Here is a 56,863-nt window from a genome sequence, read left to right as displayed (position 1 = left end):
CCCTCTCAGGGCGTGACGATGGTGCGGCCACTGTCGGTCCAGCCCCGCCGTTCCGGGCGGTACATGTCGGCCACGGTCGCCGCCGGATGGGCGAAGTCCCCCGCCGTCACCGCGCGCAGCCGATAAGCCAGGCGGACCGGCTGGTCGTCGTGGGTGGTCAGCGCGGCCGCAAAGCGGTCCTGCCGGAACTCGGTCATGTCGGCCCATTCGGTCACCTGCAGCCAGTCGAGGCCATCAAGGTCGCCCTGCGTGAGAAGGTTCGGGTTGTCGATCTCGAAGCCCGCGGGCAGCGGATCGGTGATGATCAGCCTCCCCCCGCTGGCCTCGAAGGGCCGGACCTCGACCACCGCCACAAGCCGCGTGCCGCGCGCGACCTGCGCGGGGTCCACAGGCTCGCCCTCGGGCGTGTAGTAGCTGCGGCTGATCGAGAAGGCCGTCCCGCCCGCAGGCTCGGCCTCGACCGGGACGGCGGTGGCGCTGACCGTGACCGCCAGCGGTGCGCTGCCGGTGTTGGCTAGCGTCATTGCCGGCACCGCGCCCGCGTCGCCCAGGTCGGCCGAAGGCGAGGCGAGCGGCGCGCCGTTCAGCGTCAGCTCCTCGGCCGCGCCGCTCAGCGCCTGCGCAGCCAGCACGATCCACGCGGCCTCCTGCGTGGAAAGCCGCCCCTCGGATGCCTCGATTCCAGCCGAGATGGCGGCGACGGCGCCCTCGCGGTCCACGGCCTGGCTGCCCGCCTCGGCGGCCAGAGCCAGCATCCCCGCGCGGTCGCGCAGCAGCGTGCCATAGTCCGGACGGAAGCCCTGCGTCGGCTCGCGCCCTTCCTCCGACAGCGCCTGCGCGCGGCGGAACATGGCGTCGGCGCGAGTCTGGTCGCCCAGCGCCGCAAGTGCCGCGCCAAGTTGGGCCGCGGCGAGGGGCGTGGCGAAATGCTCGGCCCCCGTGTCGGCGTAGTAGCGCAGGTCGCTGACCACCGCCGCCCGCTCGCGTGCCAGCACATAGGCCGCATAGGCGGTGGCCGCGTTCTCGGTCGCATCCGCGAATTGCGGGTCGCTGGCCGCGTTCAGCCCGTTCTGCAGCGCCGACAGCGCATTGCGGAAGGCGGTGTCCGGCACGGCATGGCCCGCCGCGCGCGCGCGCGCCAGGAAGTCGGTGACATAGGCATCCAGCCAGCGGTCGCCCGACTCTGCCGTCCACAGCCCGAAGCCGCCCTCGGGCGTCTGCCGGGTCAGGATCTGGGCGATGGCTTCTTCCACGGCCCTGGCGTCGTCGGACCGGGGCGGCGCCCCTTCCGGCGCAAGGCTTGCCGCGTGAAGCAGCGGCATCGCCGCCGAGGCGAGCTGTTCGCTGCAGCCATAGGGCCAGGCGGCCAGTTGGGCGATGGCGGCGGGCACGTCCAGCGCCGCGAAGGCGCCGGAGGACAGCACCACCCGCCCGGTGCCGGGGCGGAAGGTGCCCAAGGGGGTCAGGTCCAGCGGCAGCGTCTCGCCCGGCGCGAGGGTCAGGCGCATGGCGCGGGTCACGGACGGGTCCAGCCGCTCGACCGGGATCGACAGGTCCTTGGTCAAGGTCTGGCCGTCCGGCAGGCTGGCCGACAGCCGCAGCTCCGAAAGCCCCTGCGTATCGGGCGCGGCCAGCACCAGCGGCAAATCGGCACTCTGCCCCTCGGCCAAGGCAGTCTCGGGCGCAAGCTCGGTGGTCAGGGCGACCTCTGCGGCGTTCGTGACGGACAGCCCGACCGGCCCCGCAGGCCCGGCGGCATGGGTCAGCCGGACCTGCGCCTCGGCCCGGTCGCCGGGGGCGAGAAAGGCCGGCACCGTCGCGGTCACCACAACCGGGTCGCGCACCAGCATCGTGGTGTCGGTCTGGCCGACCGCGCCCTCGGTCCAGGCGACGGCCATCACCCGCACCTCGCCGTTGAAGTCGGGCAGCGGCACCTCGACGGTGGCCCGGCCCTCGGCATCCAGCTCCAGCGGCCCCGAGAACCAGGCCATCAGCTTCTCGGTCGGAGGCGGCGCCTGCGTCTGCATGGACCCCGCGTCGCCTCCGCTGCGCAGCGCCCCGTCGGCAGCGCCCGAGGGCAGGATCAGCCGCCCGTAAAGGTCACGCAGGCCCACGCCCAGACGGCGCTGGCCGAAGTAATGCGCGGTGGCCGAGGGCGGCTTGTAGCCGGTCAGGTTCAGGATGCCCTGATCGACCGCCCAGATCGTCGCATGGACGGCCTGCCCCGGCTGCGCGCCCGTGACCGCCAGCATCACCTGCGCCGCCCCGCGCGGGTCGGCTTCGGTTGGGGCGGTGAGGGTCGCGGCCAGCACCCGGTTACCCGGATCGACGGCGGCAGGGGCGATGCCCAGCGCGCGGATCGGTGCATGGCCCGCGTCCTGCGACAGGGGCCGGATGGCACTGGCGGCGACATAGACGCCCGCGTCCCAGTCATCGGTGACGGGCAGTTCCACCTCGTTCCGGCCCGCCGTGACCGGGACCGGTTGCAGTGAGATCAGTCCGTTCGACAAGACCGAGACCAGCGCCACCCCATCAGCCGCGGCCTCGATGGACAGGCGCGCGGTTTCGCCGGGGCGATAGGCGGGCTTGTCCAGCGTCACCCGCAGCCGGTCGGGCGTGTCGCTGCCCGCGCCCGCCGCGCCCCAGCCCGCGTCGAAGGGGATCGAGCTTTCCGCGCCGTCCTGCGTCCGCAGCACGAGTTCATAGCTGCCCCAGTCCACCGGCACCGACAGCGCGGCAGGCCCTTCAGCGGTGGTGGACAGCGTGCCCGAGGCCACGCGGCTGCGGCGGGTCACCGGCTCCCAACTCCAGTCGCCGCCGATGGCGAACCACTGGTAGTCGGTCTGGATGCGGTTCAGCGTCCATTCCAGATCCGCGGCGACCGGCGCGAGGTCGGACCCGAGCGCCACGACGCGGAAGCCCGCCGCGCTGCCCTCGGCCACGCTGCCGCCCTCGAAATCGGGGCGGATGCCCAGCGCCGTGCGGCCGGGGGCAAGGACGCGCGTCACGCGCCGTTCCACCGGGCGGCCCGCGCCTTCGCGCACCGACAGAGAGAGCGTGGCGTCCCAGGGACGCGCGGCGGCCTCGATACCGGGCGGCAAGTCGATGCGGGCGGCGAAATGGCCCGCGGCGTCGGTGCGTCCGGCAGGCATCGTCACCACATCGGGCTCGCTGGTGTCGTCATGACGGCCGAAGACATAACCCTCCCAGCCCGGCAGGCTGCGGGCGGGTGACAGGCGCAACTCGCCCTCGACGGGCAGGTCGGCGGCGGGGGCGCCGAAGAGCCAGCGGGCGTCGAAACCAGCCTGAACCGGCTGGCCGGCGGGCAGGGCGCCTTCGGGCAGGGTCAGGTCGAAGTCGATGCGTTCGGGGCGGAAATCCTCGACCAGCAGCCGGGCCGAGGCCAGGGCGGGGCCGTCCTCCTCGACCCGCAGGTCGATGCGCCACGCGCCGCGCGGGGCGTTGGCGGGGATGGGGAAGTCCAGCACATGTCCGCCCGCGCCCGCAGCCTGTGGCGTCAGCCGGGCGTGTTCGACGCCATCGGGGCGGATCACGCGGGCCTGCACCGGCAACCCGTCCAGCGCCTGCGCGCGGCCGTCGCGGGCGAGGATCGTCGCATGCGCCGTCTCGCCTGCACGATAGGCGCCGCGGTCCAGCGCCACGAAGAGGTCGATCGGCGGAGCAGGCGGGGCGCCCTCGACGCCCCGGTCGGACAGATCGAACTCGGGGTCGATCAGCGAGAGGAAGGCGAGGTCGGCGATCCGCTCGCCGTCCCGCCGGGTGGCGGTCACGATACCGGGGGCGGCCGCGCCGGTGCCGCGCACGAGCCCCGCGTCGAAGCGGGCGATGCCGTCTGCATCCGTGACCGCAGTTCCCAGCACGGCATTGCCGCGCGAGACGAGTTGGACCTCGACGCCCGCCTGCGCCGCCGCATCGCCCAAGCCCCGGACGGCCACGGTCAGCCCGTCGCTGCCCTGCCATGTCGTCAGGCCGAGATCCGAGATCATGAACCACTGCGAGGCGCGGGGGCTGCGGTCTGTGGATTGCCCCGGCACACCGGCGTTCAGCACATAGACGCCGGGATCGAGCACCAGCCCCGCCTGCCGCAGGTCGATGCGGGATGCGGCCTCTTCGTTCACAGGCCGGGCGCCGCCGCCCGCAGGCGCGGCCACGTCCATCCGGCCCCGCCAGATCTCGCTGCCCAGACCATCCTCGAAGCGGCCCGCCTTCCAGTCGTCCAAGGGCGTCGCGAACAGGTTCTCGCGCAGGGCCTGCACGATGTTGCGGTCGGACATGCGATAGAGCGTCAGGTCCACGCTGTCCGTGTTGACCGTCGTCAGCGTCAGCCCCTGATCGCCGGTCGCGGGCAGCACATAGGCCCGCCCGGCGAAGCGCGCGAGCGGCGCGCGGTCGCGGACATATTGCGATTGCTCGACGGTGCGGCGCAGGGTCTCGCCTTCCTCGGACGGCAGGCCTGCGCGCAGGGCAAAGCGAAGCACCTCGCCGCGCGGGGCGCCGGTGATGCAAAGGTCATAGCCCTCGGCCTCGACCGCCAGCGCGGGGTCGGGAAGCTGGACAAAGGGGCGCAGGTCGATCTCGCGCGCCAATGGCTCCGAGAAGCTGGCGCAGACGCGGGGTTCGGGACCATCCGTGTCGGCGCGGCTGCCGGTCACGCGGAAGCCGTGACGCTCCTCATAGCCCTCGCGCTCGGCGGCAAGCTCGGGGTTGCCCGGCTCGGCCTCGGCGGCGGTGCGGATCGCGCGCAGGGCCTCGCGGCCGCGCCCCTCTTCCTCGGCCAGTCGCGCCCAGAGCCGCAGCATCCCCGTGCCCGCGCCCGGATCGCGCAACCAGGCGTTCAGCGCGGCAAGCGCGGCGGACCGGCGCAACTGGTCGTCGCGCTGGCCGCCCTGGGGACCGGCGACTTCGTCCATGGCGGCGGCAAGCGCCGCCCAGTCCTCGGGCGCGTCCGTCAGCGCGGCGGCCGCACCCAGCCAGCGGATGCGGGTCTGGGCATCAGGGGCCGAGGCCGCCTGCGCGCGCAGTCCCGCCGTGTCGCTGCCATCGCCGGGATAAAGTGTCGAAAGCCGCGCTGCCTGGTCGGCCAGCTGCCGCCGGTCCTCGGGCCCGATCCAGTCGGCCCGGGCCAGCCGGTTCGCCGCGCGGTCCAGCACGGCCGGATCGCCGGGCACTACGATGCCCGACTGCGCGCCCGCGAAGGGCTGCGGCTCGCCCGGCCGGGACTTGAGGAAACAGGCGCGCGAGCGGGCATTCCAGGTCAGCGCGGCGCAGCCGTCATTGGCAAGGCAGGCCTGCACGCAGGCGTCCTGCCCGATCTGGCGGATCATGGACAGGTCGTTGCCCGGCAGGTCGGTGTCGGATCGCAGCACGACGCGGGCGGGGGGCAGGACATCCTGCGGCGCGACCTGCGCCCCGGCGGGCCAGGCTAGCATCGCCAGCCCCAGCGCCGCCACGACCCCGCGCCAGCCTTGTTCGGTCACACGCGCCATGATCGTCTTCTCTCCACCCCAGCTGTCGGGCATCACGCTGCCACAGTTCGGAGCGGGCGGACAATCACGCTGTCGCGCGAGGCACCTCGGGGCGTCCCGCTCCGGTCACCCGCGCCGGAAGACCGAGCCGAGCAGCCCGTCGATCCGGCTGTGCCGGGCCTCGAACAGCGTGATCCGGCCCAGAGGTGGCCAGGACAGGCGCAGAACGGCGGCTCGGCGCACCCGCCGCGCCTCGCGTTCCACCAGCGACTGGATGTCGTCGATCTGCTCGCCGCGCCGCAGGTAGAACCATTCCGTGCCGCGCGGCGAGGGGCGGCGGCGGAACAGCCGCCAGCCGCCCCGCATCCGGGCCAGAAGCCGCTGTTCCAGCGCATAGGCATGGGGCATGGTGACCGAGCAGACGATCCTCAGCCTGCCGTCGCCCGGGCGCTGCAACTCGCGCCGGCGTTCCAGCGTGGGACGGCTGGTGAAGCCCAGCTTGAACAGCCTCGGATCGTTGTCCGGCTGCATCAGATAGACGGTGCCCGTGGGTGCCCGGAAATCGAACCAGCCGATCCTTGTCGAACGGCTGGTCCCGTTCTTGATTTGTTTCTTCATTGTTAATGCTGGCTACGCCTGCGGCGAGGCGGACGCAAGGGCCGAGCGGCCTTTCGCGGTCGCATGACGCTTGCCAGAGGGGCCGCGATGGCTTATGGGCGCACTCTTGGCCCGAAGAACCTTGGGCGGCGGGTCATGGCAGCCCGGCCGCGAGGGACATGGCGCCACTCACCGGGTGCGCCGCATCCCTTTCTGGTAAGTATCAATGACAGATCTCGATCTCGCCGCGCCGCTGGCCGCGGCCCTGGCCTCCAAGGGCTATGACAGCCTCACCTCCGTCCAGCAGGCCGTGCTGGCCCCCGAGGCCGCGGGGCGCGACATCCTGGTGTCGGCGCAGACCGGCTCGGGCAAGACCGTGGCCTTCGGGCTGGCCATGGCCGGCGACATCCTGGACGGCGACCGCCTGCCCGAAATCCCGCTGCCGCAGGCCCTGGCCATCGCGCCCACGCGCGAGCTGGCGCTGCAGGTCGCGCGCGAACTGGACTGGCTTTACGCCGACGCGGGCGCGCAGATCGCCACCTGCGTGGGCGGCATGGACTATCGCACCGAACGCCGGGCGCTGGCGCGGGGCGCGCAGATCGTCGTGGGCACGCCGGGTCGCCTGCGCGACCACCTGGAACGCGGCAGCCTGGACCTGTCGGCCCTGCGCGCCTGCGTGCTGGACGAGGCCGACGAGATGCTGGACCTGGGCTTCCGCGAGGACCTCGAGTTCATCCTGCAATCCGCGCCCGCCGAGCGCCGCACGCTGATGTTCTCGGCCACCGTGCCGCCGGCCATCGTGAAGCTTGCCACCGAGTTCCAGAAGGACGCGCTGCGGATCGTGGCCCAGGGCGAGGCACGCCAGCATGGCGACATCGCCTATCGCGCGATCAGCGTGACGGGACGGGACCGCGAGAACGCGATCTTCAACCTGCTGCGCTTCTACGAGGCGCAGACGGCCATCGTCTTCTGCAAGACGCGGGCCAACGTGAACCACCTGCTGGCCCGCATGGGCAACCGCGGCTTCAAGGCCGTGGCGCTGTCGGGCGAACTCAGCCAGCAGGAACGCACCCACGCGCTGCAGGCGCTGCGGGACGGGCGCGCGCGGGTCTGCATCGCGACGGATGTCGCCGCGCGGGGCATCGACCTGCCCGGGCTGGAACTGGTGATTCACGCCGACCTGCCGACGAACTCGGAAACGCTGCTGCACCGCTCGGGCCGGACGGGTCGGGCGGGGGCCAAGGGGGTGTCGGCGCTGATCGTCACCTCGGCCGACTACAAGAAGGCGCAGCGGCTGCTGCAGGGCGCCAAGGTCGAGGCCGAATGGGGCCGCGCGCCTTCCGCCGACGACGTGCGCGCAAAGGACGACATGCGGGTGCTGGAGCATCCGGTGCTGACCGCCGAGACCGGCGACGAAGTCGCCACCGCCGCGCTGCTGCTGGAACGCTTCGGGGCCGAAGGGGTCGCCGCGGCCTTTGTGCGGCTGTGGCGCGAAGGGCGGCCCGTCCCCGAGGAACTGGCGGACCTGCCCGCCGCGCCCGACGCCCGGCCCGCGCCGCGCGAGCGGGGGGATTTCGGCGATGCCGTGTGGTTCGCGCTGTCCGTGGGCCATACCGGCCGCGCCGAGGCGCGCTGGCTTCTGCCCAAGATCTGCGAAACGGGCGGGATCACCCGCGACGCCATCGGCGCGATCCGGGTGCGGCAGGACGAGACCTTTGTCCAGATCGCGACGGCCTCGGCAGGCCGCTTCGGCCAGGAGGCCGAGCTTGAGCCCGGCCTTTCCATGCGCCGCCTGTCGGGCGAGCCGAACTTCGAGCGTCCCGAGCACGGGTCCGAGCGCGGTCGGACCTTCCGTGGCGGGCCCAAGACTGCGGACCGCTTCGCCGGAAAGCCGGCACGGCCCCGTCGCAGCGCCGGAAGCGACGAGCAGGGCGGCTTTTCCGATCACGCCAAGCCGGGCCCGCGCCCGGCCGAGGGTACCAGGAAACCCAAGGCCGCCGGGAAGACCGGATCGGCCCCGTGGGACAGCGCGCCGCGCGAGGCCCGGTCCCCCCGGACCGGGAGTGCCCCGGCAGGCCCCGCCGCGCCCCGCGCCAAGTTCAAGCCCAAGGGCGCGGCCGGCAAGCCGTCGAAGCCGGGCAAGCGCTGACGGGACCGGCCGTCTGGGCCTTCAGACTTCCAGGAACGGCATTCAGGGCGGCGGGGCACAGGCTTCGCCGCCTTTTCCGTCCGGATGCCCCCTATTGCCGATAGGCGCGGCATGACCTCGCGGCTATCGTCCGGGCATCGGCACCATCAACAGCACAGGGGAGGAAACGCCATGAGCAAGCGCGCCGTCGTGGTCATCGACATCCAGAACGACTATTTCCCGGACGGCCGCTACGAGCTTGTCGGCATCGAGAAGGCTGCCGCCAACGCCGCCCGCGTGATCGAGGCCGCGCGCGAGCAGGGCGACCGCGTCATCCACGTCCAGCACGTCTTCCCCAGCGAAGAGGCACCCTTCTTCACCCCCGGCTCGCCGGGCAGCGAGATCAACCCGGTCGTGGCCCCGAAGGCCGATGAAACCGTCGTGGTGAAGAACGCGCCCAACCCGTTTCTGAAGACCGACCTCAAGAAGATCCTCGACGAGGGCGGGATCGAGGAGGTCGTGGTCGTCGGCGCCATGAGCCACATGTGCATCGATGCGACCGCCCGCGCCGCCAGCGACTATGGCTACAAGACCACGGTGGTGCAGGACGCCTGCGCGACGCGCGATCTTGAATACGGCGGCATGACCGTGCCCGCGGCCTCGGTCCATGCGGCGATGATGTCCGCGCTCGGCTTCGCCTATGCGACGGTCACGGACACTGACAGCTACGTCCGGCAGGGTGCGACCCAGGCCACCGTCTGAGCGGGGCTGCCGTTCGGGGTCCGCGCGGTTGCCTTGCGGCCGCGCGGCCTATTCCCCGTATTGCCGGGTCATCACCGCGCCCAGGTGGCGCAGCGCCTCGGGCAGCGCCTGCCGCCAGAAGATCCAGTCGTGCTTGCCTTCGGTCACGGTGAAGCGGTGGCGGATGCCCGCGTCGTTCAGCGCCAGGTGGACGGCGGCGTTGCCCGCGAAGAAGGGATCGTCGGCGGCCAGCGTCAGGTAAAGCCTTGGCCAGCGCGCGAAGGGGCGCGGCTCGACCTGACCGAGCAGGGACAGGACATCCGCGCGCTTCCACGCCTCGGTCAGCCGTTCCTTTGCAACGAGGCCCGGCCCGAAGGCGCCGCCGAAGCGCAGGTCATAGTCCTCCTGCTTCATCGCGATGAACTGCTCGGGCGTGCGGAAGGCCGCGCTCAGCGCCGAGGCGCCGCCGAACAGGTCGGGATGGCGAAGCTGGTGCAGAACGGCGGCAAAGCCCCCCATCGAGATGCCCATGAGGCCCCGCGTCCTCGGGTCGCCCGTGGTGCGATAGCGGCCCTCGACTTGGGGAATGAACTCCTGAAGGAACATCTCGGCCCAAGGGTGGCGGCCGTCGGCGTCGTCCAGGAAATAGGTCGCCCGCGGGTCGCCCGAGGCGCGGCGGCCATCGGGGGCGACCGCAATGACCGGGGGGATCTCGCCCGCAAGGATCAGCCGGTCCAGCACGAGTTCGATCCCCGCCATGCGGAACCAGTCGGCGGGCTGGCCGTCGCCCGCTCCATGCAGCAGGTAGATGACGGGGTAACGGCGGCTGTCGGCGTCATATCCCGGCGGAAGGTAAAGGGCATATTCCACCGGATGCCCCAGCAGCTTGCTGGCCAGCACGTTGCTTTCGCGCAGGGTGCCCGCGCGATCGGCCGCCCGGACGCGCAGGGGCGCGGCAAGGGCCGCGGCGGCGGTCAGTCCGAACAGGTGGCGTCGTGTCAGGTGCGTCATCGGTGTTTCCTGCCCGCCCCTGTCAGAAGCGGAAGCTGTAGGTGAGGCCCAGCGAGCCGCCGCGCAGGAACTTTTCGGACTGGTCCGAGCGGTTCCAGAACCAGCGGTTGTTGGCATAGTTCGACCAGGTCAGCGTCACCTGCGGCGCCACGGTCCAGCTGAGCGAGTAGCTGTAGTCGGGATCGCTGTCGCGCTGGTCGCCCGGCAGGTACAGGTACCCGGTCATCCGCAATGACAGCTTGTCGCCCAGCGGCAGGCCGCAACTGAGCCCCGCGTTCTCGGAGCCGCGGGGCGCCGCGCTGGCGAAGGCCGAGCAGCCGAGCTTCCGCGTCGTGCCGGGCAGGCTGATCGGCGGCAGCGGCCGCGACAACTGCAGCCGTCCCTCGCCCAGGCCCGCGAGGCCGCGCCCGCCGGTGAAGGCGGCGGTGTAGTTGGCATAGGTCAGCGTCAGGTCCTTGGTCATCCGCCAGGTCAGCGCATAGGTGTATTCGGCATCGCCGTGGCTTTTCTGCCCCTCCAGCGGATAGCCGATCATCGAGGCGCTGAAGGCCAGCCGGTTGCGATAGTTCAGCGTGCATCCCAGCGTGGACGACAGCTTGCCCGTTTCGAGCGCAACCGATGCGCCCAGCGTGCAGCTTGTCCTGAGATTGGCGGGCACGGACGAGGCGCGTTCCACAGGCGCAGGTTGAGGCTGCCGGGGCACGGCAGGGGCAATGGGGCGCGGCTGGGCTGTCCGGGCAATGCGCGGCTCTGCTGCGGGCAGAGCGGACGGCGGATCGCGGCGGGGGCGCGCGGCTTGGGCAACCGGCGGGTCAGGCAGGGGCCGGGCGCGAGAAGACCGCTCCGCCGGAAGGCTTGCGGGGGATGTGCGTTCCGTCGTGGGCTCAGGGGCCTGTGGGCGGGCAGGCTTCGGCCGCGGGCGCTGGACGGTCCTGTCGGGTTCGGCTGCGGCAGCATCGCTTGCGGCCGGGTCCGCGGCGCCCTCGCGTTCGAGAAGCTGCATCGGCTCGACTGTCACGGTTCCCTTGTTTTCGGGCGGCGCGTCGGATGGCGGGGACGTCTCCTCGGCAGAGGGCTGTCGGTCCCGAGCGGGTACGAGAGATGCCTGCGGTGCCGCGTGGTCCCGCTCTGCCTCAGGTGCCGATTGTTGAGGCGGGGCAGGCGCGGTGTCAGGGCCGGCCGGTGCCCTTGCTTCTTGTGTCTGCGCAGGCGGGGCGGGCTGCTGCTCGCGCCGCGACACTTGCCCGGAAGCGTCCTGACGTGCCGTCGCGGTGGCGGCTGCTGGCGCTCGTTCAGGCTGTGCCGTCGCCTGTTCCTGCGGCGCATGGCGCGTGGCTTGCCCGGGGGCGGGCTGCCGTGAGGGAGCAGGCGGATTGGCCGCTTGCGGCTGCCCGGGCTGGGCAGTTGCCTGCTCCTGCTCCTGCTCCTGCTCCTGCTCCTGCTCCTGCTCCTGCTTCGCCTGTCGTGGCTGCTGATCGCGGCGCTGGGCTTGCTCGGAAGCCTCTTCCTGCCGCGGGGCAGAGGGAGAGTTGCCCGCCTGTGTCCTCTCGCGCGGCCCTGCCGCTTGTGGCTGGGGTTCAGGGTCAGGTGCGGGCTCGTTCCGCTCGGCGGTGTCGGGTGCACGAACTGCGGGTGGCTCAGTGGCCGCCTCGGATCGAGAGGGCTCGTCTGCCTCGGGCGGCGCCTCTGGTGCGGCTGGCTGGCGCGGCTCTGCCTTGGGCGAGGAGGCGGGCGCGGGCTGCGCCTCGGACGTCTGGTCATCTTGGGACGTCCCGGCGGATGGCTGAGGCGTCGTAGGGGCGGCCGGAGCAGGCGCATCGGCAGCCGCCGCGACCGGAGCAGGCGGCGGAGCAGGGGGAGGACCCAGCAGGCAGGCCTCGATGCGGGTCGCGGTCTCTGCCACGCCGGGCGGCGCTTCCCCCGTGGACACGCGGTCGCAGCGGCGCGCCGCCGTATCGCAGGTCAGGTCCACCCGCCAGCGCGCCATGGCGGGCGCGTCGCCGATGATGGCGCTGCCGTTCGCGTGGATCCGGTAGGCGAACCCGTCCACCATCCCCTGCTGCCAGGTGCCGCCGAAGAGAGCCGAAGGCACGTCGGCGTGCCGGACCTCGACGCCGGACGCGCCGGGCAGCGGGGTTTCCCCGTCCGCGCCCACGCAGGACGTGGCGGCCGCGGGGCCGCCGAGGGTGCCGCAGATCGCAAGGACCGCAGCACCGGCCCGTTTCACCGCGGCGCCTGCATCAGTGGACCGAAGCGCCGGAACGCCTCGGCCGACAGCACGGTCGAATTGGTGTTGGCGGTGATCGAGCCGTTCACCGCGCCGTCCTGTTCATAGATGCCCTCGGGCCAGCCGCGCGCGGGATCGGCAATGGGGCGGATCGCCTTCATGAGCTCGCCCGTGTATTCGGTCGCGAACAGCGCGTCCCAGCCGAAGGCGGCCTTGGTGGACAGCGTCCGGCGGCTGTCGATGCGGTCGCCCCCGAAGGTCAGGACCGCCCAGGGCTGGCCGCCGCCCCAGACCGAGGCATAGGCGAAATAGGGCTCGGTGTTCAGGTGACCCTCGGTCACGCCGGTCAGGGCGCCGGTGCGGCGATAGCGCATCTCCTGCGCGCGATAGACGACGGTCGCGAACAGGTGCGTCAGGCTGTCGAAGCCGTATTCCAGCCCGTCGAAGACATAGGGCTCGCTGGTGGTGAGCGCCGGCGTCTGGTTGCGGTTGAGGCGGGTGTCTACGGGGATCGGCACGCCCTCGACCTCGACCACCTGCAGGTTGGGGCGCACGTCCATCGCGGCGGTCGCGTCGAAGCCCCAGAGCATCATGCCCTTGGCGCCATAGCGCTCATAGCCGATGCGGCCTTCCTGGTTCTGCCGCACGGCGCCGTCCACCACGTTCGCGCCGTTCAGCCAGCCGTCGCGCACGACGCGGTCGAGGTCCCAGCCCGAGACCATCCGCTCGATCGGCTCGGCCTGTTCGGGATGATGGCGCTGCACGATCTTCAGCGCCGACATCAGCCGCGCGATGTCCAGCGCCGACCAGCCCAGGCCCACGGTGGTCGGGCGGTTGGCATAATCCACCATCTGCAGCGTGCGGGTGTCATAGGCCTTGTGGGGCAGGCTGTCCTCGAACAGCACCAGCCGCGACAGGGACTCGACGACCCTGGCCGTCCGTTCCGCCGCCTCGGCGCGGTCGATGATCGCCAGCCGCTCGGCCGAGATGATGGCGACAAGATAGGAGGCCGTTTCCCACATCGTGGTGGAAGGATAGCCGTCCACCGAGCCAGCAAGCCCCGTCGTCGGATCGGTGTTGTTGCGGAAATAGGTCCAGGCGATGCGCGCGGCCTCGTCGTCCGCGCCATCGGGGCGGACGCCGGCCGCGACGGGCAGGGGCACGACCCCCTCGAACGGTTTCAGGGGATCGCGCCGCTCGCTGGCCATCGAACCCACTCCTTCCAGATACAGGATCAGCGCCGCGCCGCAGACCAGCGCCAGGACAAAGACGATATGGCTGCGGGCGCGGACAAGATTGCTGCGGAAACTCATGCCGTGCTGGCTCCTTCATCGAGATTGTCTTGGGGCTGCCAGAGCGCGGCCCCGATCATCCCCGCCATGGCGAGGCAGTTGTTCAGCCCCCAGAGGGCATTCGTGATCACGCCGGGCAGCGTGTGCCCGGTCCCGCCTAGCCCCAGCGCGGCCAGCGCCCAGAGGGCCGCGCCCACGGTCAGCACGACCACGGCGATCTGCGGCAGGACCAGCCGCAGGTGGCGGCCCGCCTGCCGGTTCTTGGGCGTGACGGGAAACGAGATCTTGCGCCCCCGCAGCACCGTCGCCAGCGCCCGCAGCCCGACCGGGAAGAAGGCGAGGTAGTTCGTCTTGCCGGCATAGCCCGGGATGCCCCAGGTCCCGACCATCATCGCCAGTTCCAGCAGGATCAGGAACGGGATCGAATGGGCGAAGAAGGGCAGTGTATAGGCCGAGACCGGCGCGATGCCGGTGGCCAGATAGACGATGGGCGCCGACAGGAAGATGACGTTCCACAAGGGCGCGAGATAGGACCAGAAGGTCGCGCCATACATCAGCCGCTGCGGCAGGGTCAGCCCGCGCCGGAACAGCGGGTTGTCGTTGAACAGGATGTCGAGGCTGCCGCCCGCATACTTGAACCGCTGGATGGTCCAGGACAGCAGGTCCTGCGGCGACAGCATCCGGGATTCGATGGTGGGATGTAGGACGGATTTCCAGCCGCGCTCGCGGTCGGAATGCAGGACGATCGAGGTGTAGATGTCCTCGGACACGTGGAAGCGGTAGGGGGTCAGCACCTCCTGCACGACGGCCTCGGTGCGGATCGCGGACATCAGGTCGGGGTCCACCTGGCGTTCGCGCGTGGTGAGCGTGATGCGTTCCTCGGCGGCGATCACGCGGCGCTCCACGCTGTCGCCGAACGACCGCAGCGCGGCCTCCATCACCGCCTCGCGCCGGTGGATGGACGCGGCCCCGCAGCAGAAGGCCGCGTTGGCGCGGTTTCGGCGGCGCAGGATCACGTCGTAGAACATCTGCGGGTCGTTGACGAACGGGTCCTGGCCAAGCCGGATCTCTCCCACCAGCCGTTCAAGCCCGCGGCCCACCCGCCGCGCGACAGACCCGAGGCGGCGGCCCAGCCGGTCCTGCAGCCGCTCGCCTTCCGGCAGGTCATAGAACCATTGCGGGGTCTGGACCCAGGCCATGCGCGGATCGCGGAAATGCCCCAGCGTGTGTTCCAGGATCGTCGGGAAGGGGCGGGTGTCGGCGTCCAGGATCACGAGGAAGTCGCCCGAGGTCTGTTCCATCGCGTGGCGCAGGTTGCCGGCCTTGAAGCCCTCGTTCGTGGGACGGGTCAGGTAGTTGACGCCCTCCTGCGCGCAGACCTCGCGCATGGCGTGGCGGCGGCCGTCGTCGCAGACATGGATGCGGATGTCGATCGGATGGGGATAGCGGATGGCCTTGGCGTCGATGATGCCGAGGCGGACCAGTTCCGGGTCCTCGTTGTAGGTCGCGAAGAACAGGTCCACCGCGATGGGACGGCCGGGGTCCTCGACCACGGCGCCCTGGCCCGCGGTTTCCCCGACGGTCGCGGGCGGGTCGGGGATGCGGACGGGCTGGTCCTGCCACAGGTTGTAGATGAACAGCAGCAGCCCGAAGAAGGCCAGCGTTTCCGCCAGCACCATCGGCACCGCGAACCACATGGCGTCCGGGTTCAGCGAATGGGTCCAGCGCCACCACAGGTACCAGCCGCCGACCACCACCGTCAGCGTGGCCAGGAACTGCCACAGGCTTTCGCGCCATGGTGAGTAAGGCAGGGGAGGGGGCGGCGTCCGGTCCTCAAACCGGCGGAAGTAGTCGTCCATCACGACCCCTGCGCCACGCGCCGCGGCTTGCCCCATTCCCAGGGCGCGGGGCCGAGGCCGATGGTCCAGGCCAGCGGCCGGAACCGCGACAAGCCGTAGGCCGTCAGGAAGGCCAGTGGCAGGACAACCACGAAGCGCGACACCACGATCATCCAGGGCTGCATGAGTTGCCCCAGCCCCACCGACAGGATTGTCACGTCATAGATGTCGATCACCATCGGGTGAATCAGGTAGACGCCGAAGGTGAACTGGGCGAGCCAGCTCCACTTGGGCGACCAGTCCAGATGCTGCCTGCCCAGGAACAGCGCGAACATCAGCAGCGGCATCAGGAAGTGGCCGTAGAAGGCCCAGCCCTGGCGCACGCCCCAACTGCCGGTCATCAGCGCCTGCCCGAAGAAGGGGATCGTCGCCATGTAGGCCACGGCCGCGAAGTAAAGCCCGCCGCGCCGGATCAGGCGCGACTCGCCGCGCGGGATGCCGTCCCTCCACAGCCCGTAAAGCGCGAAGGCCGCCAGCCCATAGCCCACGTAGCCCAGCACCTTGGTCGCGCGGATCAGGTAGTCGCGGAAGGACGGGTCGAGCCCCAGGCCCCAGATGTAGCCCTGGATGTGCTGCATCGCACCCAGCGTGGCGAAAAGCGCGATCCCCAGCACCGGATAGCGCATCGCCAGCTTCATGACCGGGTAGAACATGAAGATCAGGAACAGCGTCGGCAGGAAGTGCATGTGATACTGCGACTTGCCCAGCACGAAATAGCCGAGCCACACGCCGGGATCGCGCAGTTGCTCCCAGATCTGGGGCGCATAGTTCAGCGCGTCGGCCTTCATCAGACGGAAGAAGGCGTAGAACAGCGTCCAGACCGCGAAGGGCACCAGAAGCCGCCGCGCCTGTTCGGCGATGGCCGCGCCATAGGAGGGATCGCGCCGGTCCACCCGCATCGCCATCAGGAACAGCGAGAAGAAGAAGAACATCTCGGACCCTGAGAATTCGGCCACCGAGCGCAGCAGCACGGGCACGATGCGTTCCTCGGGCGTGGCGTTCGGGAAGACGCCGCCCGAGAAATCGGTGGTCGAATGGATCAGGACGACGCCCAGCGCCGCGCAGACGCGGTTGGCGTCGAACCAGACGAGGCGATTTTTCTTGGGGGTCATGGCTGCACTCGCTGGGGCAGGGGGCACATCTGGGCGGAGGTGGCGGCGGCGACGGTCACGGGCGCCGGTGCGGGCAGGCCGTGCGGTTCCAGCCCGCAGGCGGTCGCGGCGATGCTGCCGTCGGCCTGCACGACCGGGTGGCAATACAGGAAGTCAACCGCCGACACCCCGGCCTCGGCGGCGGGGGTGGCCTGGCAGTTGCAGCAGTCCTGCACGGGTTTGGGCTGCGGCAGGCAGCGGTTGGCGCGGGTGTCCTGATGCGTGAAGGCCGTGTCCCAGACCTGTGTGTTGCCGTTCAGCTTCTTCAGGATCGGCCCCTGCTCCTTGTAGAGCAGCGAGGCCAGGATGATGCCGTTGTTGTTGGCGGTCTGCAGCGGGATGTAGCCGTTGCCGTTCTCGTAAAGACCCTCGTAGAAGCCGCTGTCCTCGGTGGACAGGTCGCCCACCGCCTCCATCAGCAGGTCGGTGTAGGGGGTTTCCCACAGCGCCCACATGCCGATCGCGGCCTTGGCTGCGATGGCGGCGCGTTCGGGGCGATAGACATCGCTGGGGTCCAGCGTGCTCCAGGCGAAGCCGTTGGCCCAGATGGAATCGTAGACGAAGAACGGGGCGCCATCGACCTGGTGCTCGGACCGGGCGGTCATGATCCCGGTTTCCTCGAATCGGCGCTGCTGGACCAGGTAGATGCGGTTGGCGAACTCGGCCCGCCATCCCTGTGTCGCAAGGCCGGGCGTGTCGTTCGACATGTCGCCCGGCAGCTTCCAGCCGAGTTCCAGCCCGTCCAGCAGGTAGCTTTCGGTCAGGACCTAGTTCATGTTGCCGAAGATGCGCGGGTCGCGCCCGTCGATGGGCACCCGGACGCCGAAGATCTCGGTGAACTCCACCGGGTCGGGCGACAGCGCGGCGGGGGCCTCGAAGCCCCACAGCTCGAAGCCCTTGGCGGCGTATTGCTCGTATCCCAGACGGCCTTCCTGGACATAGCGCGTCTCGCCCTTGCTGAGGACCGAGCCGAACAGGCTGCCGTCGGGCTTGACCGTGTTGCAGAAGTTCCATCGCAGCACCGCCGCGTCGATGCCGGGCGCGAGATAGGGGTAGCGTTCCTTCATGATCTTCAGCCAGACGAGCATCCGGCCGATGTCCAGGACCGAATGGCCGACCTCGCCGGGCTTGTTGGCATAGTCCACCTTCTGCCCGGTCTTGGTGTTGTAGACCTTGTTCGGCATCTCGCCCCGGAAGAGGTCGAGGTTGCGCAGGGTCTTGATCAGCAGGTTCGCCCGCAGGTCGAATTCGCGTTTGTCGATGATCCCCAGTTCGCGCGCGGCGACCAGAGCACTGACATAGGAGCCCGTGTCCCACAGCGTGGTCGAGGGATAGCTGCCCACCGCGTTCACCAGCCCGGTGTCCGGCTGGTAGCTTTTCACAAAATACTGCCAGGCCGTTTCGGCCATGGCGCGTTCCCGTTCGGTCAGGGGGCCGTGCCGCCCGAAGGGCCGGGCGATGCTGGCGCCGAGGTTGCCGGGGACGGCCGCAGCCTGCGCCTCGGCCGGTGCGGGTGCAGTCGCAGGCGCCGGAGGAGTGGCTAGGGTCGTTGCGCCTGTCGCAGGGGCCGGTGCAGCGGCAGGCGCGGGAGGCGCAGCGGGCACCGCAGGCGCATCGCCTGCCGGTTGGGTCGCCGGGGCAGCCGCTTGCGGCGGCGCGGGCTGCGAGATGGCCGGGACGGTCCCGGTCATCGTCAGGACCACCGCAAGCGAGGCCGAGCCGGCAAGCGCCAGCATGGCCGCGGACGAAAGACGGCGCGTCATGAACCCTCCTGGACTAGGGACGTGGTGGTGGAGGAGATGGCAGAGCGCTGGCGCAGCGCCTGCTCGAACAGGCGGATGCCGTCGCGCAGGTCCTGGAAGGCGGCCGAGCCGGGGTCGGCCTGCGCTTCCCGTTCCTGCCCGCGGGCAAGCGCGGTCAGTTCGGCCGCGCCGAAGGTCGCGGCGATGCCGGCCAGCGAATGAAAGGTGCGCCGCGCCACGTCCGGCCCGACCGCCTCGCCGCGCGACAGGGCGTCCAGCACGCCCCGGTGGCGCGCGAGGTCGTCAAGGCTCGCCGCGATCAGGTCGGGCAGCGCCTCCTCTCCGATCTGGCTGGCAAGCTCGGCCAGGCGCATGTCGATTTCTCCGTCTGCCTCCTTCGCCAAGGGGGCATCACCGCCGCGCGGAGCGGGGGTGGGCAGGGCGGGAGGCAGGTGCCCGGACCAGCGGTGCAGCGCGGCCCGCAGCGCGGCGGGGTCCAGGGGCTTGGTCAGCACCTCGTTGCAGCCGGCGGCAAGGCAGGCGTCCTGCTCGGCCCGGCCCGCATGGGCGGTCAGGGCGAGGATCGGCAGGCGGGCGGACCCGCCCTTCAGCGCCCGGATCTGTCGCGTCGCCTCCATCCCGTCCATGACCGGCATCGAGATGTCCATCAGGATCAGGTCGAAGCTTTCGGCCTGCGCCGCGCGCACCGCCTCGGCCCCGTTCGCGGCGAAGGCGAGGCGCTGGCCGAGCTGTTCCAGAAGGACGCGGGCCACGACCCGGTTTGTCGCGTTGTCCTCGGCCACAAGGATGCGCATCGAGGGCAGCGGCGCCTCGGCCCCGACCCGGTCGGTGCCGGCAAGCGGCTCGGCCACGGGCAGCACGACGTCCAGCCAGAAGGAGGACCCGGCGCCGGGCTTGCTGCTGAAATCCATGCGCCCGCCCATCAGCTCGGCCAGGCTGCGCGAGATGGCAAGCCCCAGGCCCGTGCCCCCGAAGCGGCGGCTGTAGCTGGCGTCGAGCTGGTTGAAGCGGCCGAAAAGCTGATCCTGCTTGTCCAGCGGGATGCCGATGCCGTCATCGGTCACGCGAAAGCGCAGGGCGACCATGCTGCCAGGCGCGGCCTCGCCCTTGTCCTCGTCCTGGCGGGTGACGGAAAGCTCGACCCGGCCGTCCTGCGTGAACTTGACCGCGTTGCTGACGATGTTGGCCAGGATCTGCCGGATGCGCGGCCCGTCGCCGTGAAGCCAGCGGGGCAGCGCCTCGTCCATGTGGGCAGACAGCGCGATGCCCTTGCTGCGGGCGGTTTCGGCGTAAAGGTCGATGGTGCCCCTGACCAGCGCGCCCAGGTCGAAGGGCGCGGGCTCAAGTTCCAGCCGCCCTGCCTCGATCTTCGACATGTCCAGCACGTCGTTCAGGATGACCAGCAGCGCCTTGGCGCTGGACTGGGCGATGCGGATCTGTTCGCGCCGGGTGCCGTCCTCAAGCTGCGCCTCGATCGCCGCCAGCATCCCCAGGATGCCGTTCATGGGCGTGCGCAACTCGTGGCTCATGATCGCCAGGAACTCGGACTTGGCGCTGTTGGCGCGCTCGGCCCGGTCCAGCGCGTCGCGCAGGGCGCGCTGCTGTGCGATCTCCTTTGTGACGTCCTGCAGCGAGCCTGTCAGCACCTCGGGCTGGCCCTGGTCGTCATAGGACATCTCGGCCGTGCCCCGGACCCAGCGCTGGGTGCCGTCCTTGCGCAGCACGCGGCATTCATAGTTCAGCTGGCGCTGCCCGCCCTTGACGCCGTTGTCCAGCAGGTCCGCGAACAGCTCCTCGACGCGCGCGTGGTCCTCGGGGTGGACGATGCGCCTGAGCGGCACCGGGCCGTTCGCGGGATCGCGCCCCAGCAGGAAATAAAGCTCATGCGACCAGACGATCCGCTCGGTCTTGTAGTTGCGCCGGAAGCTTCCCAGCCGGGCGATCCGCTGCGCCGCCGCGAGGTTGCGCTGGCTGTCGCGCAGCGCCCGGCGGGCGCGCGCCTCCTCGGTGATGTCCCTCAGCGTGGCCACGGCCGAGACGGGCTTTCCCTCGGCATCGGCCACGATCTCGGAATGCGCTTCCAGCTCGATCACCGCGCCGTCGCTGCGATAGGCGCTGAAGGTCATGTCCATTGGCTCGGGCCGCCCGCTTTCGGCCGAACGGGCCGCCGCCCCGGTTTCGGCGGCGGCCACCTTGTCGCGGTCGGCGGGATGGATCAGGGCGTCGAATTCAGCGACCGTCATGCGCCCGCCGGGGGCAAGGCCGAAGATGCGCGCGAATTCGTCCGACCAGGTGATCTCGTCGCGGGCGTGGTTCCGGCGCAGGTTGCCGATATGGGCGATGCGCTGCGCCTCGGCCAGGTCCTCCATCGCCGTTTCGAGCGAGGAGGACGCCTGCCGCAGCACCCGCCGCTGCATCCACAGGATCACCAGAGTCAGGATGCTGATGACGATCAGGAAGGCCGACAGACGCTGGCCGATGATGCCCGCCTGCGTGACCCGCCAGCGTTCGCTGGACAGGATCCGCCCCAGGCGCGTGAAGCCGTCGATCACGTCGCGGTCCAGGCTCAGGATGTCAGTGGTCCGCATCCGTGCAAGCTGCGACAGCGCGGCCGCCGCCCGCGGCTCCGGCCCCGACAGGCGCGACATGGCGACATCCAGCCGCTCGCGGGTCCGCCGGATCGTGTCGGCGCTTTCGGGGATCAGCTTTTCCAGTCCGGGATGGGCCAGCAGCACCCCCAGCCGGTGCAGCAGAAGCTGGCCCCGTTCCTCGAGCTGCAGCGCCGCGCGATCCTCGGACGTGCCCTTCAGCTGCGCGTCCTGCCATTCGACCACCGCCACGCGGAAGGCGTCGATCCCCAGGTGCAGGTCGAACAGCTCGCTGCGAAGCGCCGAGGTGTCCACCGTCTCCATGTTCCGCCGCAGCACCGAGGGCGCGATCACCAGCGCCGCAAGCACCGCAAGGACGATCGCCGCAAGGCTCACCTGCAGCAGCCGGGTCTGCCATCGCGGGATGGACGGCGGCCTCATGCCGCCGCGTCCTGCCGGTCGAATTCCAGCGTCAGGCGGTTGCCGTCCGGCCCCGAGTCATAGTCGAGCCGGTCCGACAGCCCTGCGATCAGCCCCAGCCCGCGCCCGCTTTCGACCAGCGGGTCCAGGTCGTCCAGGCTGCGCGCGGCGGCAAGGGCGCCCTCGGGCACCCGCTGGCCCCGGTCGCGGATCTCGACCGTCACGGCGGCGTCCCGGATGACCAGCGCGGCCGAGATGGTGCCTTCGCGGCCCTTGTAGCCGTGCAGCACGACGTTGTTCAGCGCCTCGGCCACGGCGATTTCCAGCCCGACCAGCTTTTCCGCCGGCAGGCAGGGGCGGGCGAGGTCGGCCAGGCTGCGCGACAGCCCGTCCACCTCCTCCAGCGTGGCGCGGATGGTGAACTCGGTCCTGCTCATGGCTATTGGGCCAGATGCAGAACCGCCTCTCGCGGACCGGGGAAGGACTGGAACACGCGTTCCATCCGGGTGATGTGGAACATCTGCGCCACCGCCTCGCCCAGGCCGCAGACCACGACCTCGCCCCGGTTGCCCACGCGCTTGAGCAGCGCCACCAGCGCGCCCAGACCCGAGGAATCGACGAAGCTGACATCCGACAGGTCGATGACAAGCCGGCTGTGGCCGCCGTCGATGATCCGGGTCGCCTCGTCGCGGAAGGTCCCGGCCACCGCCGCCGTCAAGCGCGCGCTTTCGGGGGTGATCACGCAGACGCCGCCTTCGTGGAAATCGGTTCGGATCATGGGCGGTCACTCCTTTCCAGAACAAGAACCGTGAGGTCGTCCTCCAGCGGCAGCCCTCCGCGCCAGTCGTCCAGGGAGGAGACGATCGCCCGCGGAAGTTCCGTGGCCTCGTGGGGGCTGCGGTCGCGGATCAGGGCGCAAAGCCGCTCGGACCCGAAATGCACGCCTGCCGAGCTTTCGGCCTCGGTCACGCCGTCCGAGCAGATGACCAGCCTGTCCCCGGGGCGGATGGCGATCTCCTGGTTCTCGAAGGTGGCACCGGACAGCAGCCCCACCGGCAGCCCGCCGTCGCCGACCAGCGCGGGCCGACCCTCGCCACCGGCCAGAACGGGATGGGGGTAGCCGGCCTGGCAGAAGCGCACGGTCCCGCAGCGGGCATCCACGATGCCGCAGAGCATGGCGAAATAGTCGCTGCTGTCCTCGCGGAAGAAGTGGCGGTTGAGGTCCTGGACCAGCAGGGCCGGGTCCGGCCGGTCGCCCGACGAAAGGACCAGCCCCGAGAAATACTCGGGCGTGACCATGTGGCCGATGGCGACCGACATCAGCGCCGCGTGGACGCCGTGGCCCGCCACGTCCACCGCGTAGAAGCCCAGCTGACAGTCGTTCAGAGCGAACCAGCCGAACATGTCGCCCGACACATAGGCCGAGGGCTGGAAGGCCGAGGCGAAGCGGAAGCCGCAGATGTCGCCGTTCCCGCCCGGCAGCAGGCGCCGCTGGGCCGTGGCCGCCGCGTTCAGGTCGGATTCGATACGGAACTTGGCCTCTTCCAGCGCGCGGTTGCGTTCCGACAGGACCTGCTCGTGCCGGATCAGGCGGGCGGCAGCGCGCAGGCGGACGGTCATCAGCGCCGTGTCCAGCGGCTTGGTCATGAAATCATCCACCCCCGCTTCCAGCGCGCGGTGGCGTTCCTCGACCTGGTCGTGGCCGGTCAGCATGATGATGTGGATATAGCGTCCCAGGTCCATCCGGCGGACCTCGCGGGTCAGTTCGTGCCCGTCCATCCCGGGCATCTCGAGATCGCAGACCAGGATCGAGGCGCCGCTTTCGCGGATCAGCTGCAAGGCCGACAGGCCATTGTCGGCGACCAGCGGCCTGCAGCCCAAGCGGCGCACCACGGCGGCCGCCAGCGTGCGCTGCGTGGCGTCGTCGTCGGCGATCACCACCAACAGTTCCGTGCTGAAATCCCTTGGAGCGCTGTACATGATGGTCAAACTTCGTCCGGAGGCCCGATCGGACCGCCAACCGCACGCGATGGTTGACTACGCGATATCCGATTCTCTTATGGTTGTATTTCTCGCATGAAGCTTTGGTTCCCCACAAGCGCAGTTCCCTGCGACATCGAGGGCGCAGACCCAGTAAATTCGAGGCTGTCGGCAGGCGGAAAACCTAGCGCGGGAAGGGCCGGCTGAGGCCCTCGGCCCCGGCAAGCCCGAAGCGCCAGGGCAGGTCCTGCGCCTTGCTGATGCCGATGCGGGGGCCTGCCAGCAGTTCCGGCATCGAGGAGGGCAGGGTCAGGGAGAAGCCGGTTCCGTCAAAGGGCGCGCCATCGTCCTCGATGCGGATGCCCAGCGCCTCGGCCAGCCGTCCGGGGCCGCTGCACAGCAGGAGGCTGCCACGCCGCCGCGCCTGCATCAGATAGATGCCCGTGGTCGGGGCAAGGGCGCGGATCAGCACGGCCTCGCCCGGCCCTGCCACCACATTGAGGCAGAGGTGGATGCCGTAGGAGCGGTAGACATAGGCGTGCCCCGCCGGCCCGAACATCGAGGCGTTCCGCCGGGTCGGGCCCCGGAAGCTGTGCGAGGCCGGATCGTCCCGCCCGTAGGCCTCGGTCTCGATGATGACCCCGCCTGCGCCCCGGACAAGCAGCTCCGCCCCGACCAGCCTGCGGGCAAGCGTCACCGCGTCCAGTCCGGCGATGCGTTCGGCAAGGGGCGTGTCGGACATGGAGGGCTCCGTGGATTTCGCGGGAACGGGAGGCCGCGGGAGCCGCGCCGCCCGGGGCGGTCCTCTAGGATCATTCCCCGGCATCTTCAAACAGTCCGCCCCGTGGAGCGGCTCCCGGGCTTTCGGCATTTCGGATGACGGGCGGGAACAACTCCAGCCCGGCGCGGTTGCACGACAGGTCGTTCAGGAGGATCTGCCGTGCTAGCTGCCGATTACAGGGGCCCCGGCCGTGTGCGGGTGAGTTCGAAGCCCGATCCGGTCATCCAGCATCCACGCGATGCCATCGTGCGCGTCACCCGCTCGTGCATCTGCGGGTCGGACCTGCATCTTTACCATGGCCTCGTGCCCGACACGCGGGTCGGCATGACGTTCGGCCACGAATTCTGCGGCATTGTCGAGGAAGTCGGCTCGGAGGTGCAGAACCTCAAGCCGGGCGACCACGTGCTGGTGCCCTTCAACATCGCCTGCGGCCAGTGCCATTTCTGCAAGCAGGGCCTGTTCGGCAACTGCCATGAATCCAACCCCCAGGCCACGGCCGTGGGCGGCATCTTTGGCTATTCGCACACGGCGGGCGGCTATGACGGGGGGCAGGCGGAATATGTCCGCGTGCCCTATGCCGACGTGGGACCGACGCTGATCCCCGACTGGATGGACCCCGACGACGCCGTGCTGCTGACCGACGTGGTACCGACCGGCTACCAGGCGGCCGAGATGGGCGGCATCCAGATGGGCGACACCGTTGTCGTCTTCGGGGCGGGCCCCGTCGGCATCATGGCCGCGCGCTGTGCCTGGCTGTTCGGCGCGGGCCGCGTCATCGTCATCGACCGCGAGGAATACCGTCTGGATTTCGCACGCCGCTATTGCCCGGCCGAGGTCTACAACTTCGAGGAAATCGAGGACATGGCGGTCTTTATCAAGAAGCTGACCGACCATCTCGGTGCCGATGTCTGCATCGATGCCGTTGGGGGCGACGCCTCGGGCAGCGCCATCCGCACGCTGCTGGGCAAGAAGCTGAAGCTCGAGGCGGGATCGTCCATTCCGCTGCACTGGGCCATCAACTCGGTCAAGAAGGGCGGGATCGTGTCCATCGTGGGCGTCTATGGCCCCACCGGCAACATGATCCCCATCGGCAACGTGCTGAACAAGGGCCTGACGGTCCGCGCCAACCAGGCCTCGGTCAAGCGGCTGCTGCCGCGCCTGATCGAGCATGTCCGCGAAGGGCGCATCAACCCGAAGGAGCTGATCACCCACCGCGTGCCGCTCGAGGACGTGGGGGACGCGTATCACATGTTCTCGGCCAAGCTGGACGAGTGCATCAAGCCGGTCCTTTACCCGAACCGCGGCCGCTAGGAGGATGACGATGGAACAGCAGAACTCTTCCCAAAGGATCGACCCGGCCTCGGTGAACGGATGGGGCGTCGATGCCGACCCCCGCAACGACCCGACCTATCCGATGCGCGACCGTTCCGCCGACACCGAGACGGGGATGAACTGGGAACCGCCGCCGGCGCAGAAGTCCGAGGTCGAGGTCCTGCAGTCGGTCGAATACAAGCGCCGGCCGGCGGTCTTCGGCACCTCCTCGCCGCCCTCGGGGATCAGCGGCATGGTCCGGCGCTCGGCCTTTGCCTACAGCGAATCCGACTGGCGGCACTGGCTGATGCTGCTGGGCGCGGACCGGATCAACATGGTCGAGGGGCTGGTCGAGGACTTCGCCCGGGGCCGCGTCCCGAACGTGCCGGGCGAGATGGGGATGCGCGCCGAATGGCGTCACAACAAGGACGGCCTGATCCAGAAGGTCGCCATCGCCACGACCGTGACGCTGGTCGCGGCGGCCCTGCTGGGGCGGCGGCGCAGCCACGACCGCTATCGCCCGCGCCGGACCATCCGCTGACGTCCTGAAGCCGTTTCCAGTGGAACGGAGGGCCTTCGCCTTTGTGGCGGGGGCCCATTTTCGCATTACTTCCCGGCGAGACTTATTTCAAATTGCGCGCGACTTTGAAAATCAACTCCGGCGCGAAATGCATTGATGTGGCCGGGTAATGGATGTCGCCTTGATTCCTGTTTTCAGAAAATTGCCGAGGGCGAAAGGCAGGTGGAACCGAAAGACGAGCAGCGGAATTGTCTGACAGATCGTCAATACGGAGATCAGAAATGAAATCGATCCTGACCGCCACCTCCATCGGTGCCGCGCTGATTGCCGGCACGGCCTTCGCCCAGACCACCGTTGTCACCGAAACAACCCCCACGGTGACCGAGGTCCAGACCGACGCCCCCACCACCGGCGGCGGTGCGACGGGCGGCGCGGCCTCGGGCGCGATTGCCGGGGCGGCCGTTGGCGGGCCGGTCGGTGCGGCGGTGGGCGCGGTTGCCGGCGCCGTCATCGGCGATGTCAGCGAGGATGCCCTGACCCCCGAGACCCGCACCTACGTGCTGGAACACAAGACCGAATCCGTGGTGATCGACGGCGATGTCGCGGTCGGAACGGCGGTGCCGGAAGCGGTGCAGATCCAGACCATTCCGGACGCCCAGTACGGCTATGTCTATGTCCAGGACCGCCCGGTCTTGGTGGACCCGCAGAACCGCCAGATCGTCCACATCTACGAGTGACCCTCCCTTTCGCGGGACTGAAACAGGCCGGCCATCGTGCCGGCCTGTTGCCGTTTTGCCGGGAAACGCGATGTCACCCGGCGGAAATGCGCCGTGCGGCCCTTTCCAGCGCATCCAGGAAACGCGACCGGTCCGCTTTCGTGAATCCGCGCCCGCCACCCTGCCGGAAAGGATCGGCGGAACGAAGGTCGGCCATCAGGTCGCGGGTCGCAAGAACATTGCCGATATTCTCGGCCGTCAGCGCCTCGCCATTGTGCCTGAGGACCTGCGCCCCGGCGGCCACGCATTTCGCCGCCAGCGGAATGTCCCCGGTGATCACCACGTCTCCCGGACCCGCGCGTTCCGCGATCCACTTGTCGGCCTCGTCCGGCCCTTCGGGCACGATCACCGTTTCCAGCAGGGGATTGGCCGAGGGCCTGATCCCGCCGTTCGACACGACAAGGACGTGCAGCCGGTGCCGGGTGGCGACGCGCTCGACTTCGGCCTTCACCGGGCAGGCATCGGCATCAACGTAGATCGGCATGGGATCGGCTCCTTTCGCGCGGGCGGACCAGGGCCGCGCTCAGCCCAGCCGCTCGGCCGTGTGGCGGCAGGGGCGGGCGTCGAAGAACTCGGCCAGTATGCGGTCGAAGACGTCAGGGGCGCCGTCCACGGCCCCAAACAGCGTGGCCGAGGACCTCAGCTTGCCCGCATCGACCGGGCCCATGATCGCCTCGGCGGGCCTTCCACTATGCGTCAGGACCGCCCCCGCGCATTCCACCAGCCTCGGCCCCAGGACCGGATGCGCCAGGTAGCGCGTCGCCTCGTCCAGATCGGCGATCCCGTAGAAGTGGGACATCTCGGATCGTCCGAGGCCCCGCAGTTGCGGGAAGATGAACCACATCCAGTGGCTCTGCTTGTGGCCCTGCCGCAGTTCGGACAAGGCGACGGGATAGCTGTCCTGCTGCGCCTCGACGAAGCGGTCGAGCGTCAGGGCGTCGTCGGAAAGGCGGGCCATGTCCGTCCTCAGCGCGGCATCAGGAAGACTTCGCGCACGGCGGCGTGGTCACCGGCTTCCAGCGCGTAAAGCGCGGCACCGGCGACCTCGTCGGGGCGGATGGCCTTGGGCTTGGCCTCGTCGAAGAACTCGGTGTCCACCATGCCGGGCGCGATGACGGTGCAGCGCCCGCCCCATTCGCGCATCTCCTCGGCGAGGTTCCCCCCGTAGCCGTGGACGAACCACTTGGACGCGCCATAGACCGAGCCCTTGATGTGGATGCGCCCCGCCGCCGAGCCGGTCATCAGCAGGTGCCCCTGCGTTTCCTTCAGGAAGGGCAGGGCGGCCTTGGCGGTGAACAGCAGGCCCAGGATGTTGATGCGGATCATGTCCTGCCATTCGTCCACGTCGCCGCCCTCGGTCCCCGGCGCATCGAGGCCGCGCCCCGCGTTGGCGAAGGCCGCATGAAGGGGGCCGAAGGCCTCGGTCATCCGCTGCAGCGCCGCCTGCTGGTCGGCCATCTGCGTGACGTCGCCGGGCAGGGCGAGCGCGTTGTCGGCGCCCAGTTCCCCGACCAGGTCGCGCAGGCGATCCTCGCGCCGGGCGAACAGGCCCACGCGCCAGCCGCGCGCGACCGCCATCCGGGCCGTGGCCGCGCCGATGCCGCTGGACGCGCCGGTGATGAACAGGGTCTTGCCGGTCATGGGGGCGTCCTTCCGGTCAGGGCAACATTCGGGGTTTCGTCACGAGAGCCTACGCGCCCCATGTCCCGCAGGCAACGCCGCTTGCCGTCCCCGCCGGCATGGTCCTAGTCTGGACCCGAGTTTTCAGGAGACGTGCCTGCCGCCGTGAGCGCCCGAAGACGCATCCTGCGACCGGTCGCCTCGGCGCGGCTGCTGACGGGGCACCGCCGATCGCACGGGACCGACCTCGTGCTGGCGACGGTGCTGGCCGCTGTCGCGGGTGCCTCGAACGCGGGCGGCTTCTTCGCGCTGGGCGCCTATACCTCGCACATGACGGGCTACCTGTCGCAACTGGCGGACAACCTCGTGGCGGGGCAGCTGTGGATGGCGCTGATCGCGACGCTGGCCATCGGCGCCTTCGTGGCGGGCGCGGGTTTCAGCACCGTCCTGATCAACTGGGCCCGCCTGCGCCGGGCGCGACGGCAATATGCCCTGCCCATTGCCGTGCAGGGCGCGTTCCTCGCCTGCTTTTCGGGCGGAGGTGTCTTTTCCTCGGAACCGGGGCGCATCTTTTCGCTGGCCTGTCTGTGCTTCATCATGGGGATGCAGAACGCGACGATCACCAAGATCTCGGGCGCGCGCATCCGCACGACCCATGCGACCGGCATGATCACCGACATCGGCATCGAGCTGGGACGCGAGATTTCCGGCCGCGCCTTCCCCGCTCGCCCCATCGCCGCCGACCGCAGGAAGCTGGCGATCCACCTGCGGCTGGTCGGGGCATTCCTCGGCGGAGGACTGGTGGGCGCGCTGGGCTTTTCCCGGCTGGGCTTCGTCTTTGCTCTTGCCCTGTCCGCCATCCTGCTGGCCCTGTCGCTGCCCGCCCTGCTGGGTTCGCGAGGCAGGCGCTAGGTTCAACGCGTCGCGCGCTCAGGGGACGAGCAGGTACTTCTCGCCCGTGGCCTTTTTCTGGTAGGCCATCGCGACCTCGGGCTTCAGCGCCTCGGCCAGGCTGATCGTCGCGGTATAGTGACTGGCGAAGGTGGTGGTCATCTCGGTCGCCACCCGCTCGCGCATCCGCTGCACGACGGCCGGGTCCAGCCGCCCCAGCGCGTTGAACAGAAGCCAGCCCCCGACCTCCCAGGTGAAGCCGAAGCCGCGCTTGAGGATCGTGGGGCCGGTGTCCAGCGCCCCGTAGATATAGACCTGCTTCATCGTCGAGGAGCCGTAGCGGTTGTAGCTGTCAAGGCTGCGGGCGGCCACGGCTTCCATCGCGTTCAGGATGATGCTGGTCATCTCGCCCCCGCCGATGGCGTCGAAGGCCAGCGTCGCGCCGGTGGCGGCAATGGCCTCCTCGAGCTTGCCGCAGAAGTCGGGCTCGCTGCTGTCAAGGACATGGGTCGCGCCGAGGCCGCGCAGAAGCTTGGCCTGCGCGGGGCTGCGGACGATGTTCACAAGCCCGATCCCGTCGGCCTTGCAGATCCGCACCAGCATCTGCCCGAGGTTCGAGGCGGCGGGCACATGGACGATGGCCTTGTGCCCCTCGGCCCGCATCGTTTCGACGAAGCCCAGCGCCGTCAGCGGGTTGACGAACAGCGCCGCGCCTTCGGCGGCGCCGGCGCCCTCGGGCAGGACGATGCAGGCCTCGGGACGGATCAGCCGCAGTTCGGCATACATGGCGCCCCCGATCATGGCGACGCGCCGGCCCACCAGGTCCTGCAGGTCGGGACCGGCGGCGATCACGGTGCCCGCGCCCTCGTTGCCGACCGGCATGGACTGGTCCAGCCGGGCGCGGACGGCTGGCAGCAATTGCTGCGGAACCTGCGCGGTCAGGACAGGCGCCTCCTTTGTGCCCTCGGCCTTCAGCGTCGCCATGTCGGCAGGCCCGAACAGAAGCCCCAGGTCCGAGGGGTTGATCGGCGCGGCCTCGACCCGGACCAGCAACTCACCCGGGCCGGGGTCGGGAACCGTGACGCGTTCGAGGTTGATCCTCAGCGTGCCGTCCGCCGTGACGGTCGATCTCAGTTCAAGGCTGCTGTGCGCCATGTTGTCCTCGCATTCTGCCCTGTGGTCGTCAGGCTGGCATGGGACCGGGGCTGCGCCCGAATGTCCAGCCCGCCGCAATCCCGAGAGAAATACTGGAGAGCGCCCGCCCGGCAGCATAGATAGCGGCCACCAGGCCCCCGGCGGGGGCGAAAGCAGGGAATGCCGCCCCATGTCCGCAAGCCAGCCCGCGTTTCTTGACCTCGAAGGGGTATCGCGCCGCTTTGGTGACCGGGTCGTGCTGTCGGACGTGACGCTGGCCATCCCGCCGGGGCGGATCACCTGCCTGCTGGGGGAATCCGGCTGCGGGAAATCGACGCTGCTCAGGATCATCTCGGGCGTGGACCGCCCGGACGGCGGCCGCATCCGGATGAGCGGGGCCGAGATCGTGGGCCCCGACCGCTTCGTCCAGCCGGAAAGCCGCCGGATCGGCTTCATGTTCCAGGATTACGCGCTGTTTCCCCATCTCAGCGTGGCAGAGAACCTGGCCTTCGGTCTGCGCCACCTGCCCAAGGCGGCGCAGCGCGACCGCGTGGCCGAGGTGGTCGCACGGATCGGCATCGCCCACCTGATCGACCGCTATCCCCATTCCCTGTCGGGCGGCGAGCAGCAGCGCGTGGCCCTGGCGCGGGCGCTGGCCCCGCAGCCCGCCATCCTGCTGATGGACGAGCCCTTCTCGAACCTCGACCAGGGGCTGCGCGAAAGGGTGCGCCGCGAAACGCTGGCCACCCTGCGCCGGATCGGCACCACCGCCATCATCGTCACCCATGACCCGCAGGAGGCCCTGGCCGTTGGCGACCTGATCGTCCTGATGCGCGGCGGCCGGATCGAGCAGGTGGGCACCCCCTTCGAGATCTACGACCGCCCCGCCTCGCCCTATGCGGCCGAGTTCATGGGGCCCTGCAACCGTCTGACGGGGATCTTCAGCAGGGGGCGGATCGAGACGCCCATCGGCACCTTTCCCGCCGACCTCGACCTGCCGGACGGCGCGCTCGCGCTGGCCTGCATCCGCCCCCAGGCGCTGTCGATCGGGCCGGACGGGCACGGCATCTCGGCCCGAGTCATGGCGAAGACCTTCATGGGCGAAAGCGAGCAGATCGACATCATGGTGCATCCGCTGGCGGAAACCCTGCGGATGCATTCCCATGTCCGCATCCCCATGGCCGTGGGCGAGAAGGTCAGCCTGCAGCTGAACGGTGCCGAGATCCACGTCTTTGCCGACGACGGACTGGGGGCGAATGGTCGCGGAACAAACCCGAGAGAAACTATAGACTAACTCCCGCAGGCTGCTGTATGAGCCTGCCGGAGGTTTCTCCACAGGGGTTAGGTCATCATGAAAGCCGACACGACCATCATGCGCGCCATGCTGGCAGGCGCCGCCATCTTCACGGGCGCGGGCGTTTCCGCCCAGGAACTGAACCTTTACACCTCGCGCGAGCCGGGACTGGTCGAGCCGCTGCTGCAGGCCTTCACCGAAGACACGGGGATCAAGGTCAACACGGTCTTCCTGAAGGACGGCCTGGTCGAGCGGCTTGCCTCGGAAGGCGAAAGCTCGCCCGCCGACGTGCTGATGGCGGTGGACGCCGGCAACCTCGTCGATCTGGTGGAACGTGGCCTGACCCAGCCGGTCGAGTCCGAGGCCCTGACCGCCGCCATTCCGGAAAACCTGCGCGACCCGGGCAACCAGTGGTTCCCCCTGTCGATGCGCGCGCGCGTCGTTTATGCGGCCAAGGACCTGGAGCTTGACTCGATCACCTACGAGGATCTGGCGGACCCCGAATGGAAGGGGCGGATCTGCATCCGCTCGGGCCAGCATCCCTACAACACGGCGCTGTTCTCGGCCTTCATGACGCATCACGACGCGGCGGCGACCGAGGAATGGCTGACCGGCCTCAAGGCGAACCTTGCCCGCAAGGCGGGCGGCGGCGACCGCGACGGCGCCAAGGACATCCTGGGCGGCATCTGCGACATCGCCATCGCGAATTCCTACTACGTGGGGCTGATGCGCTCGGGCAAGGGCGGGGACGAGCAGAAGGCCTGGGGCGAGGCGATCAAGGTGATCCTGCCGACCTTCGAGGACGGCGGCACCCATGTGAACGTCAGCGGCGCGGCCGTGGCGAAGAACGCCCCCAACCGCGACGAGGCGGTGCGGCTGCTGGAATTCCTCGTCTCGGACGAGGCGCAGAAGATCTATGGCGAGGCGAACTATGAATACCCCGTGAAGGCGGGCGCCGCCATCGACCCGATCATCGCCTCCTTCGGGGAATTGAAGGTCGATCCCCTGCCGCTGACCGAGATCGTGAAGAACCGCAAGCAGGTCAGCGAGCTGGTCGACCGCGTCGGTTTCGACAACTGACCGCGGGTCTGGGTCCGGCGGCAGCATGGCCTGGGTGACGGACCGCAGTCGGCCCGCCCGGTCCCTCGGCTTCGGCGGAGGGGCCTGGATCGCAGCCAGCCTGCTGGTCGCGGGACTGGTCCTGATCCCCGTGCTGGCCCTGCTGTGGCAGGCTGCGCAGGGGTCCGAGGGCCTGTGGTCGCATCTGGCGCAGCACGTCCTGCCGCACGCGCTGGGGCAGACGGCCATCCTGATGGGCGGCGTCGGGGTGCTGACGGCCGTCATTGGCACTTCGGCCGCCTGGCTGGTGACGGCCCATGACTTCCCGGGGCGGCGCGTCCTGGAATGGGCGCTGCTGCTGCCCCTGGCGGTGCCCACCTATATCGTGGCCTATGCCTATCTGGACCTGCTGCACCCGCTGGGGCCGTTCCAGACGCTGGTTCGCGCGGTCCTCGGCTATGACAGCCCGCGACAGTTCCGCCTGCCCGACATCCGCTCGATGACGGGGGCGATCCTGCTGCTGAGCCTTGTCCTTTACCCTTACGTCTACCTGCCCACGCGGGCCATGTTCATGACCCAAGCCGCGAACCTGGTCGAGGTCGCCCGCACTCTGGGCACCAGCCGGCGGCAGGTCTTCGGCCGGGTGGCCCTGCCGCTGGCCCGCCCCGCCATCGCGGTGGGCGTCAGTCTGGCCCTGATGGAGACGCTGAACGACATCGGCGCCTCGGAATTCCTGGGCGTGCGGTCGCTGACCATTTCGGTCTACACGACCTGGGTCACGCGGTCCGACCTTCCGGGTGCGGCGCAGATCGCCTTGGCGATGCTGCTGCTGGTCGTGGCGCTGGTCTCGCTGGAACGCTGGGCGCGCAGGCGGCAGCGCTATTCGGTCAGCGGCCAGCGTGCCCGCAGCTTCGCGCGCGAGCCCCTGCCGCGGGCGCAGGGCCTTGCCGCGCTGGCCTTGGGCTTCCTGCCGGTGTTCTTCGGCTTCCTGCTGCCCGCGCTCTATCTTGCCGCCGAGGCCTGGAAGCGGTTCCAGTTCGCGGGCCTGTCCGACCGCCTGCTGGCCGAGGCGCGCAACACCTTTGTCCTGTCGGCGCTGGCGACGGTCGCGGTGCTGGCCTGCGGGCTTGTCGTCGCCTATGCCGCCCGCGTCTTTCCGCAGAAGGGGATGCAGTTGGTCCACCGCGCGGCCTCGATCGGCTACGCGATGCCGGGCACGATTCTGGCGCTGGGCATCCTGATCGCCTCGGCAGGCCTCGACCGCTGGATCGGGCAGGCGGCCGGCGCGCTGTTCGGCGTCGATCCGGGGCTGGTCCTGATCGGCTCGGGGCTGGCGCTGGGCTATGCCTATCTGGCGCGGTTCCTTGCGATTTCGATCGGCTCGGTCGAGGCGGGGCTGACGCGCATCCCGCGCAGCTACGACCAGTCCGCGCGGACGCTGGGGCAGGGGGTGACGGGGATGCTGCGTCATGTCCACCTGCCGCTGTCCCGGCCCGCGCTGGCTGCCGCCGGGCTGCTGGTCTTCGTCGATTGCATGAAGGAGCTGCCCGCGACCCTGCTGCTGCGGCCCCTGAACTTCGAGACGCTGGCCACCCATCTTTACGGCGAGGCCGCGCGCGGCACCTATGAGGAAGCCGCCATCGCCGCCTGGGCCATCGTCCTTGTCGGCATCCTGCCGGTCATCCTGCTGGCGCGCGTGGGGCCCGGCGCCTCGCGCGGGTGATGCGACGACGGGACGGCTGGAAGGAACGCGCGGGTCCGGCTAGACCGGGGACAACTGCGCCCGGTCGGGTCCGGCCCGCCCCGCGCCCTTGCCGCCGAGGTGACGGATGCCGCGACTTTCGATCCCGGGCTTCAACGGCCGCCGCGCCTTCGCGGAACTGGACGAGCAGGAGATCCTCGCCCTTGCGATCTCGTCCGAGGAGGAGGACGGCCGCATCTACGCCACCTATGCCGCCAACCTGCGCGAGGCCTATCCCGCCACCGCCGCCGTCTTCGGGGGCATGGCCGCCGAGGAGGACGAGCACCGCCGCCGCCTGATCGATGTCCATCGCCGCCGTTTCGGCGAGACGATCCTGCCCATCCGGCGCGAGCATGTGCGCGACTTCTACAGCCGCCGCCCGATCTGGCTGGTCCGCAACCTGCCCTTGGACCGCATCCGCGAGGAGGCCGCCTCGATGGAGCGCGAGGCGCAGGCCTTCTATGCCCGCGCGGCGTCCCTCACGACGGATGCCGAGACGCGCCGCCTGCTGGGCGACCTTGCCGCCGCCGAGGGGCGGCACGAGGAAAGCGCGGCGGCCCTGGCCGAGCAGCACCTAGGCGAGGGGCGGGGCGATGTCGAGGACGAGGCCGCGCGGCGGCAGTTCCTGCTGACCTGGGTGCAGCCGGGGCTGGCGGGGCTGATGGACGGCTCGGTGTCCACGCTGGCGCCGATCTTCGCCACGGCCTTCGCCACGCAGGATCCCTGGACCACCTTTCTTGTGGGCCTGTCGGCCTCGGTCGGGGCGGGCATCTCGATGGGCTTCACCGAGGCCGCGCATGACGACGGCAGGCTCTCGGGACGGGGCGCGCCCTGGAAGCGGGGACTGGCTTCGGGGGTAATGACCACGCTGGGGGGATTGGGCCACGCGCTGCCCTACCTGATCCCCAGCTTCTGGACGGCCACCGCGATCGCGCTGATCGTTGTCTTCGTCGAGCTCTGGGCCATTGTCTGGATCCAGAACCGCTTCATGGAAACGCCCTTCTTCCGCGCCACCTTCCAGGTCGTGCTGGGCGGGGCGCTGGTGCTGGCGGCGGGCATCCTGATCGGCGGGGCCTGACGCCGCGCCTCATTGCGCCGGCGCAATGCGCAGGGCTGCGGAACATGGCACCCCTCGGGCAGGTTGGCGAAGGGGCGCAGCGCGCCTCGCAAGACACCGCCCGACAGGAGGATGACATGACCAAGAGCGTTCTGATCACCGGCGCCCGGTCCGGCATGGGGCTGGCGACGGCCCTGATGCTGGCCGAAAGCGGCTATCGCGTCTTTGCCGGTGTGCGGGGCGACAGCGCCGAACTTGACGAGGCGAGGGCCCGCGGGCTGGACATCACGCCCGTCATGCTGGACGTGCAGGACACCGCCTCGATCCGCGCCGCCGTGGCGCAGGTGGTGGATCAGGCGGGCGGCATCGACGTGCTGGTCAACAACGCGGGCTTCGGTCTTCTGGCGACAGTCGAGGACGGCACCGACGAGGAGATATTCAAGCAGTTCGACGTGAACGTGCTGGGCCTGATCCGCATGACGCGCGAGGTCCTGCCGCACATGCGCCAGGCGGGCGGCGGGGTCATCATCAACATCTCGTCCTTCCTGGGCCGCATGGGGCTGCCGCTGCTGGCCCATTACAACGCCAGCAAGTACGCGGTCGAAGGGCTGACGGATTCGCTGCGCTTCGAGGTCGGGCCCTTCGGCATCCGCGTGCATTCGATCCTGGCCGGGCTGTTCGGAACGAACTTCGTGAAAAAGGGGCTGGTCGCCAACGCCGCGACGACGGCCGAGGCCTCGCCCTACCGCGAGCTTGTCGCGCATTTCGTCCCGATCGTGGCGCAGGCCATCAACGAGGGACCCTCGCCCGAGCCGATCGCCCGCGCCGTCAAGGACATCATCGAGAACCCGGACAGCGACATTGCCGTCATGGTCGGGACCGAGGCCGAGCAGTTCGTTCCCCTGCGCCGCAGCCTGTCGGACAAGGAGTTCGAGGCGAAGGTCATCGGGACCTTCGGCCTGCCGCCTGCCAAGGCATAGGCAGGCGGGCGCCCCGCCGTTCAGCCCGCGATGAAGTCGCGGACGAAGGGGGTGGCGGGGCGGGTCCGGATGTCCTGCGGGCGGCCGATCTGCTCGATCCGGCCCATGGACATGACGACCACCAGGTCGGCCAGTTCCATCGCCTCGTCCTGGTCATGGGTGACGAAGACGGTGGTCAGGCCGGTGGTGTCGTGGATCTCGCGCAGGCCCTGGCGCAGTTCCTTGCGGACCTTGGCGTCCAGCGCGCCGAAGGGCTCGTCCAGCAGCAGCATCCGGGGCTCGATGGCCAGCGCGCGGGCCAGGGCCACGCGCTGGCGCTGGCCGCCGGACAGCTGGCTGGGGTAGCGGTCGGCGATCTGGGGCAGCTGAATCAGGTCCAGCAGCCTGGTCACGCGCCGCGCGATCTCGGCCTTCGACGGGCGGCTCGCGCGCGGGCGGGCGTTCAGGCCATAGGCGATGTTGTCGAAGACCGTCATGTGCCGGAACAGCGCGTAGGACTGGAAGACGAAGCCCGCGCGGCGTTCCTGCACAGTCATGCCGGTCGCGTCCTGCCCGTCGAACAGCACCCGCCCCGAGGTAGGGTATTCCAGCCCGCCCAGGATGCGCAGCAGCGTCGTCTTGCCCGAGCCAGAGGGTCCCAGCAGCGCGACCAGCGCGCCACCGGGGATCGACAGCGACACCGGATGCAGCGCGGCGGTCGTTCCGAACAGCTTCGAGATTTCGTCGATCTGGATGACCATGATCGGGCTCCTTTCAATGCCGGCGCTGGGCGGTCAGCTGGTCGGCGTGGCGAATTTCCAGCGCGGTCTTGATCAGCAGGGTCACAAGCCCGAGGAAGGCCAGCAGCGCGGCCATCGAGAAGGCGGCGACGGTCATGTATTCGTTGTAAAGCATCTCGATCGAGATCGGCACCGTCGCGGTCTGGCCCCGGATCTTGCCCGAAACGACCGCCACCGCGCCGAACTCGCCCATGGCGCGGGCGTTGCACAGCAGCACGCCATAAAGCAGCGCCCAGCGGATGTTGGGCAGGGTGACGGTCCGGAAGACGCGCCAGCCGCTTGCCCCTAGCGTCAGGGCGGCCTCTTCCTCGGCACGGCCCTGCTCGATCATCACGGGGATCAGTTCGCGTGCGACGAAGGGGAAGGTCACGAACATCGTGGCCAGGACGATGCCGGGCAGGGCGAAGACGATGGGAAAGCCGTGGGCCACCAGCCAGCCGCCGATCAGCGAGTTCGCCCCGAAGGTCAGCACGATGCAAAGCCCCGCGACGACCGGACTGACCGAGAAGGGCAGGTCGATCAGCGTGATCAGGAAGGCCTTGCCGCGAAAGTCGAACTTGGTGATCGCCCAGGCGGCGGCGACCCCGAAGACCGCGTTCAGCGGCACGGCGATGGCCGCCACCAGCAGCGTCAGCCGGATCGCCGACCAGGCCTGCGGGTCGGACAGGCTGGCAAGCGCCGTGCCGATCCCGCGCGACAGCGCCTCCGCAAAGACCGTGGCCAAGGGCGCCAGCACCAGCACGCCCAGGCCGAGGACCGCCAGCAGGATCAGGACCAGCCGCGCGGCGGGCGCCTCGTCCGTGGGCGCGTGGAAGCGGCGGGCGGCGGCGGGGCGCAGGCCGGCAGGGGGCAGGGGGATGTCAGACATGACCGATCCTCCGGCGGCTCCAGATCTGGATGAGGTTGATCGCCAGCAGCATCGCGAAAGAGATCAGCAGCATGGCGATGCCGATCGCGGCGGCGGCGTTGTAGTTGTATTCCTCGAGCTGGATCACGATCAGCAGGGGCGCGATCTCGGTCACAAGCGGGATGTTCCCGGCGATAAAGATGACCGAGCCGTATTCCCCGACCGCCCGCGCCAGCGCCAGCGCAAAGCCCGTCAGCGCGGCGGGCGTCAGCATGGGCAGGACCACGTGGCGCAGGGTGTAAAGCCGCGAGGCGCCCAAGGTGGCCGAGGCTTCCTCGACCTCGCGGTCGATCTCCTCGATGACGGGCTGGACCGTGCGGGCGACAAAGGGCAGGCCCACGAAGATCAGCGCGACCAGGATGCCCCACTGGGTATAGGCGACCTTGATCCCTGCATCCGCCAGGACCGAGCCGAAGACCCCGTTCGGCGCGTAGAGCGCCGTCAGCGCGATGCCCGCGACGGCGGTGGGCAGGGCGAAGGGCAGGTCCACGGCGGCGTCCAGCAGGCGGCGGCCCGGAAAGCGATAGCGTGCCAGCACCCAGGCCAGCACCACGCCGAAGACCAGGTTGAACAGCGCCGCCAGGAAGGACAGCCGGAAGGACAGCCACAGCGCCTTCCAGATCCGCTCGCGGTTTACCGTGGCCCAGATGTTGGCCAGGCCGAAATCGGCGCCCTTCAGAAGCAGGGCAGCGATGGGCACCAGCACGACCACCGACAGCATCGTCACCGTGATCCCCATCGCCAGGCCGAAGCCCGGCATCGGGGATTGCTGCACGAAGGGGTGCCTCATGGTGCGGCCCGTCATTTCGGCACGTAGATCTGGTCGAAGATGCCGCCGTCGCCGAAATGCTCGGGCTGCACCCTGGCCCATCCGCCGAGTTGGGCGATGTCCACAAGATCGACCTTGGGGAAGCGAGCGACGTCCTCGGGGGCGGCGGCCGAGGGGTCCCAGGCGCGGTAGTAGTTCTTGAAGGCCAGCGCCTGTCCCTGCGGCGAATACAGGAAGTTCAGGTAGCCCTCGGCCAGCTTGCGCTGCTCGTCATTGGCGATGTTGGCCTCGACGATGGCGACCGGCGGCTCGGCCAGCACTGAGACCGAGGGCACGACGATGTCGAACTGGTCCTCGCCCAGTTCCTTGAGCGCGAGGTAAGCCTCGTTCTCCCACGCCAGCAGCACGTCGCCGATGCCGCGCTGCGAGAAGGTCGTGGTGGACCCCCGCGCACCCGAGTCCAGCACGGGGACGTTCCTGAACAGCTTGCCCACGAACTCCCTGGGATCCTGCCCGTTCCGTTCCGCCCAGGCCCAGGCCGCGAGATAGTTCCATCGCGCCCCGCCCGAGGTCTTGGGGTTGGGCGTGATCACCTGCACGCCCTCGGCCACGAGGTCGCCCCAGTCCTTGATGCCCCTGGGGTTTCCCTCGCGCACCAGGAAGACGATGGTCGAGGTATAGGGCGAGGAGTTGTGCGGCAGCTTGCCTTGCCAGTCTGCGGGCAGCTTGCCGGCCTCGGCGATGCGGTCGATGTCGGATGCCAGCGCCAGCGTCACCACCTGCGCGTTCAACCCCTCGACCACGGATCGCGCCTGCGCGCCCGAGCCGCCGTGGCTCGTCTCGATCTGCGGGGCGGGGTTGCCCTGCGCGGTCCAGTATTCGGTGAAGGCCGCGTTCACGTCGCGGTAAAGCTCGCGCGTGGGGTCGTAGCTGACGTTCAGCAGCGTCTCGGCGCGGCTTTCGCCGATGGTCAGCGCGAGGGCGGCAATGATCGCGCCCCAGGTCAGCAGCGGCTTCACGCGCCGCAGGGGCGCCACGATCTCGGCGGCGGTCATCGGGGCAGGACGGGGGGCGATGGAGCCAAGGGTCTCGCGGGTCATCTGGTCGATCCTCCTGATCTGCGCGGGGGCCATGGGCCGGGCGCCATGCCAGAAATATCGAGTAAGTAGATCGTCTATATCAAGGAAATAATATCGGTGAATCTTGTCGTGATTGTAGAAGATCATTCTCCGGCCTTGTCGGACACAGGCATGGGACGCCGCCCCTTGCCCGTTGAGGACACGGAAGAATCGGTCGTTCAGTAAAGGAAAGCGGGCGTCAGGGTTCCGCGATGACCCGGCTGGCCAGCTCGCCCGAGCGCATCAGATCGGCCAGGGTCAGCGAGTCGATGATCAGCAGATAGGTCCAGAACACATCCGCGAAGGTCTTGCGGATGCGGCAGGTTTCCTCGTCCGTGCAGTCGGGGCAGCGCTGATAGGCGCTGCGCGACAGGCAGGGCAGGGGCGCAAGCGGCCCGTCGATCAGGCGCAGCAGCTCCGACAGCTTCACCTCGCCGGGACGCTTGACCATCACATAGCCGCCCGCCCGTCCGCGCTTGGACGAGATCACGCCCGCGTCGCGGATTTCCAGAAGGATGTGTTCCAGGAAGCGCTTGGGCGTGCCGGCGCGCTTGGCGACCTGCTCGATCGACAGGGCCTGCGGGGACTCGGACGCGGCCTCGTCGGCCAGCACCAGCAGCGCCTTGAGCGCGTATTTCATCTTCTGCGTGATCATCAGCAAGCCGTAGGCAGGCGCCTGCCGCTTCGCAAGCGCCGCAAGAGAAAGGTTCTAAAGACGACTTGGCTTGTAGATATTATTCGTTCAAGATGCCAGCCATATGGCCGCGACAAGAGGACGCCATGACTGCGACCACGCTGGATCTCATTGACCGCAAGATCGTTTCGGCGCTGATGCAGGACGCGACCCAGCCCATCGGGCGAATCGCCGATCAGGTGGGCCTGTCCCAGACGCCCTGCTGGAAGCGCATCCAGAAGCTCGAGGCCGCCGGAGTGCTGACCGGCCGCGTCGCCATCGCCGATCCCGCCAAGCTGGGGCTGGGCCTGACTGTCTTTGCCGGGGTCGAGGCGCCCGACCATTCCCCCGAATGGCGCGCAGGCTTCGAACGCGCGCTGGCCGCCATGCCCGAGGTGCGCGAGGTGTACCGCATGGCGGGCATCTACGACTATCTGCTGCAGATCATCGCCCGCGACGTCGGCGCCTTTGACGAGTTCTACAAGCGGCTGACGACGGTGGTGAAGGTCAAGTCCTGCTCGTCGCTGTTCGTGCTGGAACGGCTGAAGGCCACGCCCGGCTATCCGGTGGACACGACAACGCGCTGAGGTGTCAGGCGCCCGGGTGGGAATAGCCGGTCACCCGGCCCGAGCCGTCCACGCGGCACAGGTGCAGGCGGTTGCCGTCGCGGGCCTCGACCGTGGCGGTGCCCTCCGCCTCGGACAGCCAGCGCGAGGTGACCTCGGCCGGCGGGCGGCGGATGTGGCCCGCGATCGCGGCGGTGCAGGCGGCCTCCTGCAGGGCGCGAAGGTCGGGGGCCGGGGCCAGGGGCTCGGCCGCGCAGGCGGCAAGCGGCAGCAGCAACAGAAGGAACCGCATTCCCGGATCTCCGCAGGGTTTTCCCGAGCCTAGCACCGATGCAGGCAGGCGCACAGCCTCAGGGGCGCGGGCGGAAGCGGCAGGGGATCTGGAGGGTCGGCGCGCCCTCGGGCGGCGTCTCGATCAGCTGGAAGGCGGTGGACAGCATCGTGGCCACGTCCTGCTGCATCATGCCAACATTCTGCGGCAGGAAGGCCGCAAAGGGGTCCCAGTCGAAGCAGCCGAAGCGCATCTGCGGCGGGTTCGGCTGGTCATGCAGCCAGCGAACGACGCCTTCAAGCGCGATGGTCGAGTTGACGAAGACGCCGCTGCCGTCCGCGATCTTCAGATCGGCCATGGCGGCAAGGGTCTTGGCGGCGGAATAGCCGCGCATCAGGCAGTTGTCCTCGGGCACCGCCAGCCCCGCCTCGACATGGGCGGCGGTGAAGCCGCGCAGGCGTTCGCGCGTGTTGTTGTCTTGTGCCCGGCCGCCGATGAAATACAGCGGCAAGGCAGTCCCGAAGTCCGCCCGCACCCGTGACAGGATCACCCGCGTCAGTTCCAGCGCGCCCGAGAAGTTGTCCGACACGACGGAAGGCGCGCGGCTGCCCGGCAGGTCCAGGTTGATCGCCCGGACGCGGGCGGCGCTGCACAGATCGGCGATCCGGTCGGGGTCGGTGGCGCCGGTCACGATCAGGCATTCGACCTGATAGGACAGCATCTCGCGCGCGGCCTCAAGTTCGAGGTCGGGCTCGCGCTGGGTGCAGGTGATGACGGGGAAGAGCCCGCGTTCGCGCGCCATTGTCTCGAAATGCTCGGCGATCGCGCCGAAATAGCGGTTGTCGTATTTCGGGATGATCATGCCGATCACGCGAGAACGGTCCCGCCGCAGCATCCGCGCGGGCAGGTTGACGGCATAGCCCTGTTCCTCGGCGATGCGGCTGATCCGTTCCGCCAACCGCGCGCTGATGCGCCGTTTCTTCCACGTCCCGTTCAGCACCGAACTGACCGCGCTGGCGCTGGTTCCGGCGATCTGCGCCAGGTCATAGATCGTCGGTCGCTTCGCGGTGATCTCGTCGTCGTCGGCCATGTCCCACCCGCCGGAGAAGTGACGCAGTGATCCTGCCCTGCGTGGAATCTTGACAGCATACCTCTGCCGCAGCAATCTATGCTACACCGATTGAGCATCCAAGCTTTATCGATGGCGCACCATCTTCGGCCTGCCTGCGGGACAGGCGGCGCTTCTGACATGTGGAGGAGACAGACCATGACGTCGAAACTATCGCTCGCCGCCGCCTCGGCGATCGCGGCGGCGCTGCTGGGGGGCGCGGCCGTCGCGCAGGAGGCCGCGACCGTCGCCTTCCTGATGCCCGACCAGGCATCCACCCGCTACGAGGAGAAGGACTTCCCCGGCTTCCAAGCGGCGATGAAGGAACTGTGCCCCGACTGCACGGTGATCTATCAGAACGCCAATGCCGACGTGTCGCTGCAGCAGCAGCAGTTCAACTCGGTCATCACCCAGGGCGCGAAGGTCGTCGTGCTGGACCCGGTCGACTCGGCCGCCGCTGCCGGCCTGGTGCAGATGGCCCAGTCGCAGGGCGTCAAGGTCATCGCCTATGACCGTCCGATCCCGGATGTGCCCGCCGACTATTACGTGTCCTTCGACAACAAGGGCATCGGTCAGGCCATCGCGCAGTCGCTGGTCGATCACATGAAGGCCGAGGGCGTGCCGGACGGCGCGGGCGTGCTGCAGATCAACGGCTCGCCCACCGACGCGGCGGCCGGCCTGATCCGCGACGGGATCGACGCAGCGCTGGACGCCTCGGCCTACAAGACGCTGGCGGAATACGACACGCCGGACTGGGCGCCGCCGAAGGCGCAGGAATTCACGGCCGGCCAGATCAACCGCTTCGGCGCCGAGATCAAGGGCGTCGTGGCGGCCAACGACGGTACCGCAGGCGGCGCCATCGCCGCGCTGAAGGCCGCGGGCGTCGATCCGCTGCCGCCCGTCACCGGCAACGACGCGACCATCGCGGCGCTGCAGCTGATCATCGCGGGCGACCAGTACAACACCATCTCGAAGCCCTCGGAAATCGTGGCCGAGGCTGCCGCCAACATCGCGGTCGCCTTCCTCAAGGGCGAGACGCCCGAGGCGAAGACCACGCTCTACGACACCCCCTCGGAACTCTTCGTCCCGGCGGTGGTGACGCGCGAGAACATCAAGGCCGAGATCTTCGACAAGGGCATCCAGACCCCCGAGGAAGTCTGCACCGCCGAATACGCGGACCCCTGCCGCGAACTGGGCATCCTGCAGTAACATCAGACCACGGCGCGCGTCATCCCGGCGCGCGCCTTTCACGAAAAGGAACAGCCGATGGCCGAAAGCGGAAGATCCGCCGAGCCGATCCTGAAGCTGCGCGGGGTATCCAAGCAGTTCGGCGCCGTGCAGGCGCTGGCGGACATCGAATTGGACATCCACGCGGGCGAGGTCGTGGCCCTTGTGGGCGACAACGGCGCGGGCAAGTCCACGCTGGTCAAGATCCTCGCGGGCGTGCACCAGCCGACCGCAGGCACCATCGAGTTCATGGGCAAGCCCGTGACGCTGGACAGCCCCGGCAAGGCCTTGGAAATGGGGATTGCCACCGTCTTCCAGGACCTGTCGCTCTGCGAGAACCTGGACGTCGTTTCCAACCTGTTCCTGGGACACGAGCTGTCCCCCTGGCGGTTGGACGAGGTGCAGATGGAGGTCCGCGCCTGGACCCTGCTGCGCGAGCTTGCCGCGCGCATCCCCTCGGTCCGCGAACCCGTGGCCTCGCTGTCGGGCGGCCAGCGCCAGACCGTCGCCATCGCGCGATCGCTGCTGCTGGACCCCAAGATCATCATGTTGGACGAGCCGACCGCTGCCCTGGGCGTCGCGCAGACCGCCGAGGTGCTGAACCTGATCGAGCGCGTGCGCGACCGGGGCTTGGGCGTCATCCTGATTTCGCACAACATGGAGGACGTGCGCGCGGTCGCCGACCGCATCGTCGTCCTGCGGCTGGGCCGCAACAACGGCATCTTCACGGCCGATTCCTCGAATGCCGAACTGGTCTCGGCCATCACCGGCGCCACCGAGAACGCCGTCTCGCGCCGGCAGGCGCGCAAGCTCGAAGAAACGGGGGCCTGACATGACCGAGCCGCAAAGCGCGCTGGACCGATCGGACAGCCGCGTCCGCCATGACGAGGGCATCGGCGACGCCATCCGGGGCTTCATCGACCGCGTTCGTTCCGGCGACCTGGGGATGCTGCCGGTCATCGTCGGCCTGATCCTGATCGCCACCGTCTTCTGGTCGCTGAACCCCGTGTTCCTTGCGCCCAACAACCTTGCGAACCTGCTGTTCGACGCGGCGGCAGTGGGCTGCATCTCGCTGGGCATCGTTTGCGTGCTGATGCTGGGCGAGATCGACCTGTCCGTGGGGTCGATGAGCGGGCTCGCCTCGGCCATCCTGGGCGTCGTCTGGGTCAAGATGGGCCTGCCGGTCGCGCTGGCGATCCTGGTGGCGCTGGCCTCGGGCGCCTTCATGGGCTTTGTCTATGCGACGCTGCTCAACCGCTTCGGGATGCCCAGCTTCGTGTCCACCCTGTCGGGGCTGCTGGCGATGCTGGGTCTGCAGCTCTACCTGCTGGGCTCGACCGGCTCGATCAACCTTCCCTATGCCTCGGCAATGGTCCGCTTCGGGCAGATCCATGTCATGCCCGCCTGGTTCAGCTATCTGCTGGCGGTGCTGCCGGGCGCGGTGATCCTGTGGCTGGGCCTCGACCGGATGCGCCGTCGCCGCGCGGTCAACCTGTCGAACCCCGGCGGACTGTCTGTGCTGCTGGCGCAGGCGGGCATCCTGACCGTCGTGCTGCTGGGGGCCGTGCATTACCTGAACCAGGGGCGGGGCATCCCGTGGATGTTCGGGCTGTTCGTGCTGCTGGTCGTCATCATGAACTACGCCCTGACCCGCACGAAATGGGGCCGCGCCATGTTCGCGGTGGGCGGCAACCGCGAGGCTGCGCGCCGGTCCGGCATCAACGTCAACCGCATTCGCATCTCGGCCTTCATGCTGTGTTCCTCGCTGGCAGCACTGGGCGGCATCCTTGCGGCCTCGCGACTGGCGTCCTCCAGCCAGCAGGCGGGGACGGGGGACGTGAACCTCAACGCCATCGCGGCGGCGGTGATCGGGGGCACGTCGCTGTTCGGCGGGCGCGGCTCGGCCTGGTCGGCGCTCTTGGGGATTATCGTGATCCAGTCGATCTCGAACGGGCTGACGCTGCTGAACCTCAGCTCCTCGCTGCGCTACATGATCACCGGCGCGGTTCTGGCCATTGCGGTGATCGTCGACTCGCTGGCGCGGCAATCGCGCGCGAGCCACGGCCGCGCTTGAGAAGGGAAAATCATGACTGAGCAACTGTCAGGCAAGGTCGCGGCCGTCACCGGCGCCGCGTCGGGCATCGGGCTGGAATGCGCCCGCACGATGCTGGCCGAGGGCGCCGAGGTCGTGCTGATCGACCGCGCCGCCGAGCGGCTGGAGGCCTTGTGCGAGGAACTTGGCCCCAAGGCGCATCCGCTGGTCGTGGACCTGCTGCATGGCCCGCAGGTGGACGCCATCGCCACGGGGATTGAGCAACTGGTCGGCCCCGTGGACATCTTCCACGCCAATGCCGGCGCCTATATCGGCGGCCCGGCGGCCGAGGGCGACCCGGACGCCTGGGACCGGATGCTGAACCTCAACATCAACGCGGCCTTCCGCAGCGTGCGCGCCGTCCTGCCCGACATGATCGAGCGCAAGACCGGCGACGTGATCTTCACCTCATCCGTCGCGGGCGTCGTGCCGGTGGTATGGGAGCCGATCTACACCGCCTCGAAATTCGCGGTGCAGGCCTTCCTGCACGCCACGCGGCGGCAGGTCGCGCCCCACGGCATCCGCATGGGCGCGGTGCTGCCGGGTCCGGTCGTGACCGCCCTGCTGGATGACTGGCCCAAGGCCAAGATGGAGGAGGCGCTGGCCAACGGTTCGCTGATGCAGCCCAAGGAAGTCGCCGAAGCCGTGCTGTTCATGCTGACCCGGCCGCGGGGCGTGGTGATCCGCGACCTCGTGATCCTGCCCAACAGCGTCGATCTGTGACGAGGGAGCCCGCCATGACCGTTGACCGGCAGGGTCCATACTTCCTGGGCGTCGATGTCGGCACCGGCAGCGCCCGCGCGGGCCTGTTCGACGCCGCAGGCACGATGGTCGCCAGCGCGAAGCGCGACATCACCATGTGGCGCGAGGGCGCCGACATCGCCGAGCAGTCGAGCGAGGACATCTGGGCCGCTGTCTGCGCCGCAACCCGCGAGGCCGTGGCGGGGATCGACCCGGCGCAGGTTGCGGGCATCGGCTTCGATGCGACCTGCTCGCTGGTCGTGCTAGGGCAGGGCGGGCAACCGCTGACCGTCAGCGCCTCGGGCGACGCGGCGCGCAACATCATCGTCTGGATGGACCACCGCGCCGTGGGTCAGGCCGAGCGGATCAATGCCCTCGGCCATCCCGTCCTGCGCTATGTCGGCGACGTCATCTCGCCCGAGATGGAAACGCCGAAGCTGCTGTGGCTGCGCGAGAACCTGCCCTTGACCTACGACAGCGCTTGGCAGTTCTTCGACCTCGCGGACTACCTCGGCTGGCGCGCGACGGGCGACCTGGCGCGGTCAAGCTGCACCGTCACCTGCAAATGGACCTATCTCGCCCACGAGGACCGCTGGGACCCGGACTACTTCCGCAGCATCGGGCTTGAGGATCTGACCGAGGACGGCTTCGCCCGCATCGGTCAGAGGATCGTCGCGCCGGGTACCCCGCTGGGTTCGGGACTGACCGATGCGGCGGCGGCCGATCTCGGGCTGCGTCCGGGCACGACCGTTGGGGCGGGGCTGATCGACGCCCATGCGGGCGGGATCGGGACCGTAGGGATGCAGGGCTCGGCCGAAAGCAACCTCGCCTATGTTTTCGGCACATCGTCCTGCACCATGACGACCACACGCGATCCGGTCTTCGTGTCCGGCGTTTGGGGGCCCTATTATCAGGCAATGGTGCCGGGGATGTGGCTGAACGAGGGCGGCCAGTCCGCCGCCGGGGCCGCGATCGAGCAGCTTCTGTCCTTCCACCCGGCCGCTCCTCAGGCAGCCGCGGCCGCGCGCGCCGCGGGCCAGCCGCTGCCGGTCTGGCTGGCCGAGCAGGCCGCGCGCAAGGCGGGCGACCTCTCCGCCGCCGTGAGGCTGGCGGACGGCCTGCATGTCGTCCCCGAGTTCCTCGGCAACCGCGCGCCCTTCGCCGATCCCCATGCCCGCGCGATCATCGCGGGACTGGGGATGGAGCGGGACATCGACAGCCTCGTCGCGCTTTACGTCGCGGGGCTCTGCGGCATCGCCTATGGCCTGCGCCAGATCATCGAGACGCAGGACAAGGCGGGCGCGCCGGTGGACCGCGTGGTGATCTCGGGCGGGGCGGGGCAGCTCGACCTCGTGCGGCAATTGCTGGCGGACGGATCGGGCAAGCCGGTGTTGTCCAGCTTGGCGGCGGAACCCGTGCTGCTGGGTTCGGCCATCCTCGGCGCGGTGGCCGCAGGCCAGTTCGCCTCGATGACCGAGGGGATGGCCGCGATGTCGCAGGCAGGGGGGCAGTATCATCCCGACGCCGATGCCGCGGCGCTGCACGACGCCCGCTATCGTACCTTCTGCGCGCTGCAATCCGCCCTGCGCGACAGCCGCGCCTGACGCGGTCGATCATCGCCCCGGCCCTGCGATCCCGCCGGCCGGGGTGACAGGGCCTGCGCTCTGGATCGGGCGGCAGGGCGGAACCTGTGGCTGTGTTCCGCCTGCTCCCAGCCTGCGCACCATATGGGTCGGCAGGCAGGGCACGGCAATGATCATTCATGGACAGCTTGCAACCGAAACGGGTATCACGGCTTGATCATGCACCTGCGATAGTGCGAAGGCCGTTCCTCAGGAACCCGGGAGAAGAGACAATGGCAGCCTCTTTCCGTTCAGCGATCCGTTCCCTTTCCAAGGGCGACCTCAAGGCCCTGCAGCATGGTCTTTTCGATGTCGCGGCACTGCGAAGGCAGGCAGACGCGCAGCGGGACGGCAGGGCAGGGCAGGCCGATGCTTCGGTTGCGCTGACGACCCTGGCCTCCTCGTTCACGCAGGCCGCGCCTGTAGGGCGGACCGTCACGGGAACTTCGGGCCATGACAGCCTGTCGGGGGGCGACGGCAACGACACCCTCAGCGGCCTGGGCGGGAATGATACCCTGTCCGGGGGGCAGGGCGCCGACAGCTTTGTCCTTACGCGCGGCAACGGCTCGGACACGATTCTCGACTTCGATGGGGCGGCGGGCGATGTCCTGCGGATCGAGAGCTATGGCTTTCTTTCGGCGGCCGAGGTGCTGGACAGTGCGGTCCAGGACGGGCGCGACACGGTGATCTGGCTGCACGGGACCGAAAAGCTCACCCTGCGCGGCGTCGATCTGGGCAGCCTCAGGGACTCGGACATCGTCCTGGGCGGCGCCCCGGCGCAGGTCCATGGCACCTCGGGACGGGACTGGATCGCGCAGGCCTCGGGTGCGGTGCAGCAACTGGTGGGCGGCGCCGGAAACGACACCTACTATCCGCAGAACCGGGCCGCGCGCATCGTCGAGCGGCCCGGCGAGGGCACCGACACGGTGCTGACCTGGGTCAGCTGGACGCTCGAGGAGAATGTCGAGAACCTGACGGTCTCGAACTCGGCAGGCTCGCAGATGCTGTATGCGCGGGGCAACTCGGGCGACAACCACCTGACTGGCGGCCATACCGGCAACCAGAGCCTGAATGGCGAGGGCGGCAACGACACCCTGACCGGGGGCGCGGGCCGCGACATCTTCAACATCGACGCGGGCGACGGCAATGACGTGGTCACCGACTTCGCCACCGGCGCGGGCGGGGACATGCTGCGGCTGAACGGCTTTGCCTTCCGCAGCTTCGACGACGTCATGGCGGCGGCCCGTCAATCGGGAACCAGCGTGGTGATCGATCTCGGCGGCGGCCAGCACCTCACCCTGCAGGACACGCGCCTGTCGGACGTGAGGCCTCAGAACCTCGCCGCCTTCGCACCCGATACCCAAGGCAGGCCAGTGCTGTTCGCCGAGGAGTTCGACCGCCTCGACCTGCGCTCGCCCGACAACCCCGATGGCACATGGCGGCCGGAATACTATTGGGGCAACCGGACGCTCGGCTCGAACAACGAGCAGCAGTTCTATGTCGATCCGGCCTGGCGCGACCTGGGCCTGAATCCCTTCGCGGTTCGTGACGGCGTGCTGTCGATCACCGTCAGCGAGACCCCGGACCACCTGCTGCCCGAGGTCGAGAACCTGCCCTGTCTTTCCGGCGCCATCACCTCGGAACAGAGTTTCTCGGTCCAGTACGGCTACTTCGAGATGCGCGCCGAACTGCCCGAGGGCGGCGGCTTCTGGCCGGCATGGTGGCTGCTGCCCATCGACGGAAGCTGGCCGCCGGAACTCGACATCTTCGAGGTGCTGACCAGCGACCCCGCCGTCCTGCACACGACCGCCCACAGCAACGCCAGCGGACGTCACACCGCCGAGGGCCAGAGTGCGCTGGTCGGCGACATGTCCGACGGGATGCATGTCTATGGCTTCGACTGGGGCCCGGAGGAGATGGTCTGGTATTTCGACGGGGTCGAGGTCTACCGCGCCGCCACGCCTGAGGACGCGCACCGGCCGATGTACATGCTGGCGAACGTGGCCGTCGGCGGCTGGTATGGCGGCATCGATCGCGACAGTTTCTCGGATGCCGAGCATACCGACCTGCGCATCGACCATGTCCGCGTCTACCAGCGCCCCCTGGACCATGCGGTCGTGGCCCTGCCGCAGGGCTGGGAGTCCGACAGCTTCGACTTCCCGCGCATGGACGGGTCGAGCGCCGCCGCGAAGTGGGGTTACACGAACACGATGGCGGCGGGCGAAGTAAAGGCAAAGCTGGGCGGCGACTGGGCACGCTGGCTGACCGGCAACGACGCCGACAACTATCTGGGCGGCAGCAACGCGCAGTACAATGAACTCGACGGGCGGGGCGGCGACGACGTGCTGTTCGGCGGCGGCGGAGTCGATGTCTTCGTCGTCCGCAGGGGGATGGGCAACGACACCATTCTGGACCTGTCCGGCGACGACAAGGTGCAGCTTGACGGCTTCCATTTCGGCCACATCGAGGATGTCCGCGCCTGGTCCGTCCAGCGCGGCGATGACGTCATCATCCGGCTGGGCGAGGATCAGGCCCTGTGCATTGTCAACTCTGCGCTTGAGGACCTGAGCGCGCAGAACTTCTGTTTCACCAACGTGGACCGCGACCTGCTCGTCGCCTGACAGGCGCGGACCGCTTGGGCGGGGGGTTACCTGATGAACCTTGCCCATGCTGCTGCCCGGCAAGGGAGTTAACACAAGCGTGACTCCCGCGTCCCCTGACTGCCGCTTCGCGCGCCCAGAGGGAGCAGGGGGCACCGCCACCACACCTGACGCTGTTCGGCGCCGCTGCCCGCTCGCTGGTCCCTCCGTGTCACCTCGTGGCGCAAGCGCCGCGCCGTTCCGGTCCCAGACCCGCCGGGCTTCATCCGGACATGGATCAGCCTGATACCGTTGGCTGCCTTTCTGGCACTCAGTGACTTGCCGGGACAAAGGCTGCGCTTTAGATGATGCGGCACAAGAAAGCGCCGTGCGGGCCGATGGTCATACGTGGCTCAAGCTCAAGGGCGTTGATGATGGTTTCTTCCGACAACATGCCGGCTGCGCAGGTGCGTTCGGCCAAGGACTGGGTCCGGGTCCTGGCGAAGTATCGCGAGCCCTCCACATCCCGCAGCATCTTCGAGCTTCTTGTCACGCTTGTGCCCTTTGCCCTGCTCTGGGGACTTGCCTGGGCGTCGATATCGGTCAGCTACTGGCTGACGCTCGGGATCGCGGTCCTGAACGGCCTGTTCCTTGTGCGGATCTTCTGCATCCAGCATGACTGCGGCCATGCCTCGTTCTTTCACAGCCGCAAGGTGCAGGACTGGGTCGGCCGGTGCCTCGGGGTGCTGACGCTGACGCCTTATGACGTCTGGCGACGGACCCACTCGATCCACCACGCGCAGCACGGCAATCTGGACCAGCGCGGCATCGGCGACGTGATGACGCTGACCGTGGCCGAATACCATGCCCGAAGCCGCCTCGGCAGGCTGATGTATCGCCTTTACCGCCATCCGCTCGTGCTGTTCGGGCTGGCGCCGAGCTATCTGTTCCTGCTGCAGAACCGCCTGCCGCTCGGCTTGATGAGGGCCGGCCGGCGCTACTGGATCTCGGCCATGGGGACGAACGCCGTGATCGCCATGCTTCTGGCGGTGATGGTCTGGCTGGGTGGACTGACGCCCGTGCTGCTGATCTTCATTCCCACCGTCGTCGTCGCGGCCACGATCGGGGTGTGGCTGTTCTACGTCCAGCACCAGTTCGAGGAAACCCACTGGGCCGGGAACGACGCCTGGCAGTTGCACAAGGCGGCGCTGGCAGGGTCCTCGCATTACGTGCTGCCCACGCCCTTGCGCTGGCTGTCCGCCAATATCGGCATCCACCATGTTCACCATCTTTACAGCCGTGTTCCCTTCTATCGGCTGCCCGAGATCCTGCATGACCATGCCGAACTTGCGGCCGCCCAGCGGCTGACGCCGTGGGAAAGCCTGCGCTCGGTCAACCTGCATCTGTGGGACGAGAAGCTGAAGCGCCTGACCTCGTTTCGCGAGGCACGGCGGCGCTATGGCACCGCCTGGGCTGCATCACGGGTCTGATCGGTAAGGGTCTGGGCTGGCTTGGGACAAGGTCTTCAACCTCCGAGGCTCGGATCGTGACAGGACAGGCCGGATAGCGGCAGATCAGGACGAGCGGAGCCGCCGCCCACGTCCTTCCCGTGCGCAGCGACAAGGTCGCTTCAAGGCCTCAGGTGTCCGTTCGTGCCGCGAGCCAGATCACGTGACGGTTGCCGCGCCGGCTGCCGCTGGCACGGACCATGCGCGTGGTGACCTCGAACCCGCAACGCGAGAGCCGCTGCGAAAAGGCCGGGGCCGGGGCGGCGGACCAGACGGCGAGCACGCCTTTGGGGACCAGCGCCCGGCGTGCCGCCTTCAGGCCAGCATCGCTGTAAAGGGCGTCGTTGCCGGGGCGGGTCAGGCCATCCGGCCCATTGTCGACGTCCAGCAATATGGCGTCGAAGCCGCTCGCGGTCTCGCGGATCATGGCGCCGACGTCGCGTGTCTCGACGGCGACCCTCGGGTCCGACAGGCAGTTCCCGAAGACGGCCGCCATGTGATCCCCGGCCCAGTCGACGAGTTCCGGCACGATCTCCGAGACGACAATCCGGGCGCCGGGCGGCGAGATCGCCAGGGCCGCCCGCAGGGTGAAGCCCATGCCGAGCCCTCCGATCAGCACCCGCGGCCGGGGCCTGCCCGCCAGGCGCTCCAGCGCCAAGGCGGCCAGCGCCTCTTCCGAGTGGCCGAGCCGGCTGTTCATCAACTCGTTGCCGCCCTTGAGGCGGATCGAGAATTCGTCGCCCCTGCGCAGAAGCCGGAGCGTGTCCCCGTCCGGCGCGGTCGCCGTCGCCAGTTCTATCCAGGGAAGCATGCAGGGGGTCCTGTTCCTCGAGCCGCCCTGTGGCCTACCCGCTTGGGGACGGCAGGTGAAGGGTTATGTGCCTCGGGCCTGTCCGGACCTGCCGCGTGGGTTCCGTCAACAGGAGGGACCCGCATTGCCGGTCTGGCGTCATCCGGACCGGCGTCCGTGACGAGCCAGCCCAGGAGGCTTCATGCCGAGGAGGGTCCTTGTCAGGCAGTTCGCTCTTCCGCCGGCGGGGCAGGGGACTTTCGCTGAACCATCGAGGGCAGTCATCAATCGGGCAAAGGGGATCGCGATGGCGACCTGCCCGCCATGACCTACTGCTTGCGCGCCTTGCGGTTGGCATAGCGCCGGTCGCGCTCGGCCTTGCGGGCGGCTTCGTCCTTGATGACCTGCGCGATCACGCTGTCGGCCTTTTCCTGCGCCTCGATCCTGGCTCTGGCGGCAACAGCGGCGGCATCCTGATATGCGGCGGCCTCCGCCTCGGCGCGCGCCTGCTCTTCCTGCCGCGCCTTCGCCTCGGATTTCACCCGCTCCCGCTCCTCGCGCCGTTCTTCGCGGGCCGCGGCGATCGCAAGGAGTTCCTCCTGGCGCGCAAGCCGCGTGGGTTCGGCGGCCTCCCTCGTGGCCCGGTAGGCGCGAAGGCGCGCAGCCTTTGCCTCGGCGGCGGCGTTGCGGCGGTCGGCAAGATCGTTGGTCTTTGTGGTTCTCAAATCTTCATCCTTGTCTGGTCTGTGGAAACGCCGGGAAGGCGGCGAAAGGGACGGGGCGGCCGGTTCACGGGGCCGGGATCACCCGGCGGTCGCTTCCAGCGCGGCCTTGCGGCGGTTTTCAAGGCAACGCTCGACCATCCTTTGCGCGGCCTGCGGCGTTTCGCCCATCTGATGGCAGTTGTGCAGGATCAACTGCGCGACTTCCTCGTCTGTTCTCTCAAGGTCTTTTTGCACGGATCGTCCTTTCAGGATCGGAGAGCGGCGTGCACCAAGGCGCCTCTGGCTTGCACGCCTTCGACTTCAAGGGATCAGGCCACCAGCCCGGCCGAGCGGTCCGGATTGCCGCCCAAGATCGCCTGCCGTCAGAATGGTCGTCTTCTGAACCATCGCAGCGAGCCCGGCGATGGCCGACGCTCATGACCTCAGTCGGCCGATTTCCCCCGAGATGCAAGTTCAATCTGGGTGTCCCTGACTTGCCCTCTTTCCGAAGGGTCGCGTGAAGGACCACCCGGGAACCGGGGCGGCAGATCACGCGGCCAGGCGCTCGGGCTGCGTCATCAGCCCATCCGGCACGAAGCCTGCGGTCCTTGCCGCCGAGATGAAGGCCCGGCGCGCGGTGCCAACAGAGGCCATGCAGTCCATGGCAGCTTCCACCAGGTAAAGCGCGCGGTCACGGGCAGGATCGGCGACCGGCCATTTCTTCCGCAGCCAGTGACGGGCCTGTTCGGCCGTGCTGAATTCCTGAATGTCGCCCGCAGGCGACACGACAAAGGACAGGGGCTTGCCCCAGTTGATTTCGATCACGTCGGTTTCTTTCTTGAAAAGGCGGATGCCGGTGCGTTTCGACGCCAACCGGCCCGCGGAGGAAGGAGGGCCTGCCAAGGGGCGGCCCGGCCTTCATGATGTCGCAGGGCTTGTTCAGGCGAGAACGAGGTTCGTCGCGGATTCGCGCCCGTTGCGATCACGCTCGAGATCGAACGAGACCGCCTGGCCGTCGTCCAGCTGGCGGATGCCCGCACGTTCAAGCGCGGACACGTGGACAAAGACGTCCCTTGAGCCGCTCTCAGGCTGGATGAAGCCGAAACCCTTGGTGGCGTTGAACCATTTCACGGTGCCATTGGCCATCGTGACATTCCTTGTGACTGTGCCGCTCACAGGATGCAGCGGCCCGGCAAAGCTTAGGATCGAGAGCTGAGCCGGAAGGAACAGGTTCGAAAAAGAGTGTTGCTTCAGTGATATGGGTGCTCGCGCACTGCATTGTAAGGGATGGCAGGAGTTTCCTGACATTCCGCCTTGCGGAAGATTGCCCGCGCAACGGCGGGTACAAGTCGCAGGCGACTGAGTGGCTGCGGCAGCTGCTCGGGGCAGGCCTTGGAAATTTCCTCTGGAATGCCTTGCAGCTTCACCAAGTAGCATCCATATAACATCCATATGGATGGTAAATAGATGAAGGATGATTGATGAAGCAGCCTGACAACGAGAAGATCACGATCAACCTGGGCCATGTGGACCTCGGGCGGATCGACCTGCTTGTGCAGGAAGGCTTCTACGGCAACCGCAGCGACTTCATCCGCACCGCCATCCGCAACCAGCTTGTGGCCGAGGCGGATGCCGTTAGCCGCTCGGTCGAGCGGCACACGCTTGAAATGGGCTTGCGCGATGTGACCCGCAGCGAACTGGAGGCGGCGGTCGCCAGGGGCGAGACGCTGCATATCAAGGTGGTGGGGCTGGCGCGGCTTGCCCCCGACATCACCCCGGACCTGGCGCGAGCGGCGATCGGCTCGCTGACGGTGCTGGGCGCGTTGCAGGCGCCGCCTGCGCTCAAGGCGGCCCTGAAGGACCGCATCACATAAGGCCCGCGGGCCCGGAGAGACGGACATGAACAGTCAATTCGCGACGGCGATGAGCCGGGCGCTGGAACAGACACGCGCCGGCAATCCTGCCGAGGCCACCCGGATCATCCAGGCCGTGCTGGCGGGAGAAGTTGCCCCCGAGGGCGGCACGGACCCCCAGCCTGCGGCCCCGGCCGCCTCGCCGCGTAGGCCCATGGCCGAGATCGAGGAGGCCGAGGTGGTCGAGGAGCATCCGCCGCACCGGCCCGCGCCTGCGTTCGCCACCTCGACGGGAACCGGCCCGATGCAGATGCCGCCGATCGGGCAGGCCGATCTGCAGCGGATGATGGACAACCTCGGCTGCATGGTGCCGCAAGGCTTGAACGCCCTGCCGCAGGGCCTGCCCGGCATGGCGCGTCCGAATGCGCGGCCCCCTGTTCCCGAGGGCGCCCGGTACGAGACGCGCAGCTTCACCTCGGCGCATGGCACGCGCGACTATCGGCTGTTCGTGCCCTCCACCCTGCCCGATGGTCCGAGGGGGCTGGTGCTGATGCTGCACGGCTGCACCCAGGACCCGGACGACTTCGCCCGCGGCACCGACATGAACAGCCATGCCGAACGCAACGGCCTGATCGTGGTCTATCCCCATCAGTCCCGCGCCCATAATGCTCAAGGCTGCTGGAACTGGTTCCGCCCCGAGGACCAGCGCACTGACACCGGCGAGGCCGCCCTGCTGGCGGCGCTGACACGGGCGGTCGCGGCCGAGTTCTCGGTTCCGCGGGATCGGGTCTTCGTGGCCGGGCTGTCCGCCGGGGGCGCGATGGCCGCCACGCTGGCGGCAACTCACCCGAGCCTCTTCGCGGCCGTGGGCATCCATTCGGGGCTGCCGCATGGGATTGCCCATGACATGCCCTCGGCCTTCGGGGCGATGCGCGGGCAGGGCGGGCGAGCGCCGCGCCGCACCGAAGGATCGGTCCGCATGATCATCTTCCACGGCGCGGCCGACGCCACCGTCCATCCCTCCAACGCCGAGGCGCTGGTGGCCGCGGCCGGGCCAGCGCTGCGGGGCACATCCCGGCGCGAAAAGGGCCGGTCGGCGGGCGGGCGGGC

At 69.1% G+C, this 56,863-nt stretch carries 49 protein-coding genes and 1 pseudogene; 21 read left to right on the top strand and 29 right to left on the bottom strand.

Annotated features, from left to right (window positions below):
* Positions 1-5: 5 nt before the first annotated feature.
* Both BLQ03_RS13625 and BLQ03_RS13620 read right to left on the bottom strand, forming a co-directional pair.
* Positions 6-5,540 (bottom strand): alpha-2-macroglobulin family protein, encoded by a 5,535-nt coding sequence (locus BLQ03_RS13625; RefSeq protein WP_245688916.1) that lies wholly within the window; start codon positions 5,538-5,540, stop codon positions 6-8.
* Positions 5,541-5,612: 72 nt separating this feature from the next.
* Positions 5,613-6,104 carry a GIY-YIG nuclease family protein gene (locus BLQ03_RS13620; protein ID WP_090756877.1) on the bottom strand — a complete coding sequence of 164 codons (492 nt, stop codon included), beginning with the start codon at positions 6,102-6,104 and terminating at the stop codon, positions 5,613-5,615.
* Positions 6,105-6,309: 205 nt separating this feature from the next.
* Between BLQ03_RS13620 and BLQ03_RS13615 the strand changes: the two genes are divergently transcribed.
* Together BLQ03_RS13615 and BLQ03_RS13610 are read left to right on the top strand one after the other, a co-directional pair.
* Positions 6,310-8,232, top strand: coding sequence for a DEAD/DEAH box helicase (locus BLQ03_RS13615; protein ID WP_245688915.1), 1,923 nt, complete (start codon positions 6,310-6,312; stop codon positions 8,230-8,232).
* A gap of 171 nt (positions 8,233-8,403) precedes the next feature.
* Entirely contained in the window at positions 8,404-8,973 is a 570-nt protein-coding gene (locus BLQ03_RS13610) for a cysteine hydrolase family protein (RefSeq protein ID WP_090756876.1), read from the top strand.
* Between the two features lie 48 nt (positions 8,974-9,021).
* On the opposite strand, the gene BLQ03_RS13605 is transcribed toward BLQ03_RS13610, so the two are convergent.
* The 11 genes and pseudogenes from BLQ03_RS13605 to BLQ03_RS13555 all read right to left on the bottom strand — a co-directional run bounded on the left by BLQ03_RS13605 (position 9,022) and on the right by BLQ03_RS13555 (position 24,024).
* Positions 9,022-9,963 (bottom strand): alpha/beta hydrolase, encoded by a 942-nt coding sequence (locus BLQ03_RS13605; protein WP_175558880.1) that lies wholly within the window; start codon positions 9,961-9,963, stop codon positions 9,022-9,024.
* A 22-nt stretch (positions 9,964-9,985) separates the two neighbouring features.
* Positions 9,986-12,190, bottom strand: a complete 2,205-nt coding sequence (locus tag BLQ03_RS18385) for a hypothetical protein (protein ID WP_175558879.1) — start codon at positions 12,188-12,190, stop codon at positions 9,986-9,988.
* Positions 12,187-13,503: a DUF3131 domain-containing protein gene (locus BLQ03_RS13595; protein ID WP_090756873.1), complete on the bottom strand. Its 1,317-nt coding sequence runs from the start codon at positions 13,501-13,503 to the stop codon at positions 12,187-12,189. The genes BLQ03_RS18385 and BLQ03_RS13595 overlap by 4 nt, the downstream gene beginning before the upstream one ends.
* Positions 13,500-15,341 (bottom strand): glycosyltransferase family 2 protein, encoded by a 1,842-nt coding sequence (locus BLQ03_RS13590; RefSeq protein WP_090756872.1) that lies wholly within the window; start codon positions 15,339-15,341, stop codon positions 13,500-13,502. Before BLQ03_RS13590 ends, BLQ03_RS13595 begins: the two co-directional genes overlap by 4 nt.
* Positions 15,341-16,492, bottom strand: a complete 1,152-nt coding sequence (locus BLQ03_RS13585; protein WP_090756871.1) for an acyltransferase — start codon at positions 16,490-16,492, stop codon at positions 15,341-15,343. The genes BLQ03_RS13590 and BLQ03_RS13585 overlap by 1 nt, the downstream gene beginning before the upstream one ends.
* A pseudogene (locus tag BLQ03_RS13580) lies at positions 16,489-17,940 on the bottom strand (DUF3131 domain-containing protein). The gene BLQ03_RS13585 and the pseudogene BLQ03_RS13580 overlap by 4 nt, the downstream one beginning before the upstream one ends.
* A gap of 350 nt (positions 17,941-18,290) precedes the next feature.
* Entirely contained in the window at positions 18,291-21,323 is a 3,033-nt protein-coding gene (locus BLQ03_RS13575) for a hybrid sensor histidine kinase/response regulator (protein ID WP_090756870.1), read from the bottom strand.
* Positions 21,320-21,739 (bottom strand): ATP-binding protein, encoded by a 420-nt coding sequence (locus BLQ03_RS13570; RefSeq protein ID WP_090756869.1) that lies wholly within the window; start codon positions 21,737-21,739, stop codon positions 21,320-21,322. Before BLQ03_RS13570 ends, BLQ03_RS13575 begins: the two co-directional genes overlap by 4 nt.
* A gap of 2 nt (positions 21,740-21,741) precedes the next feature.
* Positions 21,742-22,080 carry an STAS domain-containing protein gene (locus BLQ03_RS13565; RefSeq protein WP_090756868.1) on the bottom strand — a complete coding sequence of 113 codons (339 nt, stop codon included), beginning with the start codon at positions 22,078-22,080 and terminating at the stop codon, positions 21,742-21,744.
* Positions 22,077-23,243 carry a PP2C family protein-serine/threonine phosphatase gene (locus tag BLQ03_RS13560; protein ID WP_217629756.1) on the bottom strand — a complete coding sequence of 389 codons (1,167 nt, stop codon included), beginning with the start codon at positions 23,241-23,243 and terminating at the stop codon, positions 22,077-22,079. The genes BLQ03_RS13565 and BLQ03_RS13560 overlap by 4 nt, the downstream gene beginning before the upstream one ends.
* Positions 23,244-23,466: 223 nt before the next feature.
* Entirely contained in the window at positions 23,467-24,024 is a 558-nt protein-coding gene (locus BLQ03_RS13555; RefSeq protein ID WP_090756866.1) for a DNA-3-methyladenine glycosylase, read from the bottom strand.
* A gap of 198 nt (positions 24,025-24,222) precedes the next feature.
* On the opposite strand from BLQ03_RS13555, the gene BLQ03_RS13550 reads away from it, so the two are divergent.
* From BLQ03_RS13550 to BLQ03_RS13540, 3 genes are all read left to right on the top strand, one after another.
* Positions 24,223-25,374, top strand: coding sequence for a zinc-dependent alcohol dehydrogenase (locus tag BLQ03_RS13550; protein ID WP_090756865.1), 1,152 nt, complete (start codon positions 24,223-24,225; stop codon positions 25,372-25,374).
* A gap of 10 nt (positions 25,375-25,384) precedes the next feature.
* Positions 25,385-25,915, top strand: coding sequence for a hypothetical protein (locus BLQ03_RS13545; RefSeq protein ID WP_090756864.1), 531 nt, complete (start codon positions 25,385-25,387; stop codon positions 25,913-25,915).
* A gap of 260 nt (positions 25,916-26,175) precedes the next feature.
* On the top strand, positions 26,176-26,631 hold the full coding sequence (locus tag BLQ03_RS13540; RefSeq protein WP_090756863.1) for a DUF1236 domain-containing protein: 456 nt from the start codon (positions 26,176-26,178) through the stop codon (positions 26,629-26,631).
* Between the two features lie 73 nt (positions 26,632-26,704).
* Here the strand turns inward: BLQ03_RS13540 and BLQ03_RS13535 are convergent, their stop codons facing one another.
* From BLQ03_RS13535 to BLQ03_RS13525, 3 genes are read right to left on the bottom strand one after another with little or no spacing between them, the layout of a single operon-like run.
* Positions 26,705-27,154 carry a YaiI/YqxD family protein gene (locus tag BLQ03_RS13535; RefSeq protein WP_090756862.1) on the bottom strand — a complete coding sequence of 150 codons (450 nt, stop codon included), beginning with the start codon at positions 27,152-27,154 and terminating at the stop codon, positions 26,705-26,707.
* 39 nt (positions 27,155-27,193) lie between these two features.
* Entirely contained in the window at positions 27,194-27,628 is a 435-nt protein-coding gene (locus tag BLQ03_RS13530) for a DUF1810 domain-containing protein (RefSeq protein WP_090756861.1), read from the bottom strand.
* Positions 27,629-27,636: 8 nt separating this feature from the next.
* Positions 27,637-28,311: an SDR family oxidoreductase gene (locus tag BLQ03_RS13525; RefSeq protein ID WP_090756860.1), complete on the bottom strand. Its 675-nt coding sequence runs from the start codon at positions 28,309-28,311 to the stop codon at positions 27,637-27,639.
* Positions 28,312-28,455: 144 nt separating this feature from the next.
* On the opposite strand from BLQ03_RS13525, the gene BLQ03_RS13520 reads away from it, so the two are divergent.
* Entirely contained in the window at positions 28,456-29,202 is a 747-nt protein-coding gene (locus BLQ03_RS13520; RefSeq protein WP_217629755.1) for a YoaK family protein, read from the top strand.
* 18 nt (positions 29,203-29,220) lie between these two features.
* Here the strand turns inward: BLQ03_RS13520 and BLQ03_RS13515 are convergent, their stop codons facing one another.
* Entirely contained in the window at positions 29,221-30,336 is a 1,116-nt protein-coding gene (locus tag BLQ03_RS13515; RefSeq protein WP_090756859.1) for a zinc-binding dehydrogenase, read from the bottom strand.
* Between the two features lie 169 nt (positions 30,337-30,505).
* Between BLQ03_RS13515 and BLQ03_RS13510 the strand changes: the two genes are divergently transcribed.
* The 5 genes from BLQ03_RS13510 to BLQ03_RS13490 all read left to right on the top strand — a co-directional run bounded on the left by BLQ03_RS13510 (position 30,506) and on the right by BLQ03_RS13490 (position 36,446).
* A complete protein-coding gene (locus tag BLQ03_RS13510) occupies positions 30,506-31,609 on the top strand; it encodes an ABC transporter ATP-binding protein (RefSeq protein WP_090756858.1) in 1,104 nt (367 codons plus the stop codon).
* 57 nt (positions 31,610-31,666) lie between these two features.
* On the top strand, positions 31,667-32,689 hold the full coding sequence (locus tag BLQ03_RS13505) for a Fe(3+) ABC transporter substrate-binding protein (RefSeq protein ID WP_090756857.1): 1,023 nt from the start codon (positions 31,667-31,669) through the stop codon (positions 32,687-32,689).
* A gap of 34 nt (positions 32,690-32,723) precedes the next feature.
* The gene (locus BLQ03_RS13500) at positions 32,724-34,391 is read left to right on the top strand and encodes an ABC transporter permease (protein ID WP_245688913.1); all 1,668 of its coding nucleotides are present in this window, start codon (positions 32,724-32,726) and stop codon (positions 34,389-34,391) included.
* A 106-nt stretch (positions 34,392-34,497) separates the two neighbouring features.
* A complete protein-coding gene (gene mbfA, locus BLQ03_RS13495; RefSeq protein WP_090756855.1) occupies positions 34,498-35,487 on the top strand; it encodes an iron exporter MbfA in 990 nt (329 codons plus the stop codon).
* Between the two features lie 116 nt (positions 35,488-35,603).
* Positions 35,604-36,446, top strand: coding sequence for an SDR family oxidoreductase (locus tag BLQ03_RS13490; protein WP_090756854.1), 843 nt, complete (start codon positions 35,604-35,606; stop codon positions 36,444-36,446).
* A gap of 20 nt (positions 36,447-36,466) precedes the next feature.
* Here BLQ03_RS13490 and BLQ03_RS13485 read toward each other — a convergent pair whose 3' ends face one another.
* The 5 genes from BLQ03_RS13485 to BLQ03_RS13465 form a co-directional block, all read right to left on the bottom strand.
* Positions 36,467-37,186, bottom strand: a complete 720-nt coding sequence (locus tag BLQ03_RS13485; protein ID WP_090756853.1) for a sulfate/molybdate ABC transporter ATP-binding protein — start codon at positions 37,184-37,186, stop codon at positions 36,467-36,469.
* A gap of 13 nt (positions 37,187-37,199) precedes the next feature.
* Positions 37,200-38,093 (bottom strand): sulfate ABC transporter permease subunit CysW, encoded by an 894-nt coding sequence (cysW, locus tag BLQ03_RS13480; RefSeq protein WP_090756852.1) that lies wholly within the window; start codon positions 38,091-38,093, stop codon positions 37,200-37,202.
* The gene (gene cysT / locus BLQ03_RS13475) at positions 38,086-38,922 is read right to left on the bottom strand and encodes a sulfate ABC transporter permease subunit CysT (RefSeq protein WP_090756851.1); all 837 of its coding nucleotides are present in this window, start codon (positions 38,920-38,922) and stop codon (positions 38,086-38,088) included. The genes cysW and cysT overlap by 8 nt, the downstream gene beginning before the upstream one ends.
* 11 nt (positions 38,923-38,933) lie before the next feature.
* Positions 38,934-40,001, bottom strand: coding sequence for a sulfate ABC transporter substrate-binding protein (locus BLQ03_RS13470; RefSeq protein ID WP_245688911.1), 1,068 nt, complete (start codon positions 39,999-40,001; stop codon positions 38,934-38,936).
* 217 nt (positions 40,002-40,218) lie between these two features.
* Entirely contained in the window at positions 40,219-40,674 is a 456-nt protein-coding gene (locus BLQ03_RS13465) for an Rrf2 family transcriptional regulator (RefSeq protein WP_090756900.1), read from the bottom strand.
* 125 nt (positions 40,675-40,799) lie between these two features.
* Between BLQ03_RS13465 and BLQ03_RS13460 the strand changes: the two genes are divergently transcribed.
* A complete protein-coding gene (locus BLQ03_RS13460) occupies positions 40,800-41,279 on the top strand; it encodes an Lrp/AsnC family transcriptional regulator (protein WP_090756850.1) in 480 nt (159 codons plus the stop codon).
* A gap of 4 nt (positions 41,280-41,283) precedes the next feature.
* On the opposite strand, the gene BLQ03_RS13455 is transcribed toward BLQ03_RS13460, so the two are convergent.
* Positions 41,284-41,550 (bottom strand): hypothetical protein, encoded by a 267-nt coding sequence (locus BLQ03_RS13455; RefSeq protein ID WP_090756849.1) that lies wholly within the window; start codon positions 41,548-41,550, stop codon positions 41,284-41,286.
* Positions 41,551-41,608: 58 nt separating this feature from the next.
* Positions 41,609-42,619: a LacI family DNA-binding transcriptional regulator gene (locus BLQ03_RS13450; protein WP_090756848.1), complete on the bottom strand. Its 1,011-nt coding sequence runs from the start codon at positions 42,617-42,619 to the stop codon at positions 41,609-41,611.
* A gap of 177 nt (positions 42,620-42,796) precedes the next feature.
* Here BLQ03_RS13450 and BLQ03_RS13445 point away from each other — a divergent pair, with 177 nt between their 5' ends.
* The 7 genes from BLQ03_RS13445 to BLQ03_RS13415 all read left to right on the top strand — a co-directional run bounded on the left by BLQ03_RS13445 (position 42,797) and on the right by BLQ03_RS13415 (position 52,388).
* The gene (locus BLQ03_RS13445) at positions 42,797-43,846 is read left to right on the top strand and encodes an ABC transporter substrate-binding protein (RefSeq protein ID WP_090756847.1); all 1,050 of its coding nucleotides are present in this window, start codon (positions 42,797-42,799) and stop codon (positions 43,844-43,846) included.
* A gap of 57 nt (positions 43,847-43,903) precedes the next feature.
* Positions 43,904-44,695, top strand: coding sequence for an ATP-binding cassette domain-containing protein (locus BLQ03_RS13440; protein WP_090756846.1), 792 nt, complete (start codon positions 43,904-43,906; stop codon positions 44,693-44,695).
* Position 44,696: 1 nt separating this feature from the next.
* Positions 44,697-45,938 (top strand): sugar ABC transporter permease, encoded by a 1,242-nt coding sequence (locus BLQ03_RS13435; RefSeq protein ID WP_090756845.1) that lies wholly within the window; start codon positions 44,697-44,699, stop codon positions 45,936-45,938.
* Positions 45,939-45,950: 12 nt separating this feature from the next.
* Positions 45,951-46,679, top strand: coding sequence for an SDR family oxidoreductase (locus BLQ03_RS13430; protein ID WP_090756844.1), 729 nt, complete (start codon positions 45,951-45,953; stop codon positions 46,677-46,679).
* A gap of 14 nt (positions 46,680-46,693) precedes the next feature.
* Positions 46,694-48,301 (top strand): FGGY-family carbohydrate kinase, encoded by a 1,608-nt coding sequence (locus BLQ03_RS13425; RefSeq protein WP_090756843.1) that lies wholly within the window; start codon positions 46,694-46,696, stop codon positions 48,299-48,301.
* 251 nt (positions 48,302-48,552) lie between these two features.
* The gene (locus tag BLQ03_RS13420) at positions 48,553-50,940 is read left to right on the top strand and encodes a family 16 glycosylhydrolase (RefSeq protein ID WP_090756842.1); all 2,388 of its coding nucleotides are present in this window, start codon (positions 48,553-48,555) and stop codon (positions 50,938-50,940) included.
* Between the two features lie 392 nt (positions 50,941-51,332).
* The gene (locus BLQ03_RS13415) at positions 51,333-52,388 is read left to right on the top strand and encodes a fatty acid desaturase (protein ID WP_090756899.1); all 1,056 of its coding nucleotides are present in this window, start codon (positions 51,333-51,335) and stop codon (positions 52,386-52,388) included.
* 148 nt (positions 52,389-52,536) lie between these two features.
* On the opposite strand, the gene BLQ03_RS13410 is transcribed toward BLQ03_RS13415, so the two are convergent.
* The 5 genes from BLQ03_RS13410 to BLQ03_RS13395 form a co-directional block, all read right to left on the bottom strand.
* On the bottom strand, positions 52,537-53,217 hold the full coding sequence (locus tag BLQ03_RS13410; RefSeq protein ID WP_090756841.1) for a spermidine synthase: 681 nt from the start codon (positions 53,215-53,217) through the stop codon (positions 52,537-52,539).
* A gap of 308 nt (positions 53,218-53,525) precedes the next feature.
* Positions 53,526-53,921: a DUF6481 family protein gene (locus tag BLQ03_RS13405; protein WP_090756840.1), complete on the bottom strand. Its 396-nt coding sequence runs from the start codon at positions 53,919-53,921 to the stop codon at positions 53,526-53,528.
* Positions 53,922-53,999: 78 nt separating this feature from the next.
* The gene (locus BLQ03_RS18380; RefSeq protein WP_175558876.1) at positions 54,000-54,155 is read right to left on the bottom strand and encodes a hypothetical protein; all 156 of its coding nucleotides are present in this window, start codon (positions 54,153-54,155) and stop codon (positions 54,000-54,002) included.
* A 294-nt stretch (positions 54,156-54,449) separates the two neighbouring features.
* Complete coding sequence (locus BLQ03_RS13400) at positions 54,450-54,725, bottom strand: DUF982 domain-containing protein (RefSeq protein ID WP_090756898.1); 276 nt, start codon at positions 54,723-54,725, stop codon at positions 54,450-54,452.
* Between the two features lie 114 nt (positions 54,726-54,839).
* Positions 54,840-55,046, bottom strand: a complete 207-nt coding sequence (locus tag BLQ03_RS13395; protein ID WP_090756839.1) for a cold-shock protein — start codon at positions 55,044-55,046, stop codon at positions 54,840-54,842.
* Between the two features lie 335 nt (positions 55,047-55,381).
* Here BLQ03_RS13395 and BLQ03_RS13390 point away from each other — a divergent pair, with 335 nt between their 5' ends.
* Positions 55,382-55,774 (top strand): CopG family transcriptional regulator, encoded by a 393-nt coding sequence (locus BLQ03_RS13390; RefSeq protein ID WP_090756838.1) that lies wholly within the window; start codon positions 55,382-55,384, stop codon positions 55,772-55,774.
* 25 nt (positions 55,775-55,799) lie between these two features.
* On the top strand, positions 55,800-56,863 hold a 1,064-nt coding region (locus BLQ03_RS13385), incomplete at its 3' end, for an extracellular catalytic domain type 1 short-chain-length polyhydroxyalkanoate depolymerase (RefSeq protein ID WP_090756897.1).

This window comes from Paracoccus chinensis (assembly GCF_900102885.1).
GTDB classification, from domain to species: domain Bacteria; phylum Pseudomonadota; class Alphaproteobacteria; order Rhodobacterales; family Rhodobacteraceae; genus Paracoccus; species Paracoccus chinensis.
This window is presented reverse-complemented; position numbering and strand designations above follow the sequence as displayed.

Coding starts and splice junctions, on each gene's coding strand:
- BLQ03_RS13455 (WP_090756849.1), bottom strand. CDS start 41,550: ATGCGGTTCCTTCTGTTGCTGCTGCCGCTTGCCGCCTGCGCGGCCGAG.
- BLQ03_RS13390 (WP_090756838.1), top strand. CDS start 55,382: ATGAAGCAGCCTGACAACGAGAAGATCACGATCAACCTGGGCCATGTG.
- BLQ03_RS13470 (WP_245688911.1), bottom strand. CDS start 40,001: ATGACCCGCGAGACCCTTGGCTCCATCGCCCCCCGTCCTGCCCCGATG.
- mbfA (WP_090756855.1), top strand. CDS start 34,498: ATGCCGCGACTTTCGATCCCGGGCTTCAACGGCCGCCGCGCCTTCGCG.
- BLQ03_RS13625 (WP_245688916.1), bottom strand. CDS start 5,540: ATGCCCGACAGCTGGGGTGGAGAGAAGACGATCATGGCGCGTGTGACC.
- BLQ03_RS13430 (WP_090756844.1), top strand. CDS start 45,951: ATGACTGAGCAACTGTCAGGCAAGGTCGCGGCCGTCACCGGCGCCGCG.
- BLQ03_RS13485 (WP_090756853.1), bottom strand. CDS start 37,186: ATGGTCATCCAGATCGACGAAATCTCGAAGCTGTTCGGAACGACCGCC.
- BLQ03_RS13395 (WP_090756839.1), bottom strand. CDS start 55,046: ATGGCCAATGGCACCGTGAAATGGTTCAACGCCACCAAGGGTTTCGGC.
- BLQ03_RS13615 (WP_245688915.1), top strand. CDS start 6,310: ATGACAGATCTCGATCTCGCCGCGCCGCTGGCCGCGGCCCTGGCCTCC.
- BLQ03_RS13620 (WP_090756877.1), bottom strand. CDS start 6,104: ATGAAGAAACAAATCAAGAACGGGACCAGCCGTTCGACAAGGATCGGC.
- BLQ03_RS13415 (WP_090756899.1), top strand. CDS start 51,333: ATGGTTTCTTCCGACAACATGCCGGCTGCGCAGGTGCGTTCGGCCAAG.
- BLQ03_RS13510 (WP_090756858.1), top strand. CDS start 30,506: ATGTCCGCAAGCCAGCCCGCGTTTCTTGACCTCGAAGGGGTATCGCGC.
- BLQ03_RS13605 (WP_175558880.1), bottom strand. CDS start 9,963: ATGACGCACCTGACACGACGCCACCTGTTCGGACTGACCGCCGCCGCG.
- BLQ03_RS13410 (WP_090756841.1), bottom strand. CDS start 53,217: ATGCTTCCCTGGATAGAACTGGCGACGGCGACCGCGCCGGACGGGGAC.
- BLQ03_RS13435 (WP_090756845.1), top strand. CDS start 44,697: ATGACCGAGCCGCAAAGCGCGCTGGACCGATCGGACAGCCGCGTCCGC.
- BLQ03_RS13540 (WP_090756863.1), top strand. CDS start 26,176: ATGAAATCGATCCTGACCGCCACCTCCATCGGTGCCGCGCTGATTGCC.
- BLQ03_RS13440 (WP_090756846.1), top strand. CDS start 43,904: ATGGCCGAAAGCGGAAGATCCGCCGAGCCGATCCTGAAGCTGCGCGGG.
- BLQ03_RS13555 (WP_090756866.1), bottom strand. CDS start 24,024: ATGTCCGACACGCCCCTTGCCGAACGCATCGCCGGACTGGACGCGGTG.
- BLQ03_RS13585 (WP_090756871.1), bottom strand. CDS start 16,492: ATGACCCCCAAGAAAAATCGCCTCGTCTGGTTCGACGCCAACCGCGTC.
- BLQ03_RS13450 (WP_090756848.1), bottom strand. CDS start 42,619: ATGGCCGACGACGACGAGATCACCGCGAAGCGACCGACGATCTATGAC.
- BLQ03_RS13575 (WP_090756870.1), bottom strand. CDS start 21,323: ATGAGGCCGCCGTCCATCCCGCGATGGCAGACCCGGCTGCTGCAGGTG.
- BLQ03_RS13545 (WP_090756864.1), top strand. CDS start 25,385: ATGGAACAGCAGAACTCTTCCCAAAGGATCGACCCGGCCTCGGTGAAC.
- BLQ03_RS13420 (WP_090756842.1), top strand. CDS start 48,553: ATGGCAGCCTCTTTCCGTTCAGCGATCCGTTCCCTTTCCAAGGGCGAC.
- BLQ03_RS13465 (WP_090756900.1), bottom strand. CDS start 40,674: ATGATCACGCAGAAGATGAAATACGCGCTCAAGGCGCTGCTGGTGCTG.
- BLQ03_RS13595 (WP_090756873.1), bottom strand. CDS start 13,503: ATGAGTTTCCGCAGCAATCTTGTCCGCGCCCGCAGCCATATCGTCTTT.
- BLQ03_RS13460 (WP_090756850.1), top strand. CDS start 40,800: ATGACTGCGACCACGCTGGATCTCATTGACCGCAAGATCGTTTCGGCG.
- BLQ03_RS13525 (WP_090756860.1), bottom strand. CDS start 28,311: ATGACCGGCAAGACCCTGTTCATCACCGGCGCGTCCAGCGGCATCGGC.
- BLQ03_RS13565 (WP_090756868.1), bottom strand. CDS start 22,080: ATGATCCGAACCGATTTCCACGAAGGCGGCGTCTGCGTGATCACCCCC.
- BLQ03_RS13610 (WP_090756876.1), top strand. CDS start 8,404: ATGAGCAAGCGCGCCGTCGTGGTCATCGACATCCAGAACGACTATTTC.
- cysT (WP_090756851.1), bottom strand. CDS start 38,922: ATGAGGCACCCCTTCGTGCAGCAATCCCCGATGCCGGGCTTCGGCCTG.
- BLQ03_RS13425 (WP_090756843.1), top strand. CDS start 46,694: ATGACCGTTGACCGGCAGGGTCCATACTTCCTGGGCGTCGATGTCGGC.
- BLQ03_RS13530 (WP_090756861.1), bottom strand. CDS start 27,628: ATGGCCCGCCTTTCCGACGACGCCCTGACGCTCGACCGCTTCGTCGAG.
- cysW (WP_090756852.1), bottom strand. CDS start 38,093: ATGTCTGACATCCCCCTGCCCCCTGCCGGCCTGCGCCCCGCCGCCGCC.
- BLQ03_RS13515 (WP_090756859.1), bottom strand. CDS start 30,336: ATGGCGCACAGCAGCCTTGAACTGAGATCGACCGTCACGGCGGACGGC.
- BLQ03_RS13445 (WP_090756847.1), top strand. CDS start 42,797: ATGACGTCGAAACTATCGCTCGCCGCCGCCTCGGCGATCGCGGCGGCG.
- BLQ03_RS13590 (WP_090756872.1), bottom strand. CDS start 15,341: ATGGACGACTACTTCCGCCGGTTTGAGGACCGGACGCCGCCCCCTCCC.
- BLQ03_RS13535 (WP_090756862.1), bottom strand. CDS start 27,154: ATGCCGATCTACGTTGATGCCGATGCCTGCCCGGTGAAGGCCGAAGTC.
- BLQ03_RS13490 (WP_090756854.1), top strand. CDS start 35,604: ATGACCAAGAGCGTTCTGATCACCGGCGCCCGGTCCGGCATGGGGCTG.
- BLQ03_RS13570 (WP_090756869.1), bottom strand. CDS start 21,739: ATGAGCAGGACCGAGTTCACCATCCGCGCCACGCTGGAGGAGGTGGAC.
- BLQ03_RS13505 (WP_090756857.1), top strand. CDS start 31,667: ATGAAAGCCGACACGACCATCATGCGCGCCATGCTGGCAGGCGCCGCC.